The organism is Alterinioella sp. B-7 (genome assembly GCF_056857775.1).
The window spans coordinates 56,043-110,740 of sequence record NZ_JBSXNT010000025.1; the positions used below are offsets into that span (position 1 = coordinate 56,043).

Here is a 54,698-nt window from a genome sequence, read left to right on the forward strand (position 1 = left end):
GCGGCGGTCTGCCAGAGGCGCAGGCGGGTCACGGGGACCACGTTGTCATTGGCGGCGGCGGGAGGCGCGGTCACGGGCGTCTCGGCCTCGACATCGCGCATCAGGCGGGCAAGGCCGAAATCTCCGGGGCTGGCGACCTCTTCGGTCTGCATGGTCTGCCGGATGGCCTGCAAGGCGGCCAGATCGGCGCGCAACTCGGCATCGGTTTCCAGCGCGGCCTCGACGGCGGCGCGGTCCGCACCCTCCAGCGTGCCATTGGCGTGGAACGGCAGCAGGGCCTCGATATCGTCACGGGAATAGCTCATCACGCCACCCCCCGCTCGACCCGGCCCGACAGGCAGCGCATCAGGAGTTTCTTGGCGTGAAAGATGCGGGTCTTGATGGTGCCTTCGGGCACGCCCGCGACCTCGGCGATCTCGGCATAGGTCATGTCCTGGTAGAAGGCCAATGTGATGGCCGATCTGTGGTCGTCCTTCAGCGTCCCGATGCAGTGGCGCACATGGTCCGCCTCCTGGCCCGCGGCCAGGCAGGTGACGGCATCGGGGCTGTCATCGACCTGCTCGAAACTGTCATCGGTCAGATCCACGCGGCCGCGCTTGCGCATCACGTCGATGCTCTTGCGGTAGGCTATGCCAAAAATCCAGGTCTGCACTTTGGATCTCCCTTCGAAACGGTCGGCGGAACGCCAGACATCCATAAAGACTTCATGGAGTATGTCGTTCGCCTCGTGCGGATCGTTCAATCTGGAGACGATGAATTTGTAGACGGGCCGTTCCAGCGCACGGTAAAGCGCGGCGAGGGCTTGTCTGTCGCCCCCCGCGATCCGCGTCATCAGGAATTTGTGATCGCTATCCATATGTTAAGGTCCGTCCAAACCCAGGTGCAAAGGTCTAGACGGTTTTCCGGGCTGCGCCAAGTGGGGGAAACCGGACCCGGGGCTTCAGCGCCGCCGCGCCGCCAGACGTTCCCGCATCCGCGCCTTGGCCTCGGGCGTGCCGTCATGCCAGGATCCGAAGAACCGGTCCCAGGGCACATCGAGATTGCCGTAATTGCATTCGAAATAGCGGTGGTGGATCTGGTGGTGGAAATTGCCCAGGTGCAGGCGCTTGCGGTTGCGGAAGAGGACGCCCTCGAACCCGGTATGGGTGGTGATCGCCAGAAGGCCGTAGAACATCAGGTGAAAGATGATGTGCACCGGGTGGCTGGCGATGGCGAAATGAATGAGGACCGAGCCGAAATAGAACAGATGTTCGACCGGGTGCATCGAGAGGCCCGACCACGGGCCGATATCGGTGTTGCGGTGATGCAGCGCGTGGAAGCGATACATCGGCCCCAAGTGCAGGAAGCGGTGCATCCAGTAGAAATAGAAGCTCTCCCAGACCGGGATCAGGAAGAAGATGGCGATGAACCAGATCGGGTTGGTCTGAAACGTGATCGTGGCGGCATACCCGTTCGCCATGGCCCACCACATCAGGCACTCAAAGGCCGACCAGATCGTGACGCCCGAGGCGAGCGTCCAGAAGGCGTTATCGGCAAGCTGACGGTCGAAGGTGAAGACGCGGCCCCGGCGCGGATAGGGGCGCGGGTCGTATTTGAGCGCCGTTCCCTGGCGCGCATAGCTGTGGAACCACAGGTGCAGCAGGCCCGCGACCAGGGTGACGATGATGGCGTTGCGCAGAAAGATCAGCGCGATCCAGCCGGGGGCGGGCTGCGCGGCCTGCGCCAGCGTCGGGCTGGCGAGATAGAGGCTGGCGAAAGAGATCGCGACGATGGCCATGTTGATGGTCAGGAAGAACCAGCTGTCGAGATACCAGCGCAGGGCGGCCACGGGCTGCGGCGGCCAGGACCAGAGCGGCGAGACGCGGATCGGCACCTCTGGCACGTGGTTCCATTCCTGTCTCGTGTCGCTCATGGACCGTCCCTCCCGCGCGTGCAGTTTACGCGCGGGCGGCGTGGCGGCAAGGGCTCAGATATCGGTCAGGGTGCGGATCAGGCGGCGTCTGAGCGGCGGGATCAGGGCAACCATGCGCAGCGCGCCGGTGATCGTCATGCGCGACAGCGCGCCGGTTGCCGTCAGGCGGCGTCGGGCGGCCTCGGTCAGGTCGATGGTGCGCTTGGCGACCGGATGGCGGGCGGCGTGATAGCCCGGGACATCGCCCCCGGCGATGCGGGCGGCGAGGTCGGCGGCATCGGCGATACCGATATTCATGCCGCGCCCGCCGATGGGCGAATGGCAATGCGCGGCATCGCCCGCGAAGGCAACCCGGCCATGGGTATATTGCGCCATCTGCCGGATCGAGAGGGTAAAGCGCCCCGCCCTGTGCATCCGCGTCACGGGCATATCCACCGGCAGGGCCGCCAGCGCGTCGGGCGTGTCGGCGATGATGCGAAAGCGCGCGGCCTCCAGCGGGACGACCACGGCGATGCGGCCCTGGTCCATCAGGAAGCCCTGGAACCAGCCCGGATCGGGCCAGTCCGGCGCCTCGACATCGGCGATGGACCAGTCCTGATCGAGGTCGAAGCCGGGGAAGTCCAGCCTGAGTGCGATGCGGGCCGTGGAGTGGACACCATCGGCGGCGATGACCTGGTCGAAACGGTGGTCCTGCCCGTCGATTTCGGCGATCACTTCCGTCTCGGTTTGGCGCAGGCCGGTCAGCGGGGTGGCGTATTCCACCGCGCCTCCGAGGCGGCGGAAGGTCTCGGCCAGGTGATGCTCGGTGCGGTCCTGCGGCAGGCCGAGGAGCGGCGGGGGCGCGGGCGGATCGGGAAGCGGGATGCGGGCAACGCGGCGCGCATCGCGGTGAAAGAGGATGCCCCGAAAGCGGATCGCCTCCGCCAGGATGGGCGCATCGGTGCCGGAGCGCGCGAAGATCTCCATCGAGGCGGGCAGCAGGCCGACAGCGCGGGAAAAGCCGCTGGCCGTCTCGCGTTTCTCGATCAGGCGCGGGATAATGCCAAGCCGCGCCAGTTCGACGCCCGCCGTCAGGCCGGTCGGTCCCGCCCCCACGATCAGGACGCGCGGATCAGTCCGCGTAGGTCGAGCCCTCTTCATCCAGTATCGCCTTCAGCTCGGCCAGGTGGCGGGTGTCCTGCTCGGGGTAGTCCTCCAGCATCCGCGCGGTTTTCTCGGCCACCTCGTCCGACAGGACGCGCAAAGGCTGGCCGGTTTGCAGCGCGCGGATATAGGTCTCGGCGGCGCGTTCGAAATAGTAGAGGCGGTTGAAGGTCTCGGCCACCGTTGCGCCGATCACCATGACGCCGTGATTGCCCATCACCATGACCTTGTGTTTCGGATCGGAGAAGAGCGCGGCGCAGCGGTTGCCTTCGTCCTCCATCGCCAAGCCGTTGTAATGGTCGTCGATGACGATGCGGTTGTAGAAGGTGGCGCAGTTCTGGTCGATCGGCGGCAGGCGGCTGTCCTGGAGGCAGGCCAGCACGGTGGCGTGGATCGAGTGGACATGCATCGCGCAGCGCGCATGCGGGCAATGCCGGTGGATGCCGCCATGCAGGCCCCAGGCGGTGATGTCGGCATCGGTGCCAATGAGCGCATCGGGATCGTTGGCGTCCATCTCGATCAGGTCGCTGGCGCGGATGCGGGAGAAGTGCATCTGGTTGGGGTTCATCAGGAAGCGGGTGCCATCGTCGCTGATCGCCATCGAGAAATGGTTGGCGACGCCTTCATGCAGATTGAGCCGCGCGGTCCAGCGGAAGGCGGCGGCGAGGTCGATGCGTTCCTGCATATGGGTCATGTTGGGGCGGGCGGTGTCGAGGGACATGGCAGCTCCTTCCTTTTCGTGGGGTTTGCACCAGTCTGATCCGAAACGGCGCGAAAGACCATGCGCGGAGGGGTGAGGCGGGCGCAGAATTTTCCTTCAAAATTCTGGGACCGGAAGAATTTTGAAGGAAAATTCTTCGGCCCCCGTGCGCCCCAATCGGTCAGCTGTCCCAGACCACCGGCATATTGAGCGGCCCGCGGAAGGCCCACCCGCCGAAGCTCGTCTGTTTCGGGTCGGCGGGGCGCAGGCCCTTGAGCCGCTCGAACAGCATCGGCAGGGCGATATCGGCGATCAGGCAGCGCGCGGCCCAGGCCCCGGCACAGAAATGCGGACCGGCGCCGAAGGGAATCGCGGCGCTGCTGTCCTGGGTCACGTCGAAATCGTCGGGGCGGGCGAAGCAATCGGCATCGCGATTGGCCGAGCCGAACATCAGGAACACCCGATCCTCGGGGTGGAAGGTGACGCCGTTCACCACCTCCTCGCGCGCGACCCGGCGCGGCGACATGCCGATGGGCGAGATCCAGCGGGCATATTCCTCGAACGCCTTGAGCCAGGTGACCTTGCCGTCGCGGATCATCCAGCGCTGATCCGGGTTGGTCATCAGCGCCCAGGCGGTGCCCGCGATGGCATCGCGCGGTTCGTTCTGCCCGCCCGAGATCGCCAGCTTGATATTGGCCCGGATCTGGCTGGAGCTGAGCCCCGCCTGCATCATCACCGACAGAAGCGAGCTGTCGGGGTTGGCGCGCAGCGCGGGCATCCGCGCGTCGATATGGTTGTCGATGGAGGTGGTGCAGGCCTTGCAATAGGCCTCGACCTCCAGGTCGCCCGCGTAGTTCGAACAGCCGTCGATAAGCCCCTGGCTGACGCGGTCCATCTCGGGGTAGCTCATGTTGGTGAGGCCGGTCAGCACCTTCAGCGCCTCGGCCGAGACCGGCATCGCGTAATCCGCGACGAGGTCGCATTCGCCGCGCTCCTCCAGCACGTCCAGGATCACCGTGGTGCGGACCTTGAAATGCGCGCGCCAGACATCCTTGACCGTCTTGGGCGAGATCGCGGGGAAGATCGCGCGCCGCTCGGCCATATGCGGATCACCGTCCTTGCGCATCATGTTCTGGCCCATCAGCAGCGTCATCAGCCCGTCGGGCTGCACCGAGGAGAACACATCGACGCGCTTTTCCTGCTCGAAGATGTCGTTTCGCCGGGTCATCAGCGTCGCGCCAAGCTGCGGCACATAGGCGATGGGCGCGGTCTCGCGCATGCGTTTGAGGTCCGGATAGGGATCGGACCAGAAAGCCTCCGGGTCAATTTCATAGATCGGCGCGTCGGACATTCTTCCCCCGATTGACGTCAAACACTGGCCCCGATGAGGGCGTTTCGCGCGCATCCTAGAGGCTTTCGGGTTGACATTGAATCGGTTTTCTCGCCCCTCTCCGGGCTGTCTTTATCCACGCCCAAGCGGACCCGACCTGACCATGCCGAAACTGTTCTTCAACTACTCCACCATGAACGCGGGCAAGTCGACGCTGCTGTTGCAGGCCTCCTACAACTATAACGAGCGGGGGATGCAGACCTATCTGCTGACCGCGAATTTCGATGACCGGGCTGGCAAGGGCCAGATCGCCAGCCGCATCGGCATCTCGGCGCCTGCCGATACCTATGGCGCCTCGACCGACCTTTTCGAGATGATCGAGACGCGGCTCAAGGCGGGGCCCTGCGCCTGCGTGCTGCTGGACGAGGCGCAATGGCTGACCCGCGACCAGGTCTGGCAACTGGCCCGCGCGGTCGATGACCTGGGCGTGCCGGTGATGTGCTACGGGCTGCGCGTCGATTTCCGGGGCGAGTTGTTCCCGGGATCGGCGGCATTGCTGGCGCTGGCCGACGAGATGCGCGAGGTGCGCACGATCTGTCATTGCGGGCGCAAGGCGACGATGGTGATCCGGGTGGATGCAGACGGACACGCGATGCGCGAGGGGGCGCAGGTCGAGGTGGGCGGCAATGACCGTTATGTGTCGCTCTGCCGCAAGCATTTCCGCGAGGAAATCGGGGATCGGGGGCGCTAAAAGGGGTCGAATTGCTTCGCAATCCGACCGGTTGGGGGTCGTTCATTGTGCGCCATTGGTTCAAGCCCAATGGACGACGCCCCCAAACCCCCAGAGTATTTCCACCAAGAAGATGGGACAGTCAGACCGGGTTGAGCAGCGGGTGGCCGTCGCGGAAGGCGATGGCGTTGTCGAGGGCCATATGGCCCATGGCGCTGCGCACCTCCTCGGTGGCGGTGCCGAGATGGGGCAGCAGGGTGACATTGTCCAGCGCGCGCAAGGCCGGGGGGACGTCCGGTTCGAACTCGTAGACATCGAGGCCCGCGCCTGCGATCCGGTGGCTTTGCAGGGCATGGATCAGGGCGGATTCGTCCACCACGTCGCCGCGCGCGATATTGACCAGCACCGCGTGGGGCTGCATCTGGGACAGTTCACGCGCGCCGATCAGGTGATGCGTTTCCGGGCTGGCGGGCACGGCGAGGGCCACGAAATCGCACCTGGCAAGAAGGTCGGGCAGCGGCAGCGCCTCCGCCGGGAAGGGCATATCCTTGGGGCTGCGGCTGCTATGGGCGATCCGCATGCCGAAGCCGAAATGCGCGCGCCTGGCAATGGCCTGCCCGATCCGGCCCATGCCGACGATGCCGAGACGCTTGCCCGTGACGTGCTGGCCCAACATCTGCACCGGGTGCCAGCCGGACCACTTGCCCGCGCGGACCAGCCGTTCCCCCTCGCCTGCGCGGCGCGCGGTCATCAGCAGAAGCGTCATGGCGATATCGGCGGTGGCATCGGTGACGGCGCCCGGCGTGTTGGTGACGGCAATGCCGTGCGCGCGGGCGGCGTCCACGTCGATATGGTTATAGCCGACGCCGAAATTGGCCAGCAGCTTGCAGCGCAGCCCGTCGCCGGTGAAAGCCTCCGCCCCCAGGGCATCGCCGAGCGTGGGCAGGAGGATGTCGGCCTTGTGCAGAGCCTCGATTGTCTCGGCCTGTCCGAGCGGGGTGTTGGTCGCGCGCTCCAGCAGGTCGAATTCGGCGCGGGCGCGGCGCATGACATCGTCGGTCAGGGTGCGGGTGATCAGCAGCTTCAATGCATCCGCCCCCCGGCGGGCACCGGGTGGTCTGGGCCGATCAGCACGATCTCTCCGGTCTCGTCGGGCAGTCCGAGCACAAGGATTTCCGACCGCATCGGGCCGATCTGGCGGGCTGGAAAGTTCACCACCGCCATAACCTGCCGTCCGATCAGCGCCTCGGGCGTGTAATGCGCTGTGATCTGGGCGGAGGATTTGCGCTCGCCGATCTCGCCGCCGAAATCGACCCAGAGCTTGATCGCGGGTTTGCGCGCCTCGGGGAAGGGTTCGGCGCGGGTCACGGTGCCGACGCGGATGTCGACCTTGAGGAAATCGTCGAAACCGATCTCGTCGCTCATGCCTTGAGCTCCCGGCTGCGGCCCGCTGCGGCGGCCACGGTGGCGCGCATCAGCGGCATGAGGCCATCCTCGGCCATCAACACCTCAAGCCCCGCCTGCGTGGTGCCATTGGGGCTGGTCACGTTGATGCGCAACTGTTCGGGGGTGTCGTCGGCGGACTCGGCCAGCGCGCCCGCGCCCGCAACCGTGGCCTTGGCAAGCTGCATCGCCATCTCCTCGGGCAATCCTTCCGCCCGCGCGGCGGCGGCAAGCGCGTCTATCATGTAGAAGACATAGGCCGGACCAGAGCCGGAGACGCCGGTGACCGCGTCGATCTGATCCTCGCTGTCCAGCCGCACCACCTGCCCCACGGCACAGAGCAGCGCCTCGGCGAGGTCGGCATCCGCGGGGCCGGAGGCCGCGTTGCCGATGATCGCGGTGATGCCGCGGCCCACGGCGGCGGGCGTGTTGGGCATGGCGCGGATCACGCGGGTGCCTGCACCGAGGGTTGTCTCGAAGGTGGCAATCGGCGTGCCGGCGGCGACCGAGACGATCAGGCAATCCCCGCCACCAAGCGGTTTCAGCTGCGGCAGCGCCTCACCCATGAATTGCGGTTTGACGGCGACGATCGCGACGGCTGGGTCAACGGGCAGCTCCGTGTTGACATGCATGCCCCTGGCCTTGACCCAGTCGGAGGGGCGCGGGTCGATGACGGTGACGCTGTCAGCCGGGATGCCACGGGCAAGCCAACCCTCCAGCATCGCCTGCCCCATCTTGCCGCAGCCGAGCATCACCAGCCCGCGCGTCTTGATCTGATCGAAACCCATCGCGTCCCCCGTTTTGTCTGCGCATCGGCGCGGAGCCTATGCGCAGGCGGGGGCGGCTGCAATGGGGGGGGGGTCAGGCGCGTCCGTAGGTCTGGGCGATGGCCACCTGCATCGCCTGTTCCGGGGTCTTGTTGCCCCAACAGGCCAGCTGGAAGGCCGGGTAGTAGCGCTCGGCCGCCATGACGGCTGTTTCGACCATGCAGGCGATCTGATCGGGGCTGGCCATCTGTTCACCGGCCAGGACCAGGCCGTAGCGATAGACCATCAGCCGCTGCGCGTGCCAGTAGCTGAAGGCCCCCGCCCAACATTTGTCATTGGTCAGGTTCAGCGTCTCGTAAAGCGCGGGCAGCGTGCCCTCGGGCGGCTCCATGTCGAAGGTGCAGATCATCCGCAGCGTCTCGTCATAGGAGGACCAGGCCAGGGTGACGGAATAGGTGCGCCACTGGCCCTCGATCGCCATGGCGATCTGATCGTCGGCGACGCGGTCGAAATCCCAGTCGTGATGCGTCGCCAGCGTTTCCACGATGTCGATGGGGTGAAGGTCTTCGACCTCCAGATATTGCTCGGAGAGTGACATTGCCCAGGCCTCTTTTTTCTCGTTGGCAGCCTCGGCAGGAGTGTCGGACCCGACAGATCCGCCGCCCCTACTAGAAGCTGGGTCTTGTACTATGGGTCGCCGGAGCGTGCCCGACCCCATACCAGATATGGTGGAGGGTCAGGGGCATCCTGTAAAGGATAATTTTACCTGTGACAGGGGGGAACGGGCCGCCGATGCGACCTATCCACAAGTAATTTCAGGCATGTGGATGGCTTTACGCGCCGGATCAGGTGCCGCCGCCGCCCCTGGGCAATCTGCGGGTGCGGGCAAGGCTGGTGGTCAGGGGTTCGACATCCTGGTCATCCTCGTCGCGCCGCCGCTTCGCCCTGCGGGCCAGCCATTGAAGCAGGCCGATCAGGCATGCCAGGCTGGCGACCAGAAGCAGGAGATTGACGGGGAGGCTGAAACCGAACATGGGTGGCGATCCGGGGTAATGAATTGATTGTGCTCTGCGGCACGCCCCCGTTTGTGACAGATCAAAACTGCGGAATGGGGGCCGAAATCTGACGATTCAGGGACCGATTTCCCGACCCCGGAAACAATCGGTTGAGGGAACCCTTGCCGGGCTCAGCCCTGACCGTCCGATTCCAGCGCCGCGATCCGGGCCTTGAGCGCCTCGTTTTCCTCGCGCGCCTTCTGGGCCATGGCGCGCACGGCGTCGAACTCCTCCCGCGTGACGAAATCGCGGTCCGCGAGCCAGCGGTCCATGGCCGACTTGATCGCGGTCTCGGCCTCGTCCTTGGCCCCTTGCGCCACGCCCATCGCGTTGGTCATCAGCTGGCCGATATCTTCCATGATCTTGTTGCGGGTCTGCATCTTGCGTGCCTCCTGGTGGCTTGGGCTTTCATATGGCCCTTCCGGGCCGGGGCATCAAGGTTGACTTCGCCGCAGGGCATGGGCCATCCAAGCCGTAATCGTTCCCAAGGAAGGTTTCCCATGCTCCCCGCAGCGCTCCCCTTTCCGCCCATTGATCCGGTGATCTTCTCGCTCGACCTGGGCTTCATGATGTTCGAGCTGCGCTGGTATGCGCTGGCCTATATCGCGGGGCTGATCCTCGGCTGGCGGGTGATCGTGCGGGCGGTGAAGCGGCCCGAGCTGTGGCCAGGTGACACCGCGCCGATGACGCCCGCGCAGGTCGAAAACCTGCTGACATGGGTGATCCTGGGCGTGATCCTGGGCGGGCGGCTTGGCTACGTGATCTTCTACCAGCCTGCCTATTACTGGCAAAACCCTGCCGAGATCGTGCAGATCTGGCAGGGCGGCATGTCGTTTCATGGCGGGTTCCTCGGGGTCATGGTGGCGGGGCTCATGTTCTGCCGCCTCAACCGGCTGCCGGTGTTGCAGGTGCATGACGCGATGGCGATGGTCACGCCTTTCGGTCTGTTCTTTGGCCGGGTGGCGAATTTCATCAATGCCGAGCTGTGGGGGCGGCCCACCGATGCGCCCTGGGGCGTGGTGTTTCCGGGACTTGCGGCGCAGGATTGCGAAGGGCCGGTGGGGATCGTCGAAATGGCCGGTCAACTGGTCTGCGCGCGCCATCCCTCGCAGCTTTACGAGGCGGCCCTGGAGGGGCTGATCCTGGGCGCGCTTCTGCTGTGGCTGGCATGGGCCCGCGGGGCGCTGAAACGGCCGGGGCTTATCCTGGGGCTGTTCATCGCGGGATACGGCCTCGCGCGGTTCATCGTGGAGTTCTTCCGGCAGGCAGACGACCTCTTCATCAGCGCGGAAAACCCGATGGGCTATGTCGTGCAGATGGGCGATATGGGGCTGAGCATGGGGCAGATCCTGTCGCTGCCGATGATCGTTGCCGGGCTGTTCATCATGGTGTTGGTGCCCAGGCGCGCGCGATGACGGCGCTGCACGGCGCGCTTGTCGCCCGGATCGCGCGGACCGGGCCGATCAGCGTGGCGGATTACATGACCGAATGCCTGCTGCACCCCACGCATGGCTACTACACCACCCGCGATCCGCTTGGGGCCGCGGGCGATTTCACCACCGCGCCGGAGATCTCCCAGATGTTCGGCGAGATGATCGGCCTGTGGCTGGCGCAGGTCTGGATGGATCAGGGCGCGCCGGGGGAATTCGCGCTGGTCGAGCTTGGGCCGGGGCGCGGCACTCTGATGGCCGACGCGCTGCGGGCAACCGCGCGCGTGCCGGGGTTTCACGCGGGCCTACGGCTGCACCTGGTCGAGGCCTCGCCCGCCCTGCGCGCGCGGCAGGAAGCGGCATTGCAGGGCCATGAGGTCACGTTCCACGACCATCCCGCAAGCCTGCCTGACCTGCCCACCTACCTGATCGCCAACGAGTTTTTCGACACCCTGCCCATCCGCCAGTTCCAGCGGGCCAAGACCGGCTGGCATGAGCGCATGATCGGCGTGGTCGACGGGCAGCTTGCCTGGGGCCTGGCCCCCGAGGCGCCGGTAGAGGCCCTGGCGGATCGGGTTGCGGGCACGCACGAGGGACAAATCGTGGAATGGAACGCCTCCGCGCAGGCGCTGGCCGCCGATATCGGGAACCGGATCGAGGCGCTTGGCGGCGCGGCGCTGATCCTCGATTATGGCGATGAGGTCAGCATCGGAGACACGTTGCAGGCGGTGCGGGGCCATGCCCCTGTCGATGCGCTGGCCAGCCCCGGCGCGACCGACCTGACCGCGCATGTGGCATTCGGGCCGCTGGCCTCGGCCAGCCGCGCGCGGGCCTCACGCCTCACGCCGCAGGGGGTGTTCCTGGAGCGGCTCGGCATCACCGCGCGGGCCGAGGCGCTGGCGGCGAAGCTGCAAGGCGCGGCGCTTGACAGCCATATCGCGGCACACAGACGGTTGACGCATCCCTCGGAAATGGGAACGCTCTTCAAAGTGCTGGCGTTGACCCCGACGCACTGCCCCGCACCTCCGGGATTGGAGCCCGCCTAAGCGATGACCGCGACACCGCAGCTTGAATGTCTGACCTCCGACCTCCTGAAAGGGGTGCGGCACGGGTTCTTCACGCGGGCCGGGGGGGCGTCCTCGGGCATCTTCCGGGGCCTCAATTGCGGCCAGGGATCCTCGGATCAATCCGCCGTGGTCGACATGAACCGCGCCCGCGTTGCGCATGCGATGGAAGTGCCTGTCGAGCGGCTGGTTACCGTCCACCAGACCCATAGTGACCGGGCCGTCGCGGTCGGTGACACCCAACCCCTGCCCCGCCCCGAGGCCGACGGCATCGTCAGCGCCACGCCCGGCACCGCCATCGCCATCCTGACCGCCGATTGCCAGCCGGTGCTGCTGGCCGACACGAAGGCGGGCGTGATCGGGGCCGCCCATGCCGGGTGGCGCGGGGCGCTTGACGGGATCCTGGAAAGCACGCTTGCGGAAATGGAGGCGCTCGGGGCCACGCGGGGGGATATCCACGCCGCGATCGGCCCCTCGATCAGCCAGCGCGCCTATGAGGTCGGGCCGGAGTTCATCGAGCCCTTCCTGGACGAGGCCCCCGAGAACGCGCGTTTCTTCGTGAATGGCGCGGGCGACCGGTATCTGTTCGATCTGCCGGGCTATGGCCTGTCACGGCTGCGCGCGGCGGGGGTGGGCGATGCGGAATGGACCGGCCATTGCACCTATTCGGACGAGGCGCGGTTCTATTCCTACCGCCGCGCCACACATCGCGGCGAGGTCGATTACGGGCGGCTGATCTCGGCGATTCGTCTCTGACAGATTGGGCAACCTCGCCAGATTCGGGCCGCACCTGCCCGCGAATGGGGCAAGGCTTGGGCGCCTCCCGCCCCATTCGCGCCGATTTTCGCCCATGGCAGGCACCCATCCGCCAATTTTCACTGGCCCCGCCCCGCCACATTCCCGCCCCGAGGTTTTTGCACAAAACTGCCGCCCATGCCGCAACGGGGCCCGAGTTGCCCGCCAGAGTGTCCTCAACCCGGAAAAACCGGACAGGCATCGCCCGAAACGGGCCAGAGACAAGGACAACGGACAATGACAAAACGGCGCTGGATGGAAAAGGTTCTGCAAGAGAGCAAGAAGGACCAGATCGAAATGCCCTGGGCCCGCGCAAAGCGCAATCGCGCCCGTCAGGCGGCAAAAGCCAAGCGGTTCGGGTAAGTCGGCGGCAGACGGCAGACCCAATGAAAAGGCGGCCTTTGGGGGCCGCTTTTTTTCTTGTCCTGATCTCAGAGCGTCACCGGTTGTTCGAGCGCGTCGATAAGCGGGGCCAGTTCCTCCTCATACCGTTTCCACGCCGCGACCGAGGCGCGGTAGATCGGCTGGCGCACCTGCGAAAAGCTGAGCGTGGCGACATCGCGGCGGGCATTCTGCGGCGCAAGACAGGCGTCCTGCCAGTCCAGACCGGCAGCCGCGACCAGTGCGCGGATATGCGGCTCGGGCTCGGCGGTCAGGGCCTCGTAATCCACCACATGCACCCGGTCGGGCATCTCGGCCTGCCAGAATTTGACGAAGGCATCATGCTGGCGGATGAAGCGCCCGATATCGGCCAGGTCGGTCGAATAGAGGTGGCTGCCCGGCGGGAACATGTTGCGGTAGATCGACAGGCCCACATCACGGGGGTCGCGTTTCAGGATCAGGAAGCGCGCATTGGGCAGGGCCTGCGCGATCAGGCCGATCCGGGCATAGGTCGAGATCGCCTTGTCGGTGAAGATACCGTCTGTGCCGACGCGGCGGCGGGCGGCCTGAAGGTAGCGTTGCGCGCCGGGGATCATCAGGTCGGGCAGGCGGTCGGGCGCGGTGTTGGCGGCCTCGATGAAGGGGGCCAGCGCGCGCGAGAGATAGGGCAACTCGCCCCCCGCCGTCACCCGGTCATGGGCCGCGAGGATGGTTTCCACCAGCGTGGTGCCGGAGCGCGCCATGCCGGTGACGAAGATCGGGGCGTCTTTCGGGGCGTCAGTCGCGGGCGTCCGGCCCTTGAGCCCGCGATAGGCGTCGAGGATCGCCTGCACATGGGTGCGCTCATTCTCGAAGCGGTAGGGAAACTCCTGCTTCATCAGCCGGTTGGCGCGATGCAGATGGGGGAAGACGTCGCTATAATGCCCCAGATCCTCCTGCGCCTTGGCCATCGCGAAGGCCAGGGTGCGGCGCGAGGCGATGGGCAGGGCGGCGTCGCCCATCCGCGCCTCAAGGATCGGCAGGATCGGGTCGTCCTCGGCCAGTTTGGCGCCGCCGACATAGGAGCGGATCGCCTCGGCCCCGTCGGGCGAGATTTCCGCCGCGCGCAGCAGCATCGCCTGCCCCTCCTCCAGTGCGCCGGTGGTTTGCAGAAGCTGGCCGCGCAGGGTCAGGGCCGGAACGCTGTCGGGGGATTTTTCCAGAACCTCGGCGGTGATTTTCAGCGCGGGGCCGGTATCACCCTCGTTCAGCATGGCATTGGCCAATTGCAACAGGTTGGTGCGCGTGGCCCCCGAGGCGATGGCCTTGCGGGCCACCTTCAGGGCGTCTTGCGGGCGGCGCAGGGCCACCAGCGCCTGCGCATGTTCGCCCGCCAGGCGCGGATCGCGCGGCGCGGCTTTCACGGCACGCGCCAGCACCTCCTCGGCCTCGGCATCGCGGCAGGTTTCATGCATCAGATGCGCCCAGGGGACAGAGACATCCGCGCCGAGCCCGCGCGCCTTCTCCAACGCCGCCTCGCTGCGCGAAAGCTGGCCCAGTTTCAACAGAACCTCACCGAGCAGGACATGCGCCATCGGGCTGGTGGGATCGCGCTCGGTGGCCTTCTCCAGCGCCGGCAAGGCAAAGCTCCACTTCTTCTGCGCCGCGCGGGCGGCGCCCAGGGCCAGGGCGGGATGGGCGGCATCGGGGTAGCGGCGCACGAGGTCGAGCGCGTCGGCCTCGGCCCCCGCCGCCTGCGAGGGCCCGCGCGCGATGCGGGCGATGAGCGCGCTGATATCGGGCTCGCCCGACAGCGGGACACCGGCGCGGGCGGCCTCGGCATGCAGCTTCTTCAGCTTGCCGCCCGTGAGGATCCCGGCCAGGGCCGCCCAGATCGCGGGTTCCTTCGGGCGCAGCTTCAGCGCCTTGCGCAACGCGGTTTCGGCCTTGGCCATGTCGCCCTGCGCGGCGTGGATGCGGCCGATCTGGAATTGTGCCTCGGCCAGGTCGGGGCGCACGGCCAGAACCTGCCGGAACTGCGCCAGCGCTGCGTCGAACTGCCCCGCCTTCTGCGCCGCCAGTCCCTGTTGAAAGGCGGCTTTCAGCCGGGCGGGATCATTGGGCAGCATCGCGCCTAGCCCTCCTTCGCCAGCCGGTCTTCCAACACGTCGAAGGGCACGCCGGGGTCGTCCTTGGCGGGCCGGATGACCAGCGAGGTGCGCACCGAGGCGACATTCGCCGCCGCCGTCAGGTGTTCGGTCAGGAAGCTCTGGAAACTGGAGAGGTCGGGCGCGACGCATTTCAGAATGAAGTCGATCTCGCCGTTCAGCATGTGACATTCGCGCACCAGGGGCCAGGCGCGGCACAGATTCTCGAAGGCCACCAGATCGGCCTCGGCCTGGCTGTGCAGCCCGACCATGGCGAAGACCTGCACCTCGAAGCCTAACAGGCGCGGGTCGACATCGGCGTGATAGCCGCGGATATAGCCCTGCTCCTCCAGCGTGCGGACCCGGCGCAGGCAGGGCGGCGCGGAAATGCCCACCCGGCTGGCAAGCTCCACGTTGGTCATGCGGCCATCGCCCTGCAACTGGGCCAGGATCATGCGGTCGGTCTGGTCGAGCTTGGTCCCGGGCATGGGCGGCGGCCCTCCTTCACTAGGGGTTCATTAATTTTCCTGCCGCGCGCCACGTGTCGCGCGCAAGAATATTTCGCACTCGCGCAACATATGAAATGGAACGGGGCAGATTGCAAGCCTCGCAATGGCCCCCCTTTCCTTGCCCCCCTCACATCTCTATATCGCCGGGACGTAGCAATTTTCCATTCTGCCGAGGTCTGCCCGACATGTCCGACACCCGCCACACCCGCGTCCTGATCATCGGCTCCGGCCCTGCGGGCTACACCGCCGCCGTCTATGCCAGCCGCGCGATGCTGGAGCCCGTGCTGGTGCAGGGGATCGAGCCGGGTGGCCAGTTGACCACCACCACAGAGGTCGAGAACTGGCCCGGCGACACCGAGGTGCAGGGGCCCGACCTGATGGTGCGGATGGAGGCCCATGCCAAGGCGATGGGTTGCGAGATCATCGGCGATATCATCACCTCGCTGGATGTGGCGGGCCGCCCATTCACGGCGAAGGGCGACAGCGGCACGACCTATACCGCCGACGCGGTCATCCTGGCCACCGGCGCGCGGGCCAAGTGGCTTGGGCTGCCGTCCGAAGAGGCGTTCAAGGGCTTCGGCGTCTCGGCCTGCGCCACCTGCGACGGGTTCTTCTATCGTGGCCAGGAGATCGTGGTGATCGGCGGTGGCAACACGGCGGTGGAAGAGGCGCTGTTCCTGACCAATTTCGCCTCGAAGGTGACGCTGGTGCATCGCCGCGATGAGTTGCGCGCCGAAAAGATCCTGCAAAACCGGCTGTTCAAACACCCCAAGATCGAGACGCTCTGGCATCACGTGCTGGAGGAGGTCGTCGGCAGCGACAACCCCAAGGGCGTCGAGGGCGTGCGTGTGAAACATGTCGAGACCGGCGAGATCAGCGAGATCCCCTGCAAGGGCGTCTTCATTGCCATCGGCCACGCGCCGGCCAATGAATTGGTGAAGGACACGCTGGAAATGCACAATGGCGGCTATGTGAAGGTGGAAGCCGGCTCCACCCGCACCTCGGTCCCCGGCGTCTTCGCCGCGGGCGACCTGACCGATCACATCTACCGCCAGGCCGTGACCAGCGCCGGGATGGGCTGCATGGCGGCGCTGGATGCAGAGAAATTCCTGGCCGAGCAGGAGGATGAACTGGTGGCCGAGGCCGGGGCCTATGCCGCGCCGCTGGATGACCCGACCGAAGCGCCGAGCGAAACGGCGGAGTAAACCGCTTCAGCCAACCAGGCTTCAGCCCCCGCGCAGGTCCGGCCCGCGCGGGGGTTTCCTGTTGCGTCGGCGACACGCTGCGTGGAAATCTGGAAGATTTGAAATTCCCCCTTTTCTGCACCTGCATCCTGTGACATGTGTTCACCCGTGAACACACTTGGCCGAGACGCCCGATGACGACCGAAACCGCCCCCGCCCTGCCGGAAGACGATCAGCTCTTCCTGCTCCTGCGCCAGCTTGATGCCGCGCCGGACGCGTCGCAGCGCGCAACGGCGCAGGCGCTTGGCGTCTCGCTCGGGCGGCTCAATGCGCAGTTGCGCGCGGTCACGGCGGCGGGGCTGGTGCGCATCGGCGACCGGCCCGGCCCCGACAAGCGCCAGCGCTACGCCTATGCGCTGACCCCGCGCGGGGCGGCCGTGAAATCCCGCCTCACCGATCAATTCCTGGCCCGAAAACGCGCCGAATATCACGCCCTGCACGCCGAACTGACCGGCGTTTCCAGCGGACCCAATTCCCTTCCGAAAAGGACCACGACCATGCAGACCCAACACGCCCCCATCCCGGAGCTCTATGTCTCCTACGATTCGGCCCAGAAGCTGAAACTGGAGGCCGGTGACCTGACCTCCTGGGATCTGACGCCGCGCCAAACCTGCGATATCGAGCTGTTGATGAATGGCGGCTTCAACCCGCTCAAGGGGTTCATGACCGAGGAAGATTACAACGGCGTCGTGGAAAACATGCGCATGGCCGATGGGTCGCTCTGGCCGATGCCGATCACGCTGGACGTGTCCGAGGAGTTCGCCAAAAGGGTCGAGCCCGGCCAGGACATCGCGTTGCGCGATCAGGAAGGCGTGATCCTGGCGATCCTGTCGATCTCGGACAAATGGGTGCCGAACAAGGCGCGCGAGGCCGAGATGGTGTTCGGGGCAGACGACATCGCACATCCGTCGGTGAACTACCTGCACAACGTGGCCGGTCCGGTTTACCTGGGCGGTGCCATCACCGGCATCACGCCCCCCACGCATTACGATTTCCGCGCCCGCCGCGACACGCCGAACGAGCTGCGCGCCTATTTCCGCAAGCTTGGCTGGCGCAAGATCGTCGCCTTCCAGACCCGCAATCCCCTGCACCGCGCGCATCAGGAACTGACCTTCCGTGCCGCCAAGGAGGCGCAGGCCAACCTGCTGATCCACCCCGTTGTCGGCATGACCAAGCCGGGCGACGTCGATCACTTCACCCGCGTGCGCTGCTACGAGGCGGTGCTGGACAAATACCCGGCGGCGACCACGACGATGAGCCTTCTGAACCTTGCCATGCGCATGGCCGGCCCGCGTGAGGCGGTGTGGCACGCGCTCATTCGCAAGAACCACGGCTGCACCCATTTCATCGTCGGGCGCGACCATGCCGGCCCCGGCAAGAACAGCCAGGGCGTCGATTTCTATGGTCCTTACGACGCGCAGGACCTGGTGCGTGAGCATGAGGCCGAGATCGGCATCGAGATGGTCGATTTCAAGCACATGGTCTATGTCCAGGAACGCGCCCAGTATGAGCCCGCCGACGAGATCGAGGAAGGCGTCACCGTCCTCAATATCTCGGGCACCGAACTGCGCCGTCGGCTGGCCGAGGGGCTGGAGATCCCCGATTGGTTCTCGTTCCCCGAAGTGGTCAAGGAGCTGCGCCGCACCCGCCCGCCGCGGTCCAACCAGGGCTTTACCGTGTTCTTCACCGGCCTCTCCGGGTCCGGCAAGTCGACCATCGCCAACGCGATGATGGTCAAGCTGATGGAACAGGGCGGGCGCCCCGTGACGCTGCTGGACGGTGACGTCGTGCGCAAGCATCTGTCGAGCGAGCTTGGCTTCTCGAAGGAGCACCGCGACATCAACATCCGCCGCATCGGCTATGTCGCCTCCGAGATCACAAAGAATGGCGGCATTGCGATTTGCGCACCGATTGCGCCCTATACCGCAACCCGGCGCGCCGTGCGCGAGATGATCGAGGAATTTGGCGCCTTCATCGAAGTGCATGTCGCGACCTCCCTGGAGGAATGCGAACGCCGCGACCGCAAGGGCCTCTACAAGCTGGCGCGCGAGGGCAAGATCAAGGAATTCACCGGCATCTCGGACCCCTATGAGGAGCCGACCAATGCCGAACTGGTGGTCGATACCGAAGGCACCGACGTGGATTACTGCGCGCAACAGGTGCTGCTGAAGCTCGAATCGATGGGGCTGATCACCGCCTGATCCGGGCGTGATACGCGAATGAACTGGCCGGGCGCGCGACACCCTCGCGCCCGGCCGATGCGTTTTTGTGGTGCAGAATTGCATCGCCTGGGCGCGCGCGGGGGCGTCGGCGGGCGGGCAAGCGATTGACTGCCCCTGATTGACGCTGCGTAAGCATGAGCTTCGCCGCAAAGGAAAATATCCCGCTTCACACGTCATACGATAGCCGGGATTTGACCTTCGCGCCACGCGTGTAGGGGCAAACAGCCGATTGCCGCGCGTCCGGGTTCCGAATCACGCCGTCTTGAAAACCGCGCGGATCGGGAGAACGCTGATCCCCGGGACAGACATCCAAGGGACAGACGCCATGAAACGGATCCTCAGAACAGCCGCGGGCCTGATCATTTCCGCGACACTTGCAACCGGCGCGGCCGGGCAGAGCCTGCCCTTCAGCTTCGGGGGGCCGAGCAGCCTGGCGCGGGGGCCGGACCGGGTCACGCTTGGCTTCGGGATCCCGTTTCCCGATGACAGCCGCACCGTGCAAAGCTTCGGCAACCCCGAGGATATCATCATTGGCAACGGCCTGGGGCTGCTTCTGGCGCTGACCTGGCTCAGCACTGGGGGGGGCACCTCCTCGGCCTATTCCTCGGCCCCGGTCCTGACCTATTCCTTCGGGGTCGAGCATGAGAATAACGGCGTCGAGGCGTTCCGGCAGGCCAGCGGCGCGGTGTTTCCGACCAGTGGCTCCTCGACCTTCACCGGCGTCTTCGTGGGCTTCGGCTTCGAGACCCCGATCGGCGGCGGCTATTCCAGCAGTTCCATCGCGGTGCCCACCTTCGGCGCGGCGTTGAATTTGGGATATGGATGGGCCGATGTGGACGGGTTCGGCGGCGGTTTCCAGGCCGATGGCAGCGGGATCTATGGCCGGGCCGATGCCTATATGGCGATCCCGCTGGCAGGCGGCATGATGCTGAGCCCCGGCATTTCCTATCGTCTGTTCGATTACGGCGAGATCGAGGATGACGGTTTCCAGGCCTTCCTGCGGCTGACCATCCCGCTGTGATCACGCGCCCCTGCTACGCGCCCGCATATCCGTGGGCGTGCAATCGTAGCGGCGGCGGAAGGCGCGGTTGAAATACGAGATGTCGTTGAAGCCCGCGGCGTAGGCCAGTTGGCTGACCGGGACGCCCTCGCGGCGCGGGTCGGTCAGGTCGGCGCGCACCGAGGCCAGCCGCGCCGCCATCACAAGATCCGACAGGCTGACCCCGCGCGCGGCCAGCAACTTGCGGATATGCCCCGGTGAAAGCCCAAGCGCGCGCGAGACCTGCGCCATCCCAAAGCCCGGATCGCGGTGGCCGCGCGCGATGCTCGCGTCGATCGCGGCCAGATGCGCCGCGCGCGCCCCGCCCTCCTGCGCCAGCACCCAGGCATCGCGATTGGCCCCGATGGCCATGGCGGCAAGGTCCAGCAGGTGATCGCGCGCCAGCCGCCCGAGCGCCGGGTCGGCCCCGCCCGGTGCCTCGAACAGCAGCCGCGCATAGCCCACCAGCAGTTGCAGCGCCCCGCTGCCCCCCGGCAGCACGGTCATCCGCAACCGGTCCGCATCCGCGAGCTTCGCGCCAAGGACCGCCTGCGGCAGGCTCAGCGTCAGGAAATGACCGGCCTCGGACCAGGTGCAGCCGGGATCGTCCGACCGCCGCACCAGCGCATCGCCGGGGCCAAGCGTCGCCTCCTGCCCCGCCTGGTCGACCTGCAATCGCCCGGTCAGCGGCACCAGCATCAAGATGTCATCGTTGCAATCGGCGATCATCCGGCGCGAGCGTTCACAACGCACCGCCGACATGGTGCCGAGCCCTGCCGAGGCCGTGTCCAGCAACTGGAAACTGGCGTCATAGCGCAGCGGATCGTCCTGCAGCGGCGCGATGTCGAGATGCACGAACTTGCGCCCGAATTCCTCGCGCCAGATGGCCAGCCGGTCGGCCTCGGGCAGGGCCGCTGCCGAAAACCTCATGCTGGTCGGAGGCGGCACATCTTCCACGACAAACCCTCCCGCGCCGGGACAGCGCGGGAGGATTTGGCCAAATTATCGGACCATCTGTCAATTCTTCATGAAAAACACCGGCTGTATGATGTGCCGGGGCCAGCTCCGATTGCGGCCCCGCGCGCCGGATCTTGTCAGCGCCCGATGCGCCCGCAAAATGCGCTGTCGGACGCGGTTGTCTCGTAGACATCGGGCATCAGGCGGCAGGTGCCCGGCATCTCGCCCGCCGCGAAACCGTGCGGGCGATAGGTCCAGGCGACGCAATCGGTATTGGCCTGACAGGCGGCGATGCAGTCCTCGGTGGTCAGCGCATCGTCGGGCGCGGGCAGCATGACGGTGACGGCGGACATGAAACACATCTCATGGTCGTCCTGCGCCAGCGCCACGCCCGGTGCCGCGATCAGCGCGGCCAGGAGCAGGCCCCGCATCACTCCGATCCGACGGTGCCGCAATATTCGCGGTCATGGGGCTGCGCGTCCGATGCCGCGCCATAGAGCCCGCATTCGCCCGGACCTCCAGTCGGGTTGAAATTGTGGGGGATGTAATACCACGAGGAGCAGCCTTCGGTCTCGGTGCATAACGCCTCGCAGGCGCCGGGGCCGACAAGCTCATAGCTTTGTGCGATCCGGCCTTCGTTGCTCTGCCACTGGCAGTTCTCATAATCCTGCGCGGCGGCGGGCAGGGCCAGCGCCGTCAGGACGGCGGCGGCAAGGGCATGGCGGAATGTCATTTGAATAATCCTTCGGGAACAGAGGGAACATTGCCCCGAAGGCTAGGCGCGCCTGGCGCCGCTGTCTTGGACCGGGCGCGCCCGCGGCTTGTCGCAGGCGCGCATCTGCCGGATCAGTGGACGCTGACCGGCTTCATGTCGTTTTGCCGCGCGACGGTGAAGGCCAGCTTGCGGTCGCGCACCAGCGCCAGTTGCTCGCCATTCTCGTTGCCGATGGCGTAAAGCTCGGACAGGCCCGCGCCCTGCGCCTGCGCGCGAATATCCTCGGGCAGGTCATCGACCTCGACCTTGCGAATATAGACGATGGGCCGCTGGCCCGGTTTCGCGATGGGTCTAAGCTCATCCATTGGAAGGCCCTCCGCTGTTGATCTGAATGGTCTGGATCACGTTCTCGGGAACCGACCGTTTCAGGTCGATATGCAGGAGGCCATGCTCCAATGCCGCCCCGGCCACATCGACCCCTTCGGCCAGCACGAAGCTGCGCTGGAACTGCCGCGCCGCTATGCCGCGGTGCAGGAAGACCCGGTCTTCCGCGTCGTCGCGGCTGCGACCCCGGACGACCAGTTGCCGATCCTCGACCGTGATACTCAGGTCGCCTTCGGCAAAGCCTGCCACGGCCAGCGTGATCCGGTAGGTATTCTCGTCTTTTTGTTCAATATTATAAGGGGGGTAGCCATCATTGCCGGATTTGGCAGTGCGTTCTACCAGCCGCTCCAGCTGGTCAAACCCCAACAGGAAGGGGTGCGATCCCAGGGTCAGTTTCGTCATCGGGCACATCCTTTGCTAAGCGATCTGCGTGCTGCGGCCCCGTTTCGGCGGCCTCTGGGTCATGATATGGGGGCGCAAAGGGGGCGCTGCAAGGCTCCGGGCGCTTTGCCATGCAGGGCAAATCCGCTATCCTCCGGGCTCGCGACCTGCCCGACTCAACCCCCAGGGGGCCTGCCCGACAGATGACCACACCCGCCGATATGAGCCATGAGGACGTGCTGCGCGTCAAACTGCGCGTCTTGATGCGCGAACATCGCGACCTCGATGATGCCATCGCGGCGCTGGAGGACAACCGGCGGCCCGATCAGCTGACGCTGAGGCGGCTGAAAAAGCAGAAGCTGGCGCTGAAGGACCGGATCGCGCGCATCGAGGATGAACTGACCCCGGACATCATTGCGTAACCGCCTGCCATGGCTATAGTGCGCGCTTCTTTATGACGGGCCAGCAAGGGGTTGCATCGCATGGACAGGGTAGAGGTCGGCATCATCATGGGCAGCCAGTCCGACTGGGCCACCATGCGCGAGGCCGCCGATGTGCTGGCGGAACTGGACGTGGCGTTCGAGGCGCGCATCGTCTCGGCGCATCGCACGCCGGACCGGCTTTGGGACTACGGCAAGGGCGCGGTCGGGCGCGGTCTGAAGGTGATCATCGCGGGCGCGGGCGGGGCGGCGCATCTGCCTGGCATGATGGCCTCCAAGACGCGGCTGCCGGTGATCGGCGTGCCGGTGCGGACGCAGGCGCTCTCGGGTGTCGACAGCCTCTATTCCATCTTGCAGATGCCGCGCGGCTACCCGGTGGCGACCATGGCGATCGGGGCGGCGGGCGCGAAGAATGCGGGGCTGATGGCGGCGGGCATCCTGGCGCTTGGCGATCCCGCGCTGGCGCAACGGCTGGATGATTGGCGCGCCGCCCTCTCCGCCTCGATCCCCGAGGAGCCCCGCGATGACTGACCCCCTGCCCTCCGGCAAGACCGACACACCGCTTGCCTCCGGCAAGACCATCGGCATCCTCGGCGGCGGGCAGCTTGGCCGGATGCTCTCGGTCGCCGCGTCCCGGCTCGGCTACAAGACGCATATCTATGAACCGGGTGCCTCGCCCGCGGGCGATGTCGCGGCTGAGGTCACGCAAGCGGGATACGACGATCTCGACGCGCTCCGCCGCTTCGCCGATGCGGTCGACCTCATCAGTTTCGAATTCGAGAACATCCCCGCCGACGCGCTGGATGTGCTCTCGGCGGCGAAACCGCTCTATCCCTCGCGCGTGGCGCTGGAGACCAGCCAGGACCGGCTGACCGAAAAGACCTTCCTGGCCGATCTGGGCCTTGCCACCGCGCCCTTCGCGCCCGTGGACAGTGCCGCGGATCTCGACGCCGCCCTTGCCCGCATCGGCACGCCCGCGATCCTGAAAACCCGCCGCTTCGGCTATGACGGCAAGGGGCAGGCCCGGATCATGACGCCCGAGGATGCCGACCGGGCGCTGGCCAGCCTCAATGGCGCACCCGCGATCCTGGAAGGCTTTGTCGACTTCTCGATGGAGATCTCCGTGATCGCCGCGCGTGGGCGCGACGGCGCGATCGCCTGCTACGATCCCGGCCAGAACGTCCACAAGGACGGCATTCTCGCCACCACCACCGTGCCCGCGACGATCCCCGCCAGCCTGCGCACCGATGCCGTCCTGCTGGCCGCGCGGATCCTGACCGCGCTGGACTATGTCGGCGTGATGGGGGTGGAGCTCTTCGTGACGCCCTCGGGCCTCATCGTCAACGAGATTGCGCCGCGCGTGCATAATTCCGGCCACTGGACCCAGGCGGGATGCGCCGTCGATCAGTTCGAGCAGCACATCCGCGCCATCGCGGGCTGGCCCCTGGGCGACGGCGCGCGGCACGCCAATGTGGTGATGGAGAACCTGATCGGCGAAGATGTCGCCCGCGCCGCACAGGCCGCCGCCACCCCGGGCACCCAGGTCCATCTCTACGGCAAATCCGAGATCCGCGCGGGCCGCAAGATGGGCCACCTGAACCGCGTCACCGGCCCCGCTACCTGACACGAACCTTCCCCATCTTCTTGGTCCAAATACTCAATTCCGCTGCCACCACCAGCGCCCACGCCCAACCCGGAAAACCGACCTCCCGCCTTTCCCATGGCAATGCGGCGCGGCGAGGGCTCCCGCCAGGGGGCCCGAGCCGCGCCGCCCGCGCCCGCCCGTCAGGGCGACAGCACCTCGATATGGTCCAGCAGGGTCGGCTCGGGGTTGAAGGCGCCCGTCTGAAGGAAGGTCAGCACCTCCAGCACCACGGTCGGGTTGTTCATCATGAAGGTATGGCTGACCGGCAGCGCCAGGAAATCCGACATCCCCGCCACCTGCGTGCTCTCGACCGAAACCTTGCCGTCATCCGCGCCCTCGATCAGGGCCGAGGTGATCGGGTTCAGCGTCACGTAGCCCGCGATCACGCCCAGTTCGAAATCGACCGGCGGCAGGCTGCTGATCAGGCTGTCGGTGCCGGTGGTCAGCTCCAGTCCGGCGGGCCCGTGGATCCACTCGAACGGCTCGAACGTGCCCAACCGGTCGACCAGTTCCGAGCCCTGGTTGGGCGGCGCCAGCATGACGACGCGGCCCAGGTTCTCGGGCCGGTCTTGCTGCACCCAATAGCGCAGCAGGATGCCGCCCATCGAATGGGTCACGAAATGGGTCGGCTGGTCGCCGCATTCCTCCAGCGCGGGGATTATCGCCTGCGGGGCCAACTCCTCGATCGGCGCGCGGGTCGAGGGGTAGTCGCGGTTGACCACCTGGTAGCCTTCGCGCTCCAGCACCTCCTCCAGTACCCAGAGCGACATGGAACTGCGCGCCAGGCCGTGCAGCAGGATGACGCAATCGGCCCGCGCGGAGCCGGGCAGGATCACGGCCGCGATGAGGGCCAGCACGGGGGGCAGTCGGCGTGTCATGCCGTCGCATCTAGGGCTTTTGCACCCCCCCGCCAAGCCCCGGCTTGCATCCGGCGCGTGCGGGGTGCAGCATCCCGCCCATGCCCTGCCCCCGCCTTGCCGCCCGCGGCCTCCTCCTGATCGACGACTGCCTGCTTCTGGTCAATGCCTGGCCGGGGCATCGCGGCGGCCTTTGGTGTGCACCCGGCGGCGGGGTGGATCGGGGCAGGTCCCTGCCCGAGAACCTGGCGCGCGAGTTTCACGAGGAAACCGGCCTGACCGTATCGGTCGGCGACCCCTGCCTGATCAACGAGTTTCACGATCCGAAAAGCTCGTTCCACCAGGTCGATCTCTATTTCCGCTGCACATTGCTTGCGGGCCGGATCGACGACAGCTGGCGCGACCCGGAGGGCGTGGTGACGCATCGCAGGCTGTTCTCGCGGGCTGAAATGGCGGGGCTGAAAGCCAAGCCCGACAGCCTTGCCGCAGCCGCCTGGGGGCAAGGCATCCTCTACGATCCGCTGGAGCCGATCCTGCGCTGACGCGGCCAGAGGCCAAGCGCGATGCCCCCCAGAACCACCGCGCCCGCGCCGAGTGTGCGCAGGCTGGCGGGCTCGGCCAGCAGAACCGCGCCGCCCAGGACCGCGATCACCGGCACCGAGAGCTGCACCAGCCCCGCCACCGCCGCCTGCAACCGCGGCAGCACGTGATACCAGAGCGCGTAGCCAAGCCCGGATGTGACCGCGCCCGAGAGGACCGCCAGCGCAATCCCCGCGCCCGTCATCGGCACGCCGTCGATCTGCGCGGGCAGCAGCATCGGGACCACGGCACAGATGGGCACCGCCCAGAGGAAACTCGCCGCCGTCGCGCTCAGCGGGTCCGCGGACTTCCGCCCGGCCAGCGAATAAAGCCCCCATCCGACCCCCGCCAGCGCCATCGCGCCCGCGCCCACCCATGGCACCTGAAGGCTGCCCGCAGGCCAGAGCAGCCAGGCCAGACCTGCAAAGGCCACGCCCGCCCCGGTCCAGCGCAGGGGCGTTACCCGCTCTCCGCCGATCACGGCGCCCGCGAACATCGTGATCTGAACCAGGCCGAACAGGATCAACGCCCCGATCCCGGCATCGAGATGCACATAGGCGATGGAGAACCCGATCAGGTAGAGGCTCAGCGACAGCGCGCCCACACCCCGACCGCGCGCCAGCATCGGCAGGGCGCGGTGCTGCGCCACGGCCAGCAGGACCAGTATCAGCGCGCCGGACACGACCCGCACCAGCGCGAAGCCCATCGGGTCGATCAGCTCTGCCCCCACGGCCAGCCGGTTGAGGATGGAATTGGCCGCAAAGGCCAGCATGGTAAGCGCGGTCAGCAGCGCCAGGCGGGGGCCGCTCATGCCAGCACCCGGCTCAGGATCGGGCCCGCCAGATAGGTGACGGCGCCGCCCGCCATGGTCATCTGGACGCGGCTCAGACCGGGGTCCAGCACGACAAGATCGGCGCGCTTGCCGGGCGACAGCACGCCCCGGTCGGTCAGCCCCAACAGGCGCGCGGGGGCTTGGGAGACCAGCGGCCAAGCCCGTTCCAGCGGCCAGCCCTCGGCCACCAACCTGCGCGCGGCCCCCAGAGGCGCGGGGTAGTGGTAATCCGAGGCCAGCGCGGTGCAGGCCCCGGCGTCGAGCAATTCGCGCGCGGGCAGGCGTTTGTCGTGGCTGCCGCCGCGCACGACATTGGGCGCCCCCATGACGATGGGATCGCCCGCGTCCCGCGCCGCGTCGGCGGCCTCGCGCGTGGTGGGAAACTCGGCAATGCGCGCGCCAAGCCCGCGCCAGGTCTCGCGCGCCGCTGCCGTTGCATCGTCATGGCTGCCCAGGATCACGCCTTGCGATTGCATCCCGGCGCAGAGGGCGGGCAGACGGGCGCGGGCCGTGCCCATCCCGTCATGCAAAGCCTGCAACAGTGCCTGATGCGCGGCAGGCGAGCGGCCCGATTTCAGCGCCTGCCCCTCCAGGCGCGGCACGCGCTTGCCCGCGGCCAGTTGGCGATGCGGCAGGTGATCGTTGAAGACGACATGGCCGATGCGGTTGGCCGCGACGAAATCCAGCACCGCGTCGAACTCCTCATGCAGGCCGATCTCAAGCCGCAACTGCACCCGCAGGTCGGCCCGCGCGTCGTGGTCGCGCAGCGCCGCGACGAGGGCGCGCGCGAAATCGGGGCTGCGCATCCCGCCCTCCCAACTCCAGAACTGGGCCAGCATCGCGGTGGTGATGCCGTTGGCGGCCAGCTCGGCCTCGACCGCCTGCAAGCCCTGCCCCATATCGGTCGCCGCGCCGCGTCGGGGGGCCATGTGATGTTCGAACCCGTCGCCATGCGGATCGACGATGCCGGGCAGGATGAGAAAGCCCGAGAGGTCGATCTCGCGGCCCGCGCGGCCCGGAGCGGGAGCGATCTGGCCCTTGACGACGCAGAGCGGGGCCGCGCCAAGGCCATCCGGCGTCAGCACGCGGGCATTGGTGAAGGTCAGGGGCGGCAGCGTCATGGGGCAAAGCAGTGCCGAAAGCGGCGCCGAAAGGAAAGCCCCATGACGGCAGAAAATCACGCCAGACGCCCCCGCAGGTCTGTGCGGGGGCGTCGGCTCAGGGGGGGCAGGTTTGCCGGGATCACTCGGCGGCTGGCATCGCCGGTTCGCCGCCGAAATGCTGCCAGAACTCGTCGCGGGCATTGCTGCGCGGGAAGTCACCCGCAGGCGTCGCCACGCCAAGGAACCGGCAGAGCGGTTCCCAGCCATCGGCGGGCGTGAAGACCAGCAGGCGGTCGGCGGGGATGACCTCGCGCACTTTTGCATTGTTGCGCCGGTACGCCTTGATCGAGCTTTCGCGGTCGAGCCCGCCGAACACGTCCTTGATCAAGAGCTTGTCCATGGTCTCGAAAATCGCCGCGATGGGGGGCGGCAGGGGCATGGTTTCACGCAGGGCGAAGAACTTGCCGATAGTCTTGGAGTAACTCGCCCACCACTCCTCCTCCGGGCGCTCGGTGTGGATCACCTTGGCGTCGGGGAAGGCGATGGAAAGCTGGTGCCAGACGGCGGCACCGGGGAAATCGACCTGCGAGCTGTAGCCCGCGAAGACGTCGGCCCAATCGACCTCGCGACCCTCTGCCAGCGCATCCCAATGCGGCGGCTGGTCGGGGTTGGCCATCACTTCGGTCATGTGGTGACAGGGGCCGAAGCCCAGTTGCTCAAGTGCGATTTTCGTCGACATCGTGCCGGTGCGGCCAAAGCCGGAGCCAATAATTTGCAGTCCCATGGCATGGGTCCTTTCAGGAAGGTTTCGGAAATAGATTGTGCGGTGAGGGCAGCTTGCGCGAAGATGGGGTGGCGCTCAAACGAAAGGTTTTCAGCGGTCATGAAGGAAATTCAGCTTCACCGGATCGACTTGAATTTGCTCGTGGTTTTCGAGGCGCTGATGAGCGAGGGCAGCGTTGCCGGCGCGGCGCAGGTGCTTGGAAAGACGCCCTCGGCGGTCAGCCACGCGCTGGCGCGGCTGCGCGAGCAACTGGACGATCCCGTGTTGGTGAAGGTCGGCGGGCAGATGCTGGCCAGCCCCTTCGCCGTCGCGCTGATCGAGGATGTGCGCCCGATCCTGCGCGGCATCAGGCGTGTTCTTGCGCCGCCCGAGCCCTTTGATCCGGCGACCAGCGATCGGGTGTTCCGCATCGCCTGCCCGATCTCGGGGCGGGTGCTGTCGGAGGTCATGAACACGCTTCACGCGGCCGCGCCGAAGGCCAAGCTCGAATGGCTGTCGGCCCCGCGCGCGGTCTATGCCGCCGTTGCCGAGGGGCTGGTCGACCTGGCCCACCTGGCGGGCGAGACACGGTTGCCCGATGGCCTCGAGGAGGTCGAGGTTCCAAGCTTCATCTGGACCAGCTTCGTGCGGGCGGGGCATCCGGCACTGGCCCATTGGGGGCCGGAGGCGTGGTCGACTTACCCCCATGTGCAGGTGGCGATCGCCAATGACGCGCCGAGCCCTTTCGACACGCGCAGTGCGACGCCCGCGCCCGACCGGCGCATCGGGGCGCTGATTTCCGAGTTCTCCAGCGTCGGGCCGCTTCTGGCCAATAGCGACATGATCGGCACGTTTCCCCGCATCCAGATGGCCTGGGACATGCAGAGATATGGCCTTGTTCCGCTGGTCCCGCAGATCGACCTGCCGCCGTTCCGGACAAGGTTCTTCTGGTCCTCGCGGCTGGCCAGTGATCCGGCCTCGGTCTGGATCAGGAAGATCGTGATCGAGGCCTACAGTGCGCTGAACGACGAGGCCGGGCGACTGGTGGAGCCGAGGCTGGTCGCCGCGGAACGGTGAGGAAAGAAAAAGGGGCCACCGATTGGCAGCCCCTTCCTCTGAATAAACTGGCGGTGTTGCTTTCATCGCTTGCCCCCCAGAGGGCAAGCGACTGCCGCAACCAGCCGGATTTCCTTGGGGAAATCCGTCTTACATCATGCCGCCCATGCCGCCCATGCCGCCCATGTCGGGCATGCCGCCGCCGCCAGCACCTTCCTTGGCGGGACGGTCAGCGACCATCGCCTCGGTGGTGATGAGGAGCGATGCAACGGATGCTGCGTCTTCCAGCGCGGTGCGGACAACCTTGGCCGGGTCGATCACGCCGAACTTGAACATGTCGCCATATTCCTCGGTCTGCGCGTTGAAGCCGAACTTGAGGTCATCGCTTTCGCGGATCTTGCCCGCGACAACGGCACCGTCGACACCGGCGTTTTCCGCGATCTGGCGCAGCGGTGCCTCCAGCGCGCGGCGCACGATGGCGATACCGGCATCCTGATCCGAGTTCGCACCCGTCAGGCCGTCAAGCGCCTTGGCGCCCTGCACGAGGGCAACGCCGCCACCGACAACGATCCCTTCCTGAACCGCCGCACGGGTGGCGTTCAGCGCATCGTCAACGCGGTCCTTGCGCTCTTTCACTTCCACTTCGGTCATGCCACCGACGCGGATCACGGCAACACCGCCGGCCAGCTTGGCCACGCGCTCTTGCAGCTTTTCCTTGTCGTAATCGCTGGTGGTTTCCTCGATCTGGGTGCGGATCTGGGCGACGCGCGCTTCGATCTCGGCCTTCTCGCCGGCCCCGTCCACGATGGTGGTCTCGTCCTTGGTGATCGAGATCTTCTTGGCCGAGCCGAGCATGTCCATGGTGACATTCTCCAGCTTCATGCCCAGGTCTTCCGAGATCACCTGGCCGCCGGTCAGGATCGCGATGTCCTGCAGCATGGCCTTGCGGCGATCGCCGAAGCCCGGTGCCTTGACGGCCGCGATCTTCAGACCGCCACGCAGCTTGTTGACCACGAGGGTGGCCAGCGCTTCGCCTTCCACGTCCTCGGCGATGATCAGCAGCGGCTTCTGGCTCTGGATCACGGATTCGAGCAGCGGAACCATGGATTGCAGCGAGGAGAGCTTCTTCTCGTGCAGCAGGATCACGGCGTCTTCCAGGTCCACGATCATCTTGTCGGGGTTGGTGACGAAATAGGGGCTGAGGTAACCGCGGTCGAACTGCATGCCTTCGACGACTTCGGTTTCGGTCTCCAGGCCCTTGTTTTCCTCGACGGTGATGACGCCGTCATTGCCGACCTTCTGCATCGCATCGGCGATCTGGCGGCCGATCTCGGCTTCGCCATTGGCGGAAATGGTGCCGACCTGGGCCACTTCGGCGCTGTCGGACACGTCGCGGGCAGAGGATTTGATATGCGCGATGACCTTGGTCACGGCCATGTCGATGCCGCGCTTGAGGTCCATCGGGTTCAGGCCGGCGGCAACCTGCTTGAGGCCTTCCTTGACGATGGCCTGGGCCAGCACGGTGGCGGTCGTGGTGCCGTCGCCGGCTTCGTCATTGGTGCGGGAAGCGACTTCCTTCACCATCTGCGCGCCCATGTTCTCGAACTTGTCGTCCAGCTCGATTTCCTTGGCGACGGTGACGCCGTCCTTTGTGATGCGGGGTGCACCAAAGGATTTGTCGAGGATCACGTTGCGGCCCTTGGGGCCGAGGGTAACCTTGACCGCATCGGCGAGGATGTTCACGCCTTTCAGCATGCGGTTGCGGGCATCGGTGTCAAATTTGACGTCCTTGGCAGCCATGTCAGCTTGCTCCTATCTCTTGAAATTCGGGTTGGAGGTCAGCGAGTGCTCAGGAAATGATCCCGAGGATGTCGCTTTCCTTCATGATCAGCAGTTCCTTGCCGTCAAGCGTGATCTCGGTGCCGGACCACTTGCCGAACAGGACCTTGTCGCCTTCCTTGACGTCCATGGCGATGCGGTCGCCATCCTCGTCCTTGGCACCGGCGCCAACGGCAACCACTTTGCCTTCGGCGGGTTTCTCTTTCGCGCTGTCGGGGATGATCAGGCCGCCTGCGGTCTTTTCGTCGCTTTCAATGCGCTCGACCAGAACCCGGTCATGCAGAGGTGCAAATGCCATCTGTCGAACTCTCCTTCGGTTCGTGTTATACGTGTCGTTAGCACTCATCCCTGTCGAGTGATAACGGAGGGTAGATATGCGGCGGCCCCGCGCCTGTCAACAACCGCGCCGAAACAAATCGCGCGCCCAACGGCCCTTGCGCCCGCTGCAAAGCCGCCCGCGCGCAATCGCCCCATGACAAGCCCGGCCCGCGCCCCTATAAGACGCCAGATTTCGCACATGATTGACGGACCCTGACCCATGACCACACTCGTATTCGGCCACAAATCACCCGACACCGATTCCACCGGCTCGCCCCTGATCTGGGCCTGGTATCTGAACGAGGTGATGGGCGAGACCGCCAGCGCCCGCCTGCTCGGCGAGCCCAACACCGAAGCCGCCTTCGTGCTGGAACGCTGGAACCTCGACAAGCCCGAGATCATCTCGGAGGTGGCACCCGGCACGCCCGTGGTCATCGTGGACACCAACAACCCCGCCGAACTGCCCGAGGGGATCAACGCCACCGACATCCAGGCCATCATCGACCATCACAAGCTGGTCGGCGGGCTGGAGACGAAAGGCCCGATCGACATCACCATCCGCCCCGTCGCCTGCACCGCCACCATCATGCATGACCTGATGGGCGCGGATGCCGCCAAGATGCCCGAGGCGATCAAGGGCGCGATGCTGTCCTGCATCCTCTCGGACACGCTGGAATTCCGCTCGCCCACCACGACCCAGGCCGACCGCGATGTCGTGGCGGCGCTGGCCAGCGATCTGGGGATCGACGTGGGCGACTACGCCGCCGAGATGTTCGCCGCCAAATCCGATGTCTCGCGCTTCTCGGATGCCGAATTGCTGCGCATGGACAGCAAGGAATATGCCGTCGGCGACACCAAGTTCCGCGTCTCGGTCCTGGAGACCACCTCGCCCGACACGGTTCTGGACCGCAAGGCCAGCCTCATGGAGAGCATGAAGGCCGTCGCGGAAGAAGATGGCGTCGATCAGGTTCTTCTCTTCGTCGTCGATATCCTGAACGAGGAAAGCACCATGCTGATCCCCAACGCGCTGACCCGGCAGGTAGCGGAGAAGAGCTTTGCCACCGTCTGCGGCGACGCCGACACCGTGGTGCTGCCGGGTGTCGTCAGCCGCAAGAAACAGATCATCCCGAACCTGGCGATGTAACCCGACAACCCTGCGATGCGGTGACATTGCGAGGGGCGGTTCCGAACGAGCCGCCCTTTTTTTGCGCGTTCAGCGGGCGAGGCAAGGAATCACTGACCGATTGGTAAAAAACCGTCATGATCGGGGCATACGGATAACAAGCCGATACCGACAGGAGGGTTCCCCCATGGCATTCATCATCGACCGCCGCACGTTCCTTGCAGGCTCTGCCAGCTTCATCGCCCTGCACCCGTTTTCCGCCAATGCGCAGGCCAACCAGGCGCATCTGCGGATCATGGAAACGACCGACCTGCATGTGCATGTCTTCCCCTATGATTATTACGGCGACCGCCCCGTCGATACCGTGGGCCTCAGCCGCACCGCGGCGCTGATCCAGGCGGTGCGCGACGAAAGCACCAATTCGCTGCTGCTCGACAATGGCGATTTCCTGCAAGGCAACCCGATGGGCGATTACATCGCCTATGAGCGCGGCATGTCCGAGGGCGACATGCACCCCATCATCTCGGCGATGAACGTGCTTGGCTACCAGGGCTCGACGCTTGGCAATCACGAGTTCAATTACGGGCTGGATTTCCTGATGAACACGGTCTCGGGCGCGAATTTCCCCGTGATCTCGGCCAATGTCGTCCGCGAGATGGGGGCAGGCCCGCGCGAAGACGTGACGCTTGTGCCGCCCTACGCGATCTTCGACCACCAGGTGACGGATGGCGCGGGCGAGACGCATGACATCCGGATCGGTCTCATCGGCTTCGTGCCGCCGCAGATCATGAACTGGGACCGCCAGCACCTGGAGGGCAACGTGCAGGCCCGCGACATCGTGGAAACCGCGCGCGCCTATGTCCCGCAAATGCGCGAGGAAGGCGCCGACCTGATCATCGCGCTATCGCATTCCGGCATCGGCGAGGCGGATCATGTCGATGGCCAGGAAAACGCCTCGATCCCGCTGGCCGCCGTCGAAGGCATCGACGCGATCCTGACCGGCCACCATCACCGCGTCTTCCCCGGCCCGGATTACGCGGAGGCCGCCGGGGTCGATGCCGATACCGGCACGATCATGGGCAAGCCCGCCACGATGGGCGGCTTCTGGGGCAGCCATATGGGCCTCATCGACCTGATGCTGGCGCGCGAGGGCGGCACCTGGCGCATCGTCGCGCATGAGACCGAAGCTCGCCCCATCTCGATGCGCAACGAGGACCGCTCGATCACGGCCCTGGTCGAAAGCGTCGAGGAGGTCGAGGCCGCCGCGCAAGAGGAACATGAGGCGACGCTGGATTATGTCCGCCGCGCCGTGGGCCGGACCGAGGCGCCGCTGCACAGCTATTTCGCGCTGGTCGCCGATGACCCTTCGGTGCAGATCGTCTCGATCGCGCAGATCTGGTATATCGAGCAGATGATGGCGGGCACCGAGCATGAGGGCCTGCCGATCCTGTCGGCCGCCGCGCCCTTCAAGGCCGGGGGCCGGGGCGGGCCGCAATACTACACCGACGTGCCCGTGGGCGACGTGGCGATCCGCAACGTGGCCGACCTCTACCTCTACCCCAACACGGTGCGCGCGGTGCGCATCAATGGGGAACAATTGCAGGCCTGGCTGGAACGCTCCGCCGGTATCTTCAACCAGATCACGCCGGGCGAACAGGACCAGGTGTTGCTGAACGACGAATTCCCCTCCTACAATTTCGACGTGATCGACGGGGTGGACTACCAGATCGACCTCAGCCAGCCCTCGCGCTTCACCGCCCGCGGCGAGCCGCTGAACCCCGATGCGCAGCGGATCGTCAACCTGACCTATAACGGCGAACCCGTGACGCCGGATATGGAGTTCATCGTGGCCACCAACAACTACCGCGCGGGCGGCGGCGGCGACTTCCCCGGCGCCTCGCCGGAAACCACCGTGTTCGAGGGCCCCGACACCAACCGCGACGTGATCGTGCGCTATATCGTGGAACAGGGCACCATCAACCCGGCGGCGGATGGCAACTGGTCCTTCGCGCCGCTCGCGGACACCACGGTGCTGTTCGATACCGGCCCCGATGCGGCCCCCTATGCCGACGGCGTTCCGGGGGTCGAGATCGAACCGGCGGGCGACGGCCCCGATGGCTTCGCCCGCTTCCGCATCACGCTCTGACGCCAGGCCCCCGGACCCCTTTCATTTTGCCGGAAATACCTCGGGGGTCGTCATTGTTGCACCATTGGTCCGAGCGACAATGGCGACGGGCAGCGCCCCGAAAAAGGGGTGGGCGGGCGGGCCCGCCTACCCCTTCCAAATCCTGCACCGCGCCCCTATTCATGGGCGCGACCCGCAACCCAGGAGGCCCGCCATGACCCAGATCATCTCCGCCCTCTCCGAGGTCTCCGACCGCTATGACGTGCTCTATTGCGATCTCTGGGGCTGCCTGCATGACGGGTTGACCGCCTTTCCCGACGCGGTCGCGGCTTTGCGCGGCTTCAAGGCAGGCGGCGGCACCGTGCTGCTACTGACCAACTCGCCCCGCCCGCGCGCCAGCGTCGAGCGGCAATTGGACAAGTTGGGCGTGCCGCGCGACTGTTGGGACATCATCGCCTCCTCGGGCGACAGCGCGCGCGCCGCCATGCTGCGCGGCATGGTGGGCCACAAGGTCTGGCATATCGGCGAGGCGCATGACGAAGGCTTCTTCGCGCCCATGGAGATCGTCGGCGACGCGGTCGAGATCGAGCGAGTCGACCTGGAACAGGCCGAGGGCATCGTCTGCACCGGCCCCTTCGACCCGAAGGCCGACCCGTCAACCTTGCGCCCGCAACTGCTCTCCGCCAAGGCGCGCGGGCTCAAGCTGCTCTGCGCCAATCCCGATATCGTGGTCGATCGCGGCGAGGCACGGGAATGGTGCGCCGGCGCGATTGCCGCGCTCTACACCGAGATGGGCGGCGAGAGCCTCTATTTCGGCAAGCCGCACGCCCCGATCTATGAACTGGCCCGGATGCGGCTGGCGCAGTTGCAGGTCGATTTTGCGCCCGAGCGCGTGCTGGCCGTGGGCGACGGCATCCGCACCGACATCCAGGGCGCGCTTGGCGAGGGGATCGACGCGCTCTTCATCACCGGCGGTCTGGCGCGGGGCGAAACCGGCACCTCCGGCCAGCCCGACCCGGAGAAACTGGCGGCCTATCTGGACGAGGCGCAGCTTTCGGCCCGCTGGTCGATCGGCTATCTGCGATAGGGGTCGCGCAATTTAATTTCACCAAACGGCCATACACCTGACTTTATATTACTTCTGCATTGCAGCATTTTCGATTCTGGTCTATGATCTTGCCAAATGGCTGACAGGATCCCGGATATGCTGGACAACTTCCCCCGCGGCACGATCTGCATCGAAGATATCGAGATCGGCATGACCCGACATCTTGTAAAAGAAGTGACGGATCGCGATATCGAACTGTTCGCCGAGGTCTCCACCGATTACAACCCGGTGCATCTGGACGACGCCTATGCGCAGGACACAATCTTCGAGGGCCGCATCGCGCATGGCATGCTGACGGCGGGATTGATCTCGGCCGTGATCGGGGAACAGTTGCCGGGCCATGGCACGGTCTATCTCGGCCAGACGCTGAAATTCCTCGCGCCCGTTCGCCCCGGCGACATCGTGCGCGCCGAGGTCCGCGTGACCGACATGGATATCGCCAAGCGCAAGGTTGTGATGGTGACCGAATGCAGCATCGACGGCAAGCCCGTGCTCAGGGGCGAGGCCGTGGTGCTGGCCCCGTCGCGGAAATTCGACTGAGGCGATGTTCACATGCGGGTTGCGACGCCTTCGACGTCGTTCCGGGCGGTGATGGAAGATCTGAGCCCGATTGCCGTCATCTTCTTCGTCCAAATACCTGAGCCCTGACGCATGGGCTTGCGACCCGGCCTCTTCGCGAGGACCGCCGCCCGCGCACCCATCCATGGCAATCCGGTTCAAGGAGGGCTCCCGCGAGGGGGCCTGACGCGGACCGGTCAGCGGCCCCGGACCCAGTCCTTGAGCTTGGCCCAGCGCACCAACACGCCATCGACAATCGGCACGACAACCCGCTCCTCGAACCGCTCCCAAAGCCGCCAGAGCGCGAAACCCGCCAGCACCAGCAGCGCTAGGACGATGATGTTGGACCAGGGGAAGGGCTTGTCATCCGGGCCGTCCACGGGCCGGATCGAGATCGCGTTGGGATAGATCGAGAGCGGGTTCGACCGCCAGCCGTAATGCGTCACCAGCACCCAGTCGGGGCTGTCCGCATCCGAAACCAGCGCCCCCGCCTCGGTCTGCAGATCCTCGCTGTCGGTCTTGAAATAGGGCGGCCAGCCGAACCAGCCGGTATCCTCGTTGCGATAGACCGACGGGCGGCCATCGGGGCGGATGGTGCGGATGAAGCGGATATCGCGCTGGTCCAGGTTGGTGCCGCCGCCCGAGTCGCCCGAGGTATAGAAGGGCCGGTTCCAGGCCGAGAAGTCGATCCGGATCTCGGTCGTCTCCACCACCCGCACCACGTCGCGCTGCGGCAGGTTGTAATGCAGGACGGCCCCGATCGCGGCCGCGATCAGCAGCAGAATTATCCAGCGGGCCCATCTCATCGCGGCATCACCCCATATCCGAACTCCTCCAAGGTCTTAGCGCGTTCGCGCGCCCGCTCCAACCCAAATGCGGGGGCTTGCGGGCCGGTCACGCGGCGCGCAGAGTATGGGGCATGACCAACCCGACCCCCACCCGCCTCTTCGCCGAGATCGCCGCCCGCGAGGCCGATCTGATCGCCCTCACCCAGGATCTCGTGCGCATCGCCACGCTGAACCCGCCGGGGCGGCATTACCACCAGATTTGCGATTTCCTGGGCGACCGGCTGGCGCGCAAGGGCTTCCATGTCGATATGATCCGCGCCAAGGGGGCGCCCGCCGACAGCGAGAAATACCAGCGCTGGAACATGGTCGCGCGTCATCACGGATCGGGCGGCCCCGGCGAGTGCGTGCATTTCAACAGTCATCACGACGTGGTCGAGGTCGGCCATGGCTGGAGCTACGACCCATTCGGGGCGGAATTGAAGGACGGTCGCATCTACGGGCGCGGCACCTGCGACATGAAGGGCGGGCTCGCCACCTCGGTCATCGCCGCCGAGGCGTTTATCGCCTGTTTCCCCGATTATTCCGGCGCCATCGAGATCAGCGCCACGGCGGACGAGGAATCGGGCGGCTATGGCGGGGTGGCCTACCTGGCCGAACATGGCTGGTTCAGCCCCGAAAGGGTCCAGCATGTCATCATCCCCGAGCCGCTCAACAAGGACCGCATCTGCCTGGGCCATCGCGGCGTCTGGTGGGCCGAGGTCGAGACCCATGGCCGCATCGCGCATGGCTCGATGCCGTTCCTGGGCGACAGCGCCATCCGCCACATGGGCGCGGTGCTGGAGGAGATGGAGGCGAGCCTCTACCCCCTCCTGGCCTCAAAGCGCACCGCAATGCCGGTGGTGCCCGAGGGCGCGAAGCAATCGACGCTGAACATCAACTCGATCCATGGCGGCGAGCCGGAACAGGAGATCGACTATACCGGCCTGCCCTCGCCTTGCGTTGCCGACCGCTGCCGCATCGTGCTGGACCGCCGCTTCCTGATGGAGGAGGAGATCGGCGAGGTGAAAGCCGAGATGCGCAAGATGCTGGAGGGCATCAAGGCCAGCCGTCCGAATTTCCACTACGAGATCCGCGATCTCTTCGAAGTGCAGCCCAGCATGACAGAAGAGGACGCGCCCGTGGTGCGCACGGTGCAGGGCGCGATTGCCAGGGTGCTGGACAGGCAGGCCGAATTCGTCGTCTCCCCCGGCACCTATGACCAGAAGCATATCGACCGGATCGGCAAGCTGAAGAACTGCATCGCCTACGGGCCGGGGATCCTGGACCTCGCGCATCAGCCGGATGAATGGATCGGCGTGCAGGACATGCTGGACAGCGCCAAGGTGATGGCGCTGACGTTGGAGGAACTGCTGGCCTGAGCGTCACGCGGGGCCAAATCCCTGACCGCAAACCGTTTCCGCCGGAGGCGAGCCTTGCGCCTGGCGCAATCCGGCAATGCCGAATGATCTGTGGCGAAGGGCCTGCGGCGCGGCCTATACCCCCTCCGACCGCCCCCGACGGGGCAATACCATGAAAGAACGGAGACGCCAGATGGCCCTCGCATTGCACACCTCCCCCTATGCCCTGCTTCTGTCGGGCCTGCGCCTGCGCCCCGCCGCGACCACCGACGCGCCCTCGAAGCCCGCCGCGCCCAGGACGATCCCGCACTGGACCGAATACCTCAGCCGCCGCGACGACGCCTGATCCGGGCCGTCCTGCCTCTCCCTGCACCCGGAATCCGCAAGATTCCGCAACGCGATACTTGATCTGACCCGGTCACGCGCGTTTGATGTCCCCCGAGCCCGCGACATCCTCGGGCATGACAGGGAGATGGGACATGAAACTTCTGCACAGCACCGCGCTGGCGCTTTTGCTCGGCACGGGCGCCGCCTTTGCCTCCAACACCGATATCACCGTCGGCATGGTGCTTGAGCCGCCGAACCTCGACCCGACCGGCGGGGCCGCGGCCGCGATCGACGAGGTGGTCTATGCCAATGTCTTCGAGGGGCTGACGCGCTTTGCGTCGGACGGGGCCGTGGTGCCGGGGCTGGCCGCGTCCTGGGACATCTCCGAGGACGGTCTGACCTACACCTTCCACCTGCGCGAGGGTGTGACCTTCCATGACGGCAGTGATTTCACGGCGGAAGATGCCGTCTTCAGCCTCGACCGCGCCCGCGCGGAAGGCTCCACCAATGCGCAGCCCGCGCTTTTCGCGGGGATCGAAAGCGTCGAGGCGGCGGATGACACCACGCTGGTGGTGACGCTCTCCGACCCGAACGGCTCCTTCCTGTTCAACATGGCCTGGGGCGATGCCGTGATGGTCGCGCCGGAAAGCGCGGACAGCCTGGAGACCAACCCCATCGGCACCGGTCCCTTCGCCTTCTCGGAATGGGTGCAGGGCGACCGGGTGGAACTGACCCGCTACGCCGATTACTGGGGCGAGGCCCCGGCGCTGGAGGCGGCCACCTTCCGCTTCATCTCGGACCCCAACGCGGCCTTTGCCGCGATGATGGCGGGCGATGTCGATGCCTTCCCCAACTTCCCCGCGCCCGAGACCCTGGGCCAGTTCGAGGCAGACCCCCGCTTCAACGTCATCGTCGGCTCGACGGAAGGGGAAACCATCCTCTCGACCAACAACCAGGCCGAGTATCTCAGCGACATCCGCGTGCGCCAGGCCATCGCCCATGCGATCAACCGGCAGGACATCATCGACGGGGCGATGTTCGGCTATGGCACCCCCATCGGCAGCCATTTCGCGCCGCACCATCCCGATTATGTCGATCTCACCGGCAACTCACCATATGACCCCGACGCCGCCCGCGCCCTGCTGGCCGAGGCCGGGGCCGAGGGCATCACCCTGCGCCTGATGCTGCCGCCACCCTCCTATGCGCGGCAGGGCGGCCAGATCGTGGCGGCGCAACTGCGCGACGTGGGCCTCGATATCGAGATCACCAACCTGGAATGGGCGCAATGGCTGGAACAGGTGTTCCGGGGCCATGACTATGACCTGACCATCGTCAGCCATACCGAACCCATGGATATCGGCATCTACGCGCGGGAGGATTACTATTTCCAGTATGACAACCCCGAGTTCAACGCGCTGATGGACACGCTGACCCTGACCACCGATCCGCAGGAGCGCTCGGCCCTCCTGCAACAGGCGCAGGAGATGATCGCCGCCGATTACGTCAACGGGTTCCTGTTCCAGCTGGCCAAGATCGGCGTCGCGAATGCCGATATCGAAGGTCTGTGGGAAAACTCTCCGACCCAGGCCAATGACCTGACGGATGTGCGCTGGACCGACTGACCTGACCATTGGGGCCCCCGCCCGAACGCGGGGGCCTCCTCGCCCCCGGTGCCGGGCGCTCCTCGGCTGATTCCGCTTTCATTTTGCCGATAAATACCTCCGCCCATTGCCCGATAGGCGGCGTAAGCCGCTGCAAAGGGGAGGCTCCGCCCCCTGACCCGCGCTGGAACGGTCCCAACCCGAATACCGCCCCCCGCCCCACGCGCATGGCAATGCGGCCCAAGGAGGGCTCCCGAAGGGGGCCTGACGTGGGCCGCCCGCCGGTCGGCGCGCAAGCGCCGAGACACCACATGGGCGCCGCCCGACAAGACGGCGCCCAAGCCACGCCCTGCGATCCCCGGTATGCACGGGGGGTGTATCGGGGGGTGTACGTAGGGTGCATGGCCATTTTGGCCTATCCGACGACGTTGAACTCCGGCCCGTAGGGGTAGCCCGTGATGTTCTCGTTGCCACCTTCCGTGATGAACAGGATGTCGTGCTCGCGGTAGCCACCCGCCCCCGGCTGGCCCTCGGGAATCGTCAGCATCGGCTCCATCGAGATCACCATGCCGGGTTCCAGCACCGTGTCGATATCCTCGCGCAGTTCCAGTCCGGCCTCGCGCCCGTAGTAATGCGACAGCACCCCGAAGGAATGGCCATAGCCGAAGGTGCGGTATTGCAGCAGGTCGCGCTCGGCGAAGAAATCGTTGATCTTCAGCGTCACCTCGGAACAGCTGGCACCCGGTTTCAGCAGGCTCATGCCATATTCATGCGCGGCCACATTCGCCTCCCAGATCTTGAGCGACGCCGCGTCGGCCTCGCCCGCGAACATGGTGCGCTCCAGCGCCGTGTAATAGCCTGAAATCATGGGAAATGTATTGAGGCTCAGAATATCGCCCCGTTCCAGCTTGCGCGCCGTCACCGGGTTATGCGCGCCGTCGGTGTTCAGGCCCGACTGGAACCAGACCCAGGTGTCGCGATATTCGGCAACGGGGAAGCGCTTGGCGATCTCCAGTTCCATCGCATCGCGGCCCGCCATGGCAATGTCGATCTCGCGCACGCCGATTTTCACCGCATCGCGGATCGCGTAGCCGCCGACATCGGCCGTGTTGGCGCCCGCGCGGATGATCTCCAGCTCGGCGGGCGATTTGCGCATCCGCTGCTGCATCGTCATCGGCGCGATGTCGGTGACCGAGGATGGCTGCATGAAGGCCCGCATCTTCTCGCTCTGCGCCAGGGTCAGGTGATCGCCCTCGATGCCCACGGATTTGCCCTTGCCCGCGACATGGACAATCGCGCGCCAGTAATTGTCGCGCTGCCAGTCGGTATAGGTGATGTTGTCGGTCGCCCCCCGCCGCCAGGGCTGGCCTGCGTCGATGCCCGCCGAGATCGTCACCGCCTCGCGCGCCGTCACGACCAGCGCGTAAGCGCGCCCGAAGGCGCAATAGAGGAAGCCCGAGTAATAGGCGATGTTGTGCATGGAGCTGAGCACGACCGCATCGACGCCATTGGCGTCCATGATCGCGCGCAAGCCCATCAGGCGGGCGTCATACTCGGCCTGCGCGAATTGCAGTGCGGGCTTGTCGCCATTGTGAAAACGATAGAATTCCGGGCGCGTGTTGGACATCGCGGACCCTCCCTTTCAGAAAGGCCCCGGCGTTCAGGGCGGATACTGCGGCAGACTGAACCCACCTGCCGGGGCGACGCCATCGCCCTGAGTCTCGCGCCGACCGGTATCCGAAATCCCGGCGATACGCAATCTTCGCCTGCGCGCCCAACAAGCCTCTGGCCCTCGCGCGCGCCGCCCTCTAACGTCGCGCCCATGCTGCGCTTTATCCTCGGGCGTCTTGTCTCGCTCGGCCTCAGCCTGATTGCCGCAAGCCTCGTCATCTTCGTGGTGATCGAGGTGGTTCCGGGCGATCCGGCGGCCTTCATGCTCGGCCTCAACGCCAACGAGGAGACAGTGCAGGCCCTGCGCGAAGACCTGGGCCTGACAGGCAGCAAGGTCAGCCGCTACATCACCTGGATCACCGGACTGGTGCAGGGCGATTTCGGCACCTCCTATACCTACCGCGTGCCGGTGTCGGAGTTGATCCTGCAACGGCTCTGGGTGTCCTTGCCTCTGGCGGGGTTCGCGTTGATCCTGTCCACTCTGATCGCGTTTCCCATCGGCCTGATCGCGGCGTCAAAGCGCGGCACGGCGGCGGATTATTCCATCATGGGCGGCACGCAACTGGGCATCGCGGTGCCGAATTTCTGGTTCGCCATGCTGCTGGTGCTGGTCTTCGCGGTCAACCTGCGCTGGTTCAACGCGGGCGGCTTTCCGGGCTGGGAGGCGCCCGGCGCGGCGCTGAAATCCCTGCTGCTGCCCGCCGTGGCCCTTGCCCTGCCGCAAGCAGCGATCCTGGCGCGCGTGATGCGCTCCGCCCTGATCGAGACCATGGGGCAGGATTACATCCGCACCGCGCGGGCCAAGGGGCTGACACGCCGCCAGGTGACGCTGCGCCACGCGCTCCGCAATGCGCTGATCCCGGTGCTGACGATCATCGGGCTGCAATTTTCGTTCCTGCTGGCGGGCGCGATCATCATCGAGAACGTGTTTTTCCTGCCCGGCCTCGGGCGGCTGATCTTTCAGGGCATCACGCAGCGCGACCTGGTGGTGGTGGAATCTGTCACCATGCTGCTGGTCTTCGCCGTGATCCTGGTCACTTTCCTGGTCGATATTGCCTATGCGCTGGCCGATCCGAGATTGCGGAGGCGGTCATGACTGTCCTGCCTCCGGGCCAACACGCCGCACGAGGGGACGAGACCATCGCCGTGATCGGCGGCGGCATGGCCGGTGCGCTGGTGGCGCTGGAGGCCGCCGACCGGGGCGCTTCTGTCGTGCTGTTCGAGGCCGATAGCCACGTGCTGCGCCACGCGTCGCGCGTGAACGAGGGCAAGATCCACCTCGGTTACGTCTACGCCGCCGATTCCACCGGTCAGACGGCGCGCCGGATGATCGAGGGCGCGCTGGCGTTCCGCCCGATCATCGAGCGGTGGGTCGGCGCAAGGGCATTCGACGCGGCCCTTACCGATCCGTTCGACTACCTGGTGCCCCATGACAGCCAATTGTCGCCCGAGCAATTGGAGGCACATCTGAGCGCCGTCGATCGACTGATCGCGGAGGCGTCGGACGGCTCGCGGCGCTATCTGGGCGAGGACCGGCTGGAGCCCTGGCAGCGGCTCGATCCGTCGCCCTACCGTATGGGCCCTCGGGATGTCGTGGCGGCCTACACGACGCCGGAGCGGGCGGTCGATACCTTCGCGCTGGCCGATGCGATCGCTGCGGCCATCCATCGGCATCAGCGCATTTGCATCCGTCTGAAGAGCCGGGTGCGCCGGTGTTCGCCCCGCAAGGGCGGCTGGTCGATCCAATGCGACGGCTCGGCTGTCACCGACCATGGGCCGTTTCGCCAGGTCGTGAACGCGGCCTGGGCCGGACGCAGGCAGATCGACCGGGATTCGGGCTTTGACGACGGGGCCGACTGGTTCACGCGCTTCAAGTTCAGCGTCAATATCGAGACCGGCCCCGGGGGCAAGGATCTGCGCAACATGACCGCCTTTCTCGGCACCTATGGCGATGTGGTCGCCTATCCTGGCGGTCGGGTCTACCTGTCCTGGTACCCGGCGGGAATGGTCTCGGCGACGACCGGCCCCGAGATGCGACCGCCGCAGCCCTCCGCGGCGCAAACCCGCAGGTTGCATCGCCAGACCGTCGCCAACCTGTCGCGCCTCTATCCCGCGCTGTCGGACCTGCCGGTGCCGGATTTCGACAGGCCCCAAACGGTCAGCGGCGGGTTCATCGTGGCACGCGGCACATCCGATATCGACGACACGAAAAGCCAGTTGCACGAACGCCATGCCATCGGGCTGCACCGGTTGGCCCCCGGCTATTTCACCCTGGACACCGGCAAGTACACGACCGCCCCCGCCCTGGCCCTGGCCACCGCCGATGCGCTCCTGCCCCGCAAGGTGATCCATGCCGCAATCTGACCGCAGCCCGCCCGCCGTCGCCCCAACTGGTCCGATCGGCTACCGTGCACGACCGGCGCTGACGATCTGTATTCCCGCCTACCGCGCAACGCCGTTCCTGGATCGCACACTGAACGCCTTGCGCCGCCAGACCTTTCGGGATTTCCAGGTGATCCTGTCCAATGACGGCGGCCATGACGCGCCCGAGATCGACCGGCTCTGCGCCGATCCCGGAATCCGGGTGATCCATCAGACGGCCCGACTTGGATGGGTGCGCAACAAGACCCGGCTGGTCGCGCTGGCGAGTTCCCCCTATTTCGCCATCCTGCCGCATGATGACGAGCCCGCCCCCACCTACTACGCCACCTTGGTCGGCACGTTGCAGGACGACCCCGGTGCCTCGGCCGCCTATAGCGACATCTCCTTGGCCGGGTTGGAGGACCGGGAGGGGGTCAGGATCGCCGCCAAGGCACATACCGGCACGCTGCGGCAGCGGATCATGGATGTGATCACGGATGACTATCCGGGCGTCAGCATTCGCGCCGTCAACCGCACGCCCCCCTGCTGGCGCGCGCTGGCGTTGCAGCCGAACCCGATGGGGGATCTGTTCGTCGACAGCACCTGGATCATGCAGCAGGCCGTGCTGGGGCCGATGATCGCCGTGCCGCGCCCGCTCTACCGCAAGCACTATCACGGCGCCAACACCCACACGGAATGGAAGAAGACCCCGGACGCCAATGTCGCGGCGGCCTGGATGACGCATTGCGTTCATCTGACGGCGCTTGGGCTGGGGCATCTGTCCGATCCTGCCGACCAGCAGGGCATCCGCGAGGCCGGGGAAACCCGTTGCCTGACGCATCGGCCCGCCCCGGTGCCGCGCTGGATCTCGCGGGCCTGCATGAGGCACTGGGAGGAAACCCCGACCCCGGCCCTGCGCAGGGGGTTTCAGTCGCGTGTCACCCAACGCCTCGAAGTTCTGCGGCATCGGGATCTGCTGCCTGCGGTAAAGGATAGCGCGTCATGACCCGCCTCCCCCTCTCGCTGGTCATCGGAGCCGTGCTGTCGGTGCTCTTCCTTGTCATCGCGCTGCTCAGCCTGGTCTGGACGCCGCATGACGTCGAGACCCTCATCATCGCCGACCGGCTGCGCCCGGCGGGGGCGGAATACTGGCTTGGCACCGACCAGTTCGGGCGCGACATGGTGTCGATGCTGATGGTGGGCGCCCGCATTTCCATCGCGGTGGCGCTGGTCGCGGTGGGGATCGGCGTGGCGCTTGGCGTGCCGCTTGGTCTGGCGGCCGCCGCCAACCGGGGCAGCCTGCTGGATGAAGTGATCATGCGCGGCAATGACCTGATCTTTGCCTTCCCCAGCCTCGTCATCGCCATCCTGATCACCGCCGTGTTCGGCCCCTCCGCCTTCAACGCGATCATCGCCATCGGCATCTTCAACATCCCCGTCTTCGCCCGTGTCGCGCGGGGTGGCGCGCTGAGCCTCTGGACGCTCGATTACGTCCTCGCCGCACGGGTGGCGGGCAAGAACAAGACGCGGATCAGCGCCGAGCATATCCTGCCCAATATCTCCAGCCTGCTGATCGTGCAGGCCACGATCCAGTTCTCGCTCGGCATCCTGGCCGAGGCGGCGCTGTCCTATGTCGGCCTCTCGGTGCAGCCACCGGTGCCAAGCTGGGGCCGGATGCTGGCCGATGCGCAGACGATGATCTACAGCCACCCGATGCTGGCGGTGCTGCCGGGGCTGGCCATCGTCTTCATGGTGCTTGGCCTCAACCTGATGGGCGACGGCTTGCGCGACATGCTGGACCCGCGCCTGAGGCGGGTGCGCGCATGATCGGGATCGACCGGCTCTCGCTCGATATCTACGGGATGGAGATCCTGAAGGGCGTGACTTTCGAGATGCGCGCGGGCGAGGTGTTCGGGCTGGTCGGCGAAAGCGGCTCGGGCAAGTCGATGACGGCGCTCAGCCTGATGCAGCTTCTGCCGCAGGGGGCGCGGACCAGCGGCGCGGCGCGGCTGGATGGGCGCGACCTGCTGACGCTGTCCGAGCGCGATATGTGCGGTTTGCGCGGCAATGATATCGGCATGATCTTCCAGGAGCCGATGACCGCGCTCAACCCCGTGCGCAGCATCGGCGACCAGGTGGCCGAGACCCTGCGTATCCACGGCGCGGCAGGGCGGCGCGAGGCGCTGGACCTGGCGCGCGAAAAGCTCGACCGGGTCGGGCTTTCCCAGATTGATCTGGACCGCTTTCCGCATGAGCTGTCGGGTGGCCAGCGGCAGCGCGTCTGCATCGCCACCGCCATTGCGCTGCGCCCGCGCCTCCTGATCGCGGATGAGCCGACGACAGCGCTGGACGTGACCACGCAGGCGCAAATCCTGACGCTGTTGCGCGATCTGGTGGATGATGAGGATATGGCGCTGCTGCTCATCACGCATGACCTGGCCGTTGTCGCCGACATGGCCGACCATATCGGGGTCATGCAACGCGGCGTGCTGGTGGAACATGGCGCGACGGATGTGGTTCTGCGCGAGCAACGCCACCCCTATACACGGTCGCTGTTCGAGGCATCGCGCCACCAGCCGACCCGCCGCTCCGCCCCGCACGGGCAGGCCCTGCTGGAGGTGAGACAGGCAACCCGCGAATATCCCGGCCCGCGCAAGGGGGTCCGGCGTGGCCCGCCGGTGAAGGCCGTCAACCAGGTCAGCCTGACCCTGCATGAGGGCGAAAGCCTGGGGCTTGTCGGCGAAAGCGGCTGCGGGAAATCGACGTTGACCCGCGCGATCCTGGGGCTCGACCCGATCCAGGGCGGCGGGATCCGCGCCTTCGGCCATGCGGTCAGCCCGACCATGCCGCATGCCATGCGCGCAGGTATCCAGGTCGTGTTTCAAGACCCTTACGGCAGCTTCAACCCACGCTGGAAGGTCGAGCATCTGGTGGCCGAGCCCTTTCACCTGATCAGCGACAAGCCGCAGGCATCTGAGCGGCGCGAACAGGTCGGGCGCGCGCTGGAGGAGGTCGGGCTGTCGGCCAGCGATATGGAGAAATACCCGCATGAGTTCTCCGGCGGGCAGCGCCAGCGCATCGCCATTGCCCGCGCCCTCATCACCAACCCGCGTATCCTTGTGCTGGACGAGGCCGTATCGGCGCTGGACGTCTCGATCCGGGCGCAGATCCTCGATCTGCTGGCGGATTTGCAGACGCGTCTCGACCTAAGCTACCTCTTCATCAGCCATGACCTGACCGTGGTGCGCGCCATCACCGACCGGGTGCTGGTGATGAAATCCGGCGAGATCGTCGAGGAAGGCGCCACCGAAGCCGTCTTCGACGCGCCTGGGCACCCCTATACGCAGGCGCTTCTGGCCGCCGCCCCGCGCCTGCCCGCGTTTTCCCGAAAGGAGTCCTGAGATGCAGCTTTGGTTCGATTCAGCGGAGGTGTTCATTGGCGGGCGCTGGTACTTGCCCGAAAGCGGCGAGACGCTGCCCCTTGAGAACCCCTCGACCGGAGAGGAGATCGGGCGCATCGCGCGCGGGCAGGCCGCCGATATCGACGCCGCGGTGCAGGCCGCGCGGGAAGCGCTGGCGGGCGAATGGGGCGCGATGACAGCCGCAGAACGGGGCCGGGTGATGATGCGGCTCTCCTGGCTGATCAGCCAGAAGATCGACGCGCTGGCCGAGATCGAGGCGACCGATGTAGGCAAGCCACTGGCGCAGGCGAAAAGCGACGCCGTCGCGCTGGCCCGCTACATGGAATTCTATGGCGGGGCCGCCGACAAGGTGATGGGCGAGACGATCCCGTTTCAGGACGGGTTCACCGTCTACACCCTGCGCGAGCCGCATGGCGTCACGGGCCATATCGTGCCGTGGAACTACCCGATGCAGATCATCGGGCGCTCGGTCGGCGCGGCGCTGGCGATGGGCAATGCCTGCGTTCTGAAACCGGCGGAGGAGGCGTGCCTGTCGGCGCTGGCCTTCGCCGATCTGGCGCGGCAGGCGGGGCTGCCCGATGGGGCGCTGAACGTGGTGCCGGGTCTGGGCGAGGAGGCGGGCGCGGCGCTGACCGCGCATCCCGGCGTCAACCACATCTCCTTCACCGGGTCGGTGGGCGTCGGCAAGCTGGTGCAGCGGGCGGCGTCCGACAATATCGTGCCGGTCACGCTGGAGCTTGGCGGCAAGTCGCCGCAACTGGTCTTTGCCGATGCCGACCTCGACCGCGCCCTGCCCTTCCTGGTCAATGCAGGGATCCAGAATGCCGGGCAGACCTGTTCGGCTTCGTCGCGCATCCTGGTCCATGAGAGCATCTATGACGAGCTCTGCACCCATATGGCGGCGGCCTATGACGGGCTGACGGTCGGCCCCGCGATGGAGGATCACCGGGTCGGGCCGCTGATCTCGGCGAAACAGAAGAAAATCGTCGAGGGGTTCCTGTCGAAGACCGACGACAACCATGTGCTGAGCCGGGGGCGCATCGTCGACGATGCGCCGGGTGGTGGCCACTACGTCGCGCCGACCCTGATTTCCGGTATTGGCCCGGATCACGCGCTGGCGCAGGACGAGATCTTCGGGCCTGTGCAGGTGATCCTCCCCTTCCGCGACGAGGAGCATGCCGTCGAGATCGCCAATGGCACCGCCTACGGGCTGGTCGCCTCGGTCTGGTCGGCGGATGGCGGGCGGCAGATGCGGCTGGCCAAACGCCTGCGCGCGGGCCAGGTGTTCCTGAACAATTACGGCGCGGGCGGCGGTGTGGAACTGCCCTTTGGCGGGGTCGGCCATTCGGGGCACGGGCGCGAAAAGGGGTTCGAGGCGCTTTACGGGTTCTCTGTGTTGAAGACGGTTGCGGCCTGGCACGGGTAAGCGCGGCGTCGACGCCGCGCGGGAACGCGATTTCGAAATCGCGTGCAAGCTCTTTCGAAAGAGCTTGGGCCGCTTGAACAAACCGGTGTGGAGGGGTAACTCCGCCCTACGCCAGCAGCCAAGGATCATCCCATGCCCATTGACCGCACCGTCAAGATCGCGCCCTCCATCCTCTCCGCCGATTTCGCCAATTTCGGGGCCGAGATCGAGGCCGTGGAGGCTGAGGGCGCCGATTGGGTCCATGTCGATGTGATGGACGGGCATTTCGTGCCGAACCTCACCTTCGGCCCGACGCTCTGCAAGGCAATCCGGCCCCATATCAAGACGGTGATGGATGTGCATCTGATGATCGCGCCGGTGGACCCTTATATCGACGCCTTCGCCGATGCGGGTGCTGACATCCTGACCGCGCATCTCGAGGCGGGCGCGCATACGCATCGCACGCTTCAGGCCATTCGCGGCGCGGGCGTCAAGGCGGGGCTGGCGCTCAACCCCGGCACGCCGGTCGAGGCGGCGGCACCCTTGCTGGATCTCTGCGATCTGGTGTGCGTGATGACGGTCAACCCCGGTTTCGGCGGGCAGAAATTCATCCGCACCCAGGTGGAGCAGATCACGAAATTGCGCGGGATGATCGGTGACCGGCCCGTGCATATCGAGGTCGATGGCGGCGTCGATCCGAACACCGCCCCGATGGTGGTCGAGGCCGGGGCCGACGTGCTGGTTGCCGGATCGGCGGTGTTCAGGGGCGGCTCGGTCTCCGACCCCGCGCCCTATGGCGAGAACATCCGCGCGATCCGCGCCTCACTGGCTGGCCGCGCCTGAGACCAGGCTGTCCAGCATCGCCATGCCAAGCGCCGCCTCCTCGCCCGCGGCGCGATACCAGCTGCGAATGATCGCGCGCTCCTCGGGTTCCATGTAGGACACGTTCGCGGGCGGCATCGCGTCGGTCAGCCCCGCCTGAAGGTAGATCACCTGCGCCGCGCGGGCAATGTCGGCGGGGGTTTCCAGCAAGATATCGCGCGGCGCGCGGCGGATACCGGGCCAGGAGGGCTCGCGCGCGTGGCACATGGCGCAGCGGCCCGGAACGATGGCCGACACATCCTCGAAACCGGCGGCGGCGACCAGCACCTCCTCGCGGGCGGTCAGGTCGCGGGCCTCGCTTTCCTCCCAGCTGTCTTGCTGGATCCCGGCGGTCGAGAGCCACATGATCACGATGAAGAGGGCGGCGGTCACGGCCCAGGTCCAGTAGGGCTCGCCCTTGCGGGAGTGCATGGTGTTGAAGAAGTGGCGGATGGTGACGCCCATCAGGAAGACCAGCGCCGCGATGATCCAGTTATACTCGGTGGCGAAGGCCAGCGGGTAGTGGTTGGACAGCATCAGGAAGATGACCGGCAACGTCAGGTAGTTGTTATGGGTCGAACGCAGCTTGGCGATCTTGCCGTATTTCGCGTCGGGCGTGCGGCCCTCCTGCAAATCCTTCACCACGATGCGCTGGTTTGGCATGATGATGAAGAACACGTTGGCGGTCATGATCGTGGCGGTGAAGGCCCCCAGATGCAGCAGCATGGCGCGGCCGGTGAAGATCTGGTCATAGCCCCAGCCCATGATCACCAGCAGGACGAACAGCAGCAGCATCAGGGTGGTCGGGCTTTCGCCCAGTTTCGACTTGCACAGGAAGTCATAGACCAGCCAGCCGATGGTCAGCGACGCGGCGGAGATCACGATGCCCTGCCAGGTGGCGAGATCGGCCTTGTTGGGGTCGATCAGGTAAAGCTCCGCCCCCGCCCAGTAGACGATCATGAGCAGCACCGCACCCGAGAGCCACGTCATGTAGCTTTCCCATTTGAACCAGGTCAGATGCTCGGGCATCTCGGACGGGGCCACCAGGTATTTGCGGATATGGTAGAAGCCGCCGCCATGGACCTGCCATTCCTCGCCATGCGCGCCTTCCGGCATGTCGGGGGCCTTTTGCAGCCCCAGGTCGAGCGCCACGAAGTAGAAGCTGGAGCCGATCCAGGCGATCGCGGTGATGACATGCAGCCAGCGCACGGCGAAGCCCAGCCAATCCCAGATGATCAGAAAATCTTGCATCGCGCGGGTCCCCTCGGAATCGTGAAAATCGCTGTGGCATTTCTATCTGAAAGGCGCTTTTGTCGGTATTGCAAGAAATTGCCCAGCTGTTTCAAAAATCCGCTAAGAATGCCCCATGGCCTATCTCGACAACATCAGAACGTTCGTGCGCGTGTATGAGCTTGGCTCGATGTCGGCGGCGGCGCGGGATCAGCGGATTTCGGCGGCGGTCGCGTCCTCACGCATCTCGCAGCTTGAGGAGCATCTGAGCGTGCGCCTCTTTCAACGCACGACGCGCCAGTTGAACCCGACCGAGCAGGGCCAGATCTTCTATCGCGGGGCCTGCAAGATATTGGAGGCGGTGGAAGAGGCCGAGGGCGAGATCAGCAATGTCACGGACACGCCGCGCGGCACGCTCTATATCGCGGCGCCCCTAGGCGTGGGCCGCAGGCTGATCGCCCCGGCGGTGCCCGATTTCAAGCGCAAATACCCGCTGATCGACATTCGCCTGCGCCTGTCCGATCGCCGTCTGGACATGGCCGCCGAGGGGCTGGATGTCTCGTTCTTCCTGGGCGTGCCCGAGGACAGCACGCTGCGCATCCGCAAGATCGCCGATTGCCCGCGGGTGATCTGCGCCGCGCCGGATTACCTGGCGCAGAAGGGCACGCCGCAAACGGGACGTGACCTGACCGGGGGCAAGCATGATTGCCTGAACCTGCGCTATCCCGGCGCGCCCGAGTTTCAATGGCCGCTGCAGATGCCCGAAGGGGTCACCCGCATCGCGGTCAAGGGGCCGTTTGAATCGGATGATGGCGACGTGCTGACGGCCTGGGCGCTGGCCGGGCACGGGCTGATCCTGAAGCCCGAATTCGAGGTCGCGGATCACCTGGCCTCGGGGGCGCTGGTGCGGGTGCTGGAGCACGAGCCGCCGGTGCCGATCCAGATGGCCTGCCTCTACATGCACCGGCGCAGGCAAGACCCGAAGGCCCGCCTGCTGATCGACTTCATGGCCGAGCATATCCGCCGGGAATTGCCGTGACCCCGCGAAAACTCTTGGTCAAAAGTTTTCCGGGCTAAAAAACTTGGCCAAGATTTTTCGGTCTCAACTGCCGCGATAGGTGCTGAAGCTGTAGGGCGACAGGAGCAGCGGCACATGGTAATGCGCCTCGGAATCCGCCATGCCGAAACGGATCGGGATCTGGTCGAGGAACAGCGGCTCCTCGCCCGCATTCCCCGTGCGGCGCAGGTAGTCGCCCGCTTGAAAGACCAGCTCATATTGCCCGGTCTCGAAGCTGTCTTGCGGCAAGATCGGGCCGTCGGTGCGGCCATCGGGATTGGTTTCCATCTCGACGATCTTGTCACGCGCCTCGCCCGTGAGGCGGTAGAGCACGATGCGCAACCCAGAGGCGGGCAGCCCGGTCGCGGTGTCCAGAACATGCGTGGTCAGATATCCGGCCATAATTCCCTCACTTGCTGTTGTTCCTGCCCTTTATACGGGCAAATCGGGCCGCCGCACGTCCTTCCCCGCTACAGCAGTTTCAAAAAACTCCGATAAGTCAAAAAGATTTTATTGCCCTAAGGTGGCCGCCAAGGAGAGGAGCGTTCACAGTGACAAGATACATCCGAGACATGCGCGGGTATGGACCCACGCCCCCCAATGCGAATTGGCCGAACGGGGCCAGGATCGCCGTGCAGATCGTGCTGAACTACGAGGAAGGCGGCGAGAACTGCGTCCTTCATGGCGATGCCGCCTCGGAGGCGTTCCTGTCGGAGATCGTGGGGGCCGCGGCCTGGCCGGGGCAGCGTCACTGGAACATGGAATCGATCTATGAATACGGCGCAAGGGCCGGGTTCTGGCGGCTGCATCGGCTGTTCACCGAGCACAAGATCCCGCTGACCGTCTACGGGGTCGCCAGCGCGCTGGCGCGCAGCCCCGAACAGACCCGCGCCATGCAGGATGCCGGGTGGGAGATCGCCAGCCACGGGCTGAAATGGATCGAGTACAAGGATGCCGACCCCAAGGCCGAGGCCGCCGACATGGCCGAAGCCATCCGTCTGCACACAGAGGTCACGGGAGAACGCCCGCGCGGCTGGTATACCGGGCGTTGCTCGGACAACACGGTGCGGCTGGCCGCCGAAGAAGGCGGGTTCGACTACGTCGCCGACACCTATGCCGACGACCTGCCCTACTGGACGAGCTTCGGCAGCAAGGACCAGCTGATTGTTCCTTACACGCTGGATTGCAACGACATGCGCTTTGCGACGCCGCAGGGTTTCAACTCGGGCGATCAGTTTTTTGCCTATCTCAAGGACAGCTTCGATGCGCTCTATGCCGAGGGCGCGGCAGGCGCGCCCAAGATGCTGTCGATCGGCCTGCACTGCCGCCTCATTGGCCGTCCGGGCCGGGTCATGGCGCTGAAGCGGTTTCTGGACTACGCGCAGTCGCACACGGATGTCTGGTTCGCCCGCCGCATCGACATTGCCGAGCACTGGATCCTGAACCACCCGCCGCAGCATGTCGAGCGTCCGTCAGAGATGGATCTTGAGACCTTCGTGGCCCGATACGGTTCGATCTTCGAGCATAGCCCCTGGATCGCCGAGCGCGCCCATGATCTGGAGCTTGGGCCCGCCCATGACAGCGCCATAGGGCTGCACAATGCGCTGACGCGGATGTTCCGCAGCGCCAGCCGCGAGGAACGGCTCGGCGTGTTGACGGCGCATCCCGACCTGGCGGGGAAACTGGCCGCCGCTGGCAAGCTGACGGCGGAATCTACCGCGGAACAGGCGGGCGCTGGCCTCGACATGCTGACCGACGCGGAGCGTGAGACGCTGACCCGTCAGAACGAGGACTACGTCGCCAAGCACGGCTTTCCCTTCATCATCGCGGTGCGCGACCATGACAAGGCGTCGATCATGGCCGCCTTCACCCGGCGCATCGACAACGACACCGAGACCGAGTTCG

The 54,698-nt window shown here is 66.1% G+C and carries 57 protein-coding genes (2 of these 57 cut by a window edge); 28 read left to right on the top strand and 29 right to left on the bottom strand.

What is annotated here, in order from left to right; genetic code table 11:
• The 6 genes from AC13C7_RS06155 to AC13C7_RS06180 all read right to left on the bottom strand — a co-directional run.
• Positions 1 to 305 carry the start of a hypothetical protein gene (locus AC13C7_RS06155; protein WP_446170052.1) on the bottom strand. Its footprint begins 331 nt before the window's first position, so only the first 305 of its 636 coding nucleotides appear in the window; it begins with the start codon at positions 303 to 305; its stop codon lies off the left edge, out of view.
• The gene (locus AC13C7_RS06160; RefSeq protein WP_172319807.1) at positions 305 to 856 is read right to left on the bottom strand and encodes an RNA polymerase sigma factor; all 552 of its coding nucleotides are present in this window, start codon (positions 854 to 856) and stop codon (positions 305 to 307) included. Before AC13C7_RS06160 ends, AC13C7_RS06155 begins: the two co-directional genes overlap by 1 nt.
• An 84-nt stretch (positions 857 to 940) precedes the next feature.
• Entirely contained in the window at positions 941 to 1,912 is a 972-nt protein-coding gene (locus AC13C7_RS06165; protein ID WP_482866914.1) for a sterol desaturase family protein, read from the bottom strand.
• 54 nt (positions 1,913 to 1,966) lie between these two features.
• The gene (locus AC13C7_RS06170; RefSeq protein WP_482866915.1) at positions 1,967 to 3,052 is read right to left on the bottom strand and encodes an FAD-dependent oxidoreductase; all 1,086 of its coding nucleotides are present in this window, start codon (positions 3,050 to 3,052) and stop codon (positions 1,967 to 1,969) included.
• Complete coding sequence (locus AC13C7_RS06175) at positions 3,024 to 3,776, bottom strand: class II aldolase and adducin N-terminal domain-containing protein (RefSeq protein ID WP_446120419.1); 753 nt, start codon at positions 3,774 to 3,776, stop codon at positions 3,024 to 3,026. Before AC13C7_RS06175 ends, AC13C7_RS06170 begins: the two co-directional genes overlap by 29 nt.
• 160 nt (positions 3,777 to 3,936) lie before the next feature.
• Entirely contained in the window at positions 3,937 to 5,106 is a 1,170-nt protein-coding gene (locus AC13C7_RS06180) for a cytochrome P450 (RefSeq protein WP_482866916.1), read from the bottom strand.
• A 142-nt stretch (positions 5,107 to 5,248) separates the two neighbouring features.
• Here AC13C7_RS06180 and AC13C7_RS06185 point away from each other — a divergent pair, with 142 nt between their 5' ends.
• On the top strand, positions 5,249 to 5,836 hold the full coding sequence (locus AC13C7_RS06185; protein WP_482866917.1) for a thymidine kinase: 588 nt from the start codon (positions 5,249 to 5,251) through the stop codon (positions 5,834 to 5,836).
• A gap of 121 nt (positions 5,837 to 5,957) precedes the next feature.
• Here the strand turns inward: AC13C7_RS06185 and AC13C7_RS06190 are convergent, their stop codons facing one another.
• The 6 genes from AC13C7_RS06190 to AC13C7_RS06215 form a co-directional block, all read right to left on the bottom strand.
• Entirely contained in the window at positions 5,958 to 6,902 is a 945-nt protein-coding gene (locus AC13C7_RS06190) for a 2-hydroxyacid dehydrogenase (RefSeq protein ID WP_482866918.1), read from the bottom strand.
• Complete coding sequence (locus AC13C7_RS06195; RefSeq protein WP_482866919.1) at positions 6,899 to 7,240, bottom strand: tRNA-binding protein; 342 nt, start codon at positions 7,238 to 7,240, stop codon at positions 6,899 to 6,901. The genes AC13C7_RS06190 and AC13C7_RS06195 overlap by 4 nt, the downstream gene beginning before the upstream one ends.
• Entirely contained in the window at positions 7,237 to 8,046 is an 810-nt protein-coding gene (gene proC / locus AC13C7_RS06200; RefSeq protein ID WP_482866920.1) for a pyrroline-5-carboxylate reductase, read from the bottom strand. Before proC ends, AC13C7_RS06195 begins: the two co-directional genes overlap by 4 nt.
• Positions 8,047 to 8,119: 73 nt before the next feature.
• The gene (locus AC13C7_RS06205; protein ID WP_172319798.1) at positions 8,120 to 8,623 is read right to left on the bottom strand and encodes a type III secretion system chaperone family protein; all 504 of its coding nucleotides are present in this window, start codon (positions 8,621 to 8,623) and stop codon (positions 8,120 to 8,122) included.
• 247 nt (positions 8,624 to 8,870) lie between these two features.
• Positions 8,871 to 9,059 (bottom strand): hypothetical protein, encoded by a 189-nt coding sequence (locus AC13C7_RS06210; RefSeq protein WP_172319797.1) that lies wholly within the window; start codon positions 9,057 to 9,059, stop codon positions 8,871 to 8,873.
• A 152-nt stretch (positions 9,060 to 9,211) separates the two neighbouring features.
• On the bottom strand, positions 9,212 to 9,460 hold the full coding sequence (locus tag AC13C7_RS06215; RefSeq protein WP_172319796.1) for an accessory factor UbiK family protein: 249 nt from the start codon (positions 9,458 to 9,460) through the stop codon (positions 9,212 to 9,214).
• A 120-nt stretch (positions 9,461 to 9,580) separates the two neighbouring features.
• Between AC13C7_RS06215 and lgt the strand changes: the two genes are divergently transcribed.
• From lgt to pgeF, 3 genes are read left to right on the top strand one after another with little or no spacing between them, the layout of a single operon-like run.
• Positions 9,581 to 10,495: a prolipoprotein diacylglyceryl transferase gene (lgt, locus tag AC13C7_RS06220; RefSeq protein ID WP_482866921.1), complete on the top strand. Its 915-nt coding sequence runs from the start codon at positions 9,581 to 9,583 to the stop codon at positions 10,493 to 10,495.
• The gene (locus AC13C7_RS06225) at positions 10,492 to 11,556 is read left to right on the top strand and encodes a class I SAM-dependent methyltransferase (RefSeq protein ID WP_482866922.1); all 1,065 of its coding nucleotides are present in this window, start codon (positions 10,492 to 10,494) and stop codon (positions 11,554 to 11,556) included. The genes lgt and AC13C7_RS06225 overlap by 4 nt, the downstream gene beginning before the upstream one ends.
• A 3-nt stretch (positions 11,557 to 11,559) precedes the next feature.
• Entirely contained in the window at positions 11,560 to 12,330 is a 771-nt protein-coding gene (gene pgeF, locus AC13C7_RS06230; RefSeq protein ID WP_446122184.1) for a peptidoglycan editing factor PgeF, read from the top strand.
• Positions 12,331 to 12,800: 470 nt separating this feature from the next.
• Here the strand turns inward: pgeF and AC13C7_RS06235 are convergent, their stop codons facing one another.
• Complete coding sequence (locus AC13C7_RS06235; protein WP_482866923.1) at positions 12,801 to 14,858, bottom strand: tetratricopeptide repeat-containing sulfotransferase family protein; 2,058 nt, start codon at positions 14,856 to 14,858, stop codon at positions 12,801 to 12,803.
• A gap of 5 nt (positions 14,859 to 14,863) precedes the next feature.
• Positions 14,864 to 15,364 carry an Lrp/AsnC family transcriptional regulator gene (locus tag AC13C7_RS06240; RefSeq protein ID WP_172319791.1) on the bottom strand — a complete coding sequence of 167 codons (501 nt, stop codon included), beginning with the start codon at positions 15,362 to 15,364 and terminating at the stop codon, positions 14,864 to 14,866.
• Positions 15,365 to 15,570: 206 nt separating this feature from the next.
• On the opposite strand from AC13C7_RS06240, the gene trxB reads away from it, so the two are divergent.
• From trxB to AC13C7_RS06255, 3 genes are all read left to right on the top strand, one after another.
• A complete protein-coding gene (gene trxB / locus AC13C7_RS06245) occupies positions 15,571 to 16,590 on the top strand; it encodes a thioredoxin-disulfide reductase (protein WP_482866924.1) in 1,020 nt (339 codons plus the stop codon).
• 173 nt (positions 16,591 to 16,763) lie between these two features.
• Complete coding sequence (locus AC13C7_RS06250) at positions 16,764 to 18,830, top strand: bifunctional sulfate adenylyltransferase/adenylylsulfate kinase (RefSeq protein WP_482866925.1); 2,067 nt, start codon at positions 16,764 to 16,766, stop codon at positions 18,828 to 18,830.
• 346 nt (positions 18,831 to 19,176) lie between these two features.
• Positions 19,177 to 19,872 carry a hypothetical protein gene (locus AC13C7_RS06255; protein WP_482866926.1) on the top strand — a complete coding sequence of 232 codons (696 nt, stop codon included), beginning with the start codon at positions 19,177 to 19,179 and terminating at the stop codon, positions 19,870 to 19,872.
• Here AC13C7_RS06255 and AC13C7_RS06260 read toward each other — a convergent pair whose 3' ends face one another.
• From AC13C7_RS06260 to AC13C7_RS06280, 5 genes are all read right to left on the bottom strand, one after another.
• Positions 19,873 to 20,820 carry an AraC family transcriptional regulator gene (locus AC13C7_RS06260; RefSeq protein WP_482866927.1) on the bottom strand — a complete coding sequence of 316 codons (948 nt, stop codon included), beginning with the start codon at positions 20,818 to 20,820 and terminating at the stop codon, positions 19,873 to 19,875.
• A gap of 164 nt (positions 20,821 to 20,984) precedes the next feature.
• Entirely contained in the window at positions 20,985 to 21,278 is a 294-nt protein-coding gene (locus AC13C7_RS06265; RefSeq protein ID WP_172319784.1) for a PAN domain-containing protein, read from the bottom strand.
• Positions 21,278 to 21,580 (bottom strand): hypothetical protein, encoded by a 303-nt coding sequence (locus AC13C7_RS06270; RefSeq protein ID WP_482866928.1) that lies wholly within the window; start codon positions 21,578 to 21,580, stop codon positions 21,278 to 21,280. The genes AC13C7_RS06265 and AC13C7_RS06270 overlap by 1 nt, the downstream gene beginning before the upstream one ends.
• A gap of 113 nt (positions 21,581 to 21,693) precedes the next feature.
• The gene (locus AC13C7_RS06275) at positions 21,694 to 21,927 is read right to left on the bottom strand and encodes a DUF1150 family protein (protein WP_172319782.1); all 234 of its coding nucleotides are present in this window, start codon (positions 21,925 to 21,927) and stop codon (positions 21,694 to 21,696) included.
• Positions 21,920 to 22,348, bottom strand: a complete 429-nt coding sequence (locus AC13C7_RS06280) for an Hsp20 family protein (RefSeq protein ID WP_172319781.1) — start codon at positions 22,346 to 22,348, stop codon at positions 21,920 to 21,922. Before AC13C7_RS06280 ends, AC13C7_RS06275 begins: the two co-directional genes overlap by 8 nt.
• Positions 22,349 to 22,530: 182 nt before the next feature.
• On the opposite strand from AC13C7_RS06280, the gene AC13C7_RS06285 reads away from it, so the two are divergent.
• The 3 genes from AC13C7_RS06285 to AC13C7_RS06295 are packed head-to-tail and all read left to right on the top strand — an operon-like array spanning position 22,531 to position 24,391.
• Positions 22,531 to 22,749 (top strand): YdcH family protein, encoded by a 219-nt coding sequence (locus AC13C7_RS06285; RefSeq protein WP_172319780.1) that lies wholly within the window; start codon positions 22,531 to 22,533, stop codon positions 22,747 to 22,749.
• Positions 22,750 to 22,809: 60 nt separating this feature from the next.
• Positions 22,810 to 23,298, top strand: a complete 489-nt coding sequence (purE, locus tag AC13C7_RS06290; RefSeq protein ID WP_172319779.1) for a 5-(carboxyamino)imidazole ribonucleotide mutase — start codon at positions 22,810 to 22,812, stop codon at positions 23,296 to 23,298.
• The gene (locus tag AC13C7_RS06295) at positions 23,291 to 24,391 is read left to right on the top strand and encodes a 5-(carboxyamino)imidazole ribonucleotide synthase (RefSeq protein WP_482866929.1); all 1,101 of its coding nucleotides are present in this window, start codon (positions 23,291 to 23,293) and stop codon (positions 24,389 to 24,391) included. Before purE ends, AC13C7_RS06295 begins: the two co-directional genes overlap by 8 nt.
• A gap of 161 nt (positions 24,392 to 24,552) precedes the next feature.
• On the opposite strand, the gene AC13C7_RS06300 is transcribed toward AC13C7_RS06295, so the two are convergent.
• Entirely contained in the window at positions 24,553 to 25,290 is a 738-nt protein-coding gene (locus AC13C7_RS06300) for an esterase/lipase family protein (protein WP_172319777.1), read from the bottom strand.
• An 80-nt stretch (positions 25,291 to 25,370) separates the two neighbouring features.
• On the opposite strand from AC13C7_RS06300, the gene AC13C7_RS06305 reads away from it, so the two are divergent.
• The gene (locus AC13C7_RS06305; RefSeq protein WP_172319776.1) at positions 25,371 to 25,811 is read left to right on the top strand and encodes an NUDIX domain-containing protein; all 441 of its coding nucleotides are present in this window, start codon (positions 25,371 to 25,373) and stop codon (positions 25,809 to 25,811) included.
• On the opposite strand, the gene AC13C7_RS06310 is transcribed toward AC13C7_RS06305, so the two are convergent.
• From AC13C7_RS06310 to AC13C7_RS06320, 3 genes are all read right to left on the bottom strand, one after another.
• Entirely contained in the window at positions 25,781 to 26,659 is an 879-nt protein-coding gene (locus tag AC13C7_RS06310) for a DMT family transporter (RefSeq protein ID WP_172319775.1), read from the bottom strand. The two genes, AC13C7_RS06305 and AC13C7_RS06310, sit on opposite strands and share 31 nt — an antisense overlap.
• A complete protein-coding gene (locus AC13C7_RS06315; protein ID WP_482866930.1) occupies positions 26,656 to 27,801 on the bottom strand; it encodes an alpha-D-ribose 1-methylphosphonate 5-triphosphate diphosphatase in 1,146 nt (381 codons plus the stop codon). Before AC13C7_RS06315 ends, AC13C7_RS06310 begins: the two co-directional genes overlap by 4 nt.
• Before the next feature lie 121 nt (positions 27,802 to 27,922).
• Positions 27,923 to 28,567 (bottom strand): sulfotransferase family protein, encoded by a 645-nt coding sequence (locus AC13C7_RS06320; protein ID WP_172319773.1) that lies wholly within the window; start codon positions 28,565 to 28,567, stop codon positions 27,923 to 27,925.
• Between the two features lie 99 nt (positions 28,568 to 28,666).
• Here AC13C7_RS06320 and AC13C7_RS06325 point away from each other — a divergent pair, with 99 nt between their 5' ends.
• On the top strand, positions 28,667 to 29,623 hold the full coding sequence (locus tag AC13C7_RS06325) for a LysR family transcriptional regulator (RefSeq protein ID WP_482866931.1): 957 nt from the start codon (positions 28,667 to 28,669) through the stop codon (positions 29,621 to 29,623).
• 129 nt (positions 29,624 to 29,752) lie between these two features.
• Here the strand turns inward: AC13C7_RS06325 and groL are convergent, their stop codons facing one another.
• Both groL and groES read right to left on the bottom strand, forming a co-directional pair.
• On the bottom strand, positions 29,753 to 31,402 hold the full coding sequence (groL, locus tag AC13C7_RS06330) for a chaperonin GroEL (RefSeq protein ID WP_172319771.1): 1,650 nt from the start codon (positions 31,400 to 31,402) through the stop codon (positions 29,753 to 29,755).
• A gap of 49 nt (positions 31,403 to 31,451) precedes the next feature.
• Positions 31,452 to 31,739, bottom strand: coding sequence for a co-chaperone GroES (gene groES, locus AC13C7_RS06335; protein WP_172319770.1), 288 nt, complete (start codon positions 31,737 to 31,739; stop codon positions 31,452 to 31,454).
• Between the two features lie 240 nt (positions 31,740 to 31,979).
• On the opposite strand from groES, the gene AC13C7_RS06340 reads away from it, so the two are divergent.
• From AC13C7_RS06340 to AC13C7_RS06355, 4 genes are all read left to right on the top strand, one after another.
• Positions 31,980 to 32,903 (top strand): manganese-dependent inorganic pyrophosphatase, encoded by a 924-nt coding sequence (locus AC13C7_RS06340; RefSeq protein WP_446120185.1) that lies wholly within the window; start codon positions 31,980 to 31,982, stop codon positions 32,901 to 32,903.
• A gap of 166 nt (positions 32,904 to 33,069) precedes the next feature.
• On the top strand, positions 33,070 to 35,028 hold the full coding sequence (locus AC13C7_RS06345) for a bifunctional 2',3'-cyclic-nucleotide 2'-phosphodiesterase/3'-nucleotidase (protein WP_482866932.1): 1,959 nt from the start codon (positions 33,070 to 33,072) through the stop codon (positions 35,026 to 35,028).
• Between the two features lie 193 nt (positions 35,029 to 35,221).
• Complete coding sequence (locus tag AC13C7_RS06350) at positions 35,222 to 36,094, top strand: TIGR01459 family HAD-type hydrolase (protein ID WP_482866933.1); 873 nt, start codon at positions 35,222 to 35,224, stop codon at positions 36,092 to 36,094.
• A gap of 117 nt (positions 36,095 to 36,211) precedes the next feature.
• Complete coding sequence (locus tag AC13C7_RS06355) at positions 36,212 to 36,655, top strand: MaoC family dehydratase (protein ID WP_482866974.1); 444 nt, start codon at positions 36,212 to 36,214, stop codon at positions 36,653 to 36,655.
• Positions 36,656 to 36,870: 215 nt separating this feature from the next.
• On the opposite strand, the gene AC13C7_RS06360 is transcribed toward AC13C7_RS06355, so the two are convergent.
• Complete coding sequence (locus AC13C7_RS06360) at positions 36,871 to 37,479, bottom strand: DUF1523 family protein (protein ID WP_172319766.1); 609 nt, start codon at positions 37,477 to 37,479, stop codon at positions 36,871 to 36,873.
• Positions 37,480 to 37,592: 113 nt separating this feature from the next.
• On the opposite strand from AC13C7_RS06360, the gene AC13C7_RS06365 reads away from it, so the two are divergent.
• The 3 genes from AC13C7_RS06365 (at position 37,593) to AC13C7_RS06375 (ending at position 40,807) form a co-directional block, all read left to right on the top strand.
• A complete protein-coding gene (locus tag AC13C7_RS06365) occupies positions 37,593 to 38,879 on the top strand; it encodes an acetylornithine deacetylase/succinyl-diaminopimelate desuccinylase family protein (protein WP_482866934.1) in 1,287 nt (428 codons plus the stop codon).
• Positions 38,880 to 39,051: 172 nt separating this feature from the next.
• A complete protein-coding gene (locus AC13C7_RS06370) occupies positions 39,052 to 39,204 on the top strand; it encodes a hypothetical protein (RefSeq protein ID WP_482866935.1) in 153 nt (50 codons plus the stop codon).
• A 133-nt stretch (positions 39,205 to 39,337) separates the two neighbouring features.
• Positions 39,338 to 40,807: an ABC transporter substrate-binding protein gene (locus tag AC13C7_RS06375; protein WP_482866936.1), complete on the top strand. Its 1,470-nt coding sequence runs from the start codon at positions 39,338 to 39,340 to the stop codon at positions 40,805 to 40,807.
• A 394-nt stretch (positions 40,808 to 41,201) separates the two neighbouring features.
• On the opposite strand, the gene AC13C7_RS06380 is transcribed toward AC13C7_RS06375, so the two are convergent.
• Positions 41,202 to 42,413: an aminopeptidase P family protein gene (locus AC13C7_RS06380; RefSeq protein ID WP_482866937.1), complete on the bottom strand. Its 1,212-nt coding sequence runs from the start codon at positions 42,411 to 42,413 to the stop codon at positions 41,202 to 41,204.
• A gap of 195 nt (positions 42,414 to 42,608) precedes the next feature.
• Here AC13C7_RS06380 and AC13C7_RS06385 point away from each other — a divergent pair, with 195 nt between their 5' ends.
• The 7 genes from AC13C7_RS06385 (at position 42,609) to rpe (ending at position 50,488) form a co-directional block, all read left to right on the top strand.
• On the top strand, positions 42,609 to 43,553 hold the full coding sequence (locus AC13C7_RS06385) for an ABC transporter permease (protein WP_172319759.1): 945 nt from the start codon (positions 42,609 to 42,611) through the stop codon (positions 43,551 to 43,553).
• Positions 43,550 to 44,821 carry an FAD-dependent oxidoreductase gene (locus tag AC13C7_RS06390; protein WP_482866938.1) on the top strand — a complete coding sequence of 424 codons (1,272 nt, stop codon included), beginning with the start codon at positions 43,550 to 43,552 and terminating at the stop codon, positions 44,819 to 44,821. The genes AC13C7_RS06385 and AC13C7_RS06390 overlap by 4 nt, the downstream gene beginning before the upstream one ends.
• Positions 44,808 to 45,824 (top strand): glycosyltransferase family 2 protein, encoded by a 1,017-nt coding sequence (locus AC13C7_RS06395; RefSeq protein ID WP_482866939.1) that lies wholly within the window; start codon positions 44,808 to 44,810, stop codon positions 45,822 to 45,824. Before AC13C7_RS06390 ends, AC13C7_RS06395 begins: the two co-directional genes overlap by 14 nt.
• Positions 45,821 to 46,645 (top strand): ABC transporter permease, encoded by an 825-nt coding sequence (locus AC13C7_RS06400; RefSeq protein WP_172319756.1) that lies wholly within the window; start codon positions 45,821 to 45,823, stop codon positions 46,643 to 46,645. The genes AC13C7_RS06395 and AC13C7_RS06400 overlap by 4 nt, the downstream gene beginning before the upstream one ends.
• A complete protein-coding gene (locus AC13C7_RS06405; protein WP_482866940.1) occupies positions 46,642 to 48,219 on the top strand; it encodes an ABC transporter ATP-binding protein in 1,578 nt (525 codons plus the stop codon). The genes AC13C7_RS06400 and AC13C7_RS06405 overlap by 4 nt, the downstream gene beginning before the upstream one ends.
• Before the next feature lies 1 nt (position 48,220).
• Positions 48,221 to 49,666: an aldehyde dehydrogenase family protein gene (locus AC13C7_RS06410; protein ID WP_482866941.1), complete on the top strand. Its 1,446-nt coding sequence runs from the start codon at positions 48,221 to 48,223 to the stop codon at positions 49,664 to 49,666.
• Between the two features lie 132 nt (positions 49,667 to 49,798).
• Complete coding sequence (gene rpe / locus AC13C7_RS06415) at positions 49,799 to 50,488, top strand: ribulose-phosphate 3-epimerase (RefSeq protein ID WP_482866942.1); 690 nt, start codon at positions 49,799 to 49,801, stop codon at positions 50,486 to 50,488.
• Here rpe and AC13C7_RS06420 read toward each other — a convergent pair.
• Entirely contained in the window at positions 50,468 to 51,757 is a 1,290-nt protein-coding gene (locus AC13C7_RS06420; protein WP_172319752.1) for a urate hydroxylase PuuD, read from the bottom strand. The two genes, rpe and AC13C7_RS06420, sit on opposite strands and share 21 nt — an antisense overlap.
• Before the next feature lie 115 nt (positions 51,758 to 51,872).
• On the opposite strand from AC13C7_RS06420, the gene AC13C7_RS06425 reads away from it, so the two are divergent.
• Positions 51,873 to 52,775 carry a LysR family transcriptional regulator gene (locus AC13C7_RS06425; protein ID WP_172319751.1) on the top strand — a complete coding sequence of 301 codons (903 nt, stop codon included), beginning with the start codon at positions 51,873 to 51,875 and terminating at the stop codon, positions 52,773 to 52,775.
• Between the two features lie 63 nt (positions 52,776 to 52,838).
• On the opposite strand, the gene uraH is transcribed toward AC13C7_RS06425, so the two are convergent.
• Positions 52,839 to 53,195, bottom strand: a complete 357-nt coding sequence (gene uraH / locus AC13C7_RS06430; RefSeq protein ID WP_482866943.1) for a hydroxyisourate hydrolase — start codon at positions 53,193 to 53,195, stop codon at positions 52,839 to 52,841.
• 149 nt (positions 53,196 to 53,344) lie between these two features.
• Between uraH and puuE the strand changes: the two genes are divergently transcribed.
• Positions 53,345 to 54,698: the 5' portion of an allantoinase PuuE gene (puuE, locus tag AC13C7_RS06435; RefSeq protein ID WP_482866944.1), read on the top strand. It continues 62 nt past the right edge of the window; the window shows 1,354 of its 1,416 coding nt (coding positions 1-1,354); its start codon is at positions 53,345 to 53,347; the stop codon falls past the right edge of the window.

Bases quoted from the DNA above. Each gene is read 5' to 3' on its own strand.
- AC13C7_RS06235 (WP_482866923.1), bottom strand. From the start codon at position 14,858: ATGCTGCCCAATGATCCCGCCCGGCTGAAAGCCGCCTTTCAACAGGGA.
- AC13C7_RS06270 (WP_482866928.1), bottom strand. From the start codon at position 21,580: ATGACATTCCGCCATGCCCTTGCCGCCGCCGTCCTGACGGCGCTGGCC.
- AC13C7_RS06420 (WP_172319752.1), bottom strand. From the start codon at position 51,757: ATGCAAGATTTTCTGATCATCTGGGATTGGCTGGGCTTCGCCGTGCGC.
- AC13C7_RS06215 (WP_172319796.1), bottom strand. From the start codon at position 9,460: ATGCAGACCCGCAACAAGATCATGGAAGATATCGGCCAGCTGATGACC.
- AC13C7_RS06325 (WP_482866931.1), top strand. From the start codon at position 28,667: ATGAAGGAAATTCAGCTTCACCGGATCGACTTGAATTTGCTCGTGGTT.
- lgt (WP_482866921.1), top strand. From the start codon at position 9,581: ATGCTCCCCGCAGCGCTCCCCTTTCCGCCCATTGATCCGGTGATCTTC.
- AC13C7_RS06165 (WP_482866914.1), bottom strand. From the start codon at position 1,912: ATGAGCGACACGAGACAGGAATGGAACCACGTGCCAGAGGTGCCGATC.
- AC13C7_RS06405 (WP_482866940.1), top strand. From the start codon at position 46,642: ATGATCGGGATCGACCGGCTCTCGCTCGATATCTACGGGATGGAGATC.
- AC13C7_RS06275 (WP_172319782.1), bottom strand. From the start codon at position 21,927: ATGGATGAGCTTAGACCCATCGCGAAACCGGGCCAGCGGCCCATCGTC.
- AC13C7_RS06425 (WP_172319751.1), top strand. From the start codon at position 51,873: ATGGCCTATCTCGACAACATCAGAACGTTCGTGCGCGTGTATGAGCTT.
- AC13C7_RS06265 (WP_172319784.1), bottom strand. From the start codon at position 21,278: ATGCGGGGCCTGCTCCTGGCCGCGCTGATCGCGGCACCGGGCGTGGCG.
- AC13C7_RS06375 (WP_482866936.1), top strand. From the start codon at position 39,338: ATGAAACTTCTGCACAGCACCGCGCTGGCGCTTTTGCTCGGCACGGGC.
- AC13C7_RS06395 (WP_482866939.1), top strand. From the start codon at position 44,808: ATGCCGCAATCTGACCGCAGCCCGCCCGCCGTCGCCCCAACTGGTCCG.
- AC13C7_RS06260 (WP_482866927.1), bottom strand. From the start codon at position 20,820: ATGAGGTTTTCGGCAGCGGCCCTGCCCGAGGCCGACCGGCTGGCCATC.
- groES (WP_172319770.1), bottom strand. From the start codon at position 31,739: ATGGCATTTGCACCTCTGCATGACCGGGTTCTGGTCGAGCGCATTGAA.
- AC13C7_RS06320 (WP_172319773.1), bottom strand. From the start codon at position 28,567: ATGGGACTGCAAATTATTGGCTCCGGCTTTGGCCGCACCGGCACGATG.
- proC (WP_482866920.1), bottom strand. From the start codon at position 8,046: ATGGGTTTCGATCAGATCAAGACGCGCGGGCTGGTGATGCTCGGCTGC.
- AC13C7_RS06305 (WP_172319776.1), top strand. From the start codon at position 25,371: ATGCCCTGCCCCCGCCTTGCCGCCCGCGGCCTCCTCCTGATCGACGAC.
- AC13C7_RS06160 (WP_172319807.1), bottom strand. From the start codon at position 856: ATGGATAGCGATCACAAATTCCTGATGACGCGGATCGCGGGGGGCGAC.
- AC13C7_RS06240 (WP_172319791.1), bottom strand. From the start codon at position 15,364: ATGCCCGGGACCAAGCTCGACCAGACCGACCGCATGATCCTGGCCCAG.
- AC13C7_RS06360 (WP_172319766.1), bottom strand. From the start codon at position 37,479: ATGAGATGGGCCCGCTGGATAATTCTGCTGCTGATCGCGGCCGCGATC.
- AC13C7_RS06285 (WP_172319780.1), top strand. From the start codon at position 22,531: ATGACCACACCCGCCGATATGAGCCATGAGGACGTGCTGCGCGTCAAA.
- AC13C7_RS06355 (WP_482866974.1), top strand. From the start codon at position 36,212: ATGCTGGACAACTTCCCCCGCGGCACGATCTGCATCGAAGATATCGAG.
- AC13C7_RS06300 (WP_172319777.1), bottom strand. From the start codon at position 25,290: ATGACACGCCGACTGCCCCCCGTGCTGGCCCTCATCGCGGCCGTGATC.
- AC13C7_RS06255 (WP_482866926.1), top strand. From the start codon at position 19,177: ATGAAACGGATCCTCAGAACAGCCGCGGGCCTGATCATTTCCGCGACA.
- AC13C7_RS06180 (WP_482866916.1), bottom strand. From the start codon at position 5,106: ATGTCCGACGCGCCGATCTATGAAATTGACCCGGAGGCTTTCTGGTCC.
- rpe (WP_482866942.1), top strand. From the start codon at position 49,799: ATGCCCATTGACCGCACCGTCAAGATCGCGCCCTCCATCCTCTCCGCC.
- AC13C7_RS06175 (WP_446120419.1), bottom strand. From the start codon at position 3,776: ATGTCCCTCGACACCGCCCGCCCCAACATGACCCATATGCAGGAACGC.
- AC13C7_RS06365 (WP_482866934.1), top strand. From the start codon at position 37,593: ATGACCAACCCGACCCCCACCCGCCTCTTCGCCGAGATCGCCGCCCGC.
- AC13C7_RS06280 (WP_172319781.1), bottom strand. From the start codon at position 22,348: ATGACGAAACTGACCCTGGGATCGCACCCCTTCCTGTTGGGGTTTGAC.
- uraH (WP_482866943.1), bottom strand. From the start codon at position 53,195: ATGGCCGGATATCTGACCACGCATGTTCTGGACACCGCGACCGGGCTG.
- AC13C7_RS06205 (WP_172319798.1), bottom strand. From the start codon at position 8,623: ATGTCACTCTCCGAGCAATATCTGGAGGTCGAAGACCTTCACCCCATC.
- AC13C7_RS06170 (WP_482866915.1), bottom strand. From the start codon at position 3,052: ATGAAGAGGGCTCGACCTACGCGGACTGATCCGCGCGTCCTGATCGTG.
- AC13C7_RS06385 (WP_172319759.1), top strand. From the start codon at position 42,609: ATGCTGCGCTTTATCCTCGGGCGTCTTGTCTCGCTCGGCCTCAGCCTG.
- AC13C7_RS06315 (WP_482866930.1), bottom strand. From the start codon at position 27,801: ATGACGCTGCCGCCCCTGACCTTCACCAATGCCCGCGTGCTGACGCCG.
- trxB (WP_482866924.1), top strand. From the start codon at position 15,571: ATGTCCGACACCCGCCACACCCGCGTCCTGATCATCGGCTCCGGCCCT.
- AC13C7_RS06340 (WP_446120185.1), top strand. From the start codon at position 31,980: ATGACCACACTCGTATTCGGCCACAAATCACCCGACACCGATTCCACC.
- AC13C7_RS06210 (WP_172319797.1), bottom strand. From the start codon at position 9,059: ATGTTCGGTTTCAGCCTCCCCGTCAATCTCCTGCTTCTGGTCGCCAGC.
- AC13C7_RS06345 (WP_482866932.1), top strand. From the start codon at position 33,070: ATGGCATTCATCATCGACCGCCGCACGTTCCTTGCAGGCTCTGCCAGC.
- AC13C7_RS06390 (WP_482866938.1), top strand. From the start codon at position 43,550: ATGACTGTCCTGCCTCCGGGCCAACACGCCGCACGAGGGGACGAGACC.
- AC13C7_RS06400 (WP_172319756.1), top strand. From the start codon at position 45,821: ATGACCCGCCTCCCCCTCTCGCTGGTCATCGGAGCCGTGCTGTCGGTG.
- AC13C7_RS06310 (WP_172319775.1), bottom strand. From the start codon at position 26,659: ATGAGCGGCCCCCGCCTGGCGCTGCTGACCGCGCTTACCATGCTGGCC.
- AC13C7_RS06380 (WP_482866937.1), bottom strand. From the start codon at position 42,413: ATGTCCAACACGCGCCCGGAATTCTATCGTTTTCACAATGGCGACAAG.
- AC13C7_RS06370 (WP_482866935.1), top strand. From the start codon at position 39,052: ATGGCCCTCGCATTGCACACCTCCCCCTATGCCCTGCTTCTGTCGGGC.
- pgeF (WP_446122184.1), top strand. From the start codon at position 11,560: ATGACCGCGACACCGCAGCTTGAATGTCTGACCTCCGACCTCCTGAAA.
- AC13C7_RS06185 (WP_482866917.1), top strand. From the start codon at position 5,249: ATGCCGAAACTGTTCTTCAACTACTCCACCATGAACGCGGGCAAGTCG.
- AC13C7_RS06295 (WP_482866929.1), top strand. From the start codon at position 23,291: ATGACTGACCCCCTGCCCTCCGGCAAGACCGACACACCGCTTGCCTCC.
- AC13C7_RS06195 (WP_482866919.1), bottom strand. From the start codon at position 7,240: ATGAGCGACGAGATCGGTTTCGACGATTTCCTCAAGGTCGACATCCGC.
- purE (WP_172319779.1), top strand. From the start codon at position 22,810: ATGGACAGGGTAGAGGTCGGCATCATCATGGGCAGCCAGTCCGACTGG.
- AC13C7_RS06225 (WP_482866922.1), top strand. From the start codon at position 10,492: ATGACGGCGCTGCACGGCGCGCTTGTCGCCCGGATCGCGCGGACCGGG.
- AC13C7_RS06350 (WP_482866933.1), top strand. From the start codon at position 35,222: ATGACCCAGATCATCTCCGCCCTCTCCGAGGTCTCCGACCGCTATGAC.
- AC13C7_RS06250 (WP_482866925.1), top strand. From the start codon at position 16,764: ATGACGACCGAAACCGCCCCCGCCCTGCCGGAAGACGATCAGCTCTTC.
- groL (WP_172319771.1), bottom strand. From the start codon at position 31,402: ATGGCTGCCAAGGACGTCAAATTTGACACCGATGCCCGCAACCGCATG.
- AC13C7_RS06410 (WP_482866941.1), top strand. From the start codon at position 48,221: ATGCAGCTTTGGTTCGATTCAGCGGAGGTGTTCATTGGCGGGCGCTGG.